Raw genomic sequence first — 57,671 nt, 5'->3', positions numbered from 1 at the left:
CGTTGAGTCCTTTTTCGTAATGCACGCCAAGGTTTGCGCCGTCCAGATTCTCGCCCACGCTGAAGGCCACCATCTTGCCGTCCACATAGAGCGAACCGCCCACAAGCCCGGTAAAACAGTTCCAGTGGCTGAGCACACGGTTGATGGCCTCATTCTCGGCCCTGAGCGAAGGCGATTCCTCGCATTCGTGCCACTGGCACCAGTCGTCCTGCACGGCCAGCACGTCTTCAACCATGGCGTCGTCCAGCGTGTGGTAGTCCGGCTGGCCGTAGGTCTTCACATAGCTGTTGAGATGATTTTTCTTTTTGTGAAAGCGGTTGCCCGGCAGTTCCGCCAGTTCTTCCTGTTTGTACAGGTATTCCCACTGGCCGCGATCTTCATCCGCATCCACAAGGCCGGGCAGTTCGCGCTGCCAGATTTCCAGCAGCTTTTCCGGTACGCGAGTGATGTTGTGGGCCTCGGGGTTGAAGCCGCAGGGCAGCAGATCCTTCCACGAAACCGCGTTCCAGTCGCCCACAGGTGCCCAGCACACGGCATAGGGCCGGGTCTGGCGGATCCAGCAGAGGTTGTCCTCAAAGCACCATTCAAGGCCGTAGTAATCCTGCCAGCCCCACAGGTTTGCCAGGGTGTAGTCCAGTGAACGCTGAGGGGTGCGGCCCCACAGTTCGTAATACTGTTGGCGTCCTTCCAGGCTGACAGGGGTAAAGGTCTTGCTCACAATCGTCTCCTCGCGTCTCGATGCGCAAATGCATGACAGTGCGCGGGCGCATGCCAGGGTGCCGCCATTGCGGCCTCTCGGGCGGTATTTACGGGGTTTGCGGCTGACGGCAGCGGCTCATGGCAAAGCGCGTCCAGTCGCTGAAAAGCACCACATAAAGCATGATGCTGGTTTGCAGAATCTGGGATACGAGCATGGCCACAAATACGCCCGAGGCCGTGCCCCAGAGCATGTGACCAAGCAGCCAGCCCAAGGGCAGGCGCACTAGCCAGAAACTGCCGCCAAAAATCATGAGGTTGTACTTGGTGGCACCGGCTCCCGTCATCACGCCGCCCATGACAGTGCTTGCGATGGAAAAGGGCGTGGAGAGCAGGTTATAGGTAAGGTAGCTCACAATTTGCGCTTGCGTGCCCGGCTCCTGCGAGAGCAGGTGGGCCACCTCCTGCCGGAAGGGCCAGAGCAGGGCGGCCATAAAGCTCATGGCCACAGCCGCAAGCGTCACCATATTGAGGGCCACGCGACGGGCCTCGGCGGATTTGCCCGCACCAAGGCTGTTGCCCACCAGCACGGCCACGCTCATGTTGAAGGCCATGCCCGGCAGAAACAGCAGGGCTTCCACCCGCAAACCGGCATTAAGACCGGCCAGCGCGTTGACGCTGTCGGAGGGCAATGACGCCACCAGAACAAACAGCATCATGTAGCCGGACTGCCATACGATCTGCGCCGCGCCTGCGGGCAGGGCCACCTTGAGCAGGTAGGGCAGGCCAGCGCGGAGCCAGCGCAGGGAAGGCAGGGATTTGCGGTTCAGATAGCCGGAGTGCGCCAGCAGCACGCAGTTGCACACAGCGCCAAGATACTGCGCGCCCACATTTGCCCAGATCAGCCCCATATAACCCATGTTGGGCATGCCAAACCAGCCAAGCCCAAGGCCAAGGCAGGCCAGCAGGTTGAACAGGCACACGCCGGAGGCAACCCACAGGGGCGGCAAAACCTGGCGCGTGGCGCGGAACATGACCCCAGTTGACGCATACAGGTACTGCGCGGGCAGGCCAAGCATGCTGGCGGCCCACATTTCGCGGGTTTGCGGCATGATGCTTTCAGGCACCATGAGCACGCGCAGTATGCCGTCGCTGAAGAGGGCGGCTGTCAGGGCCACAAGAAGCCCAAGGCCCATACAGCCGATAACCGTTGTGCCAATATAGCGTTGGGCGCGCATGACTTTAAGCGCGCCCAGCGACTGACTCACGGCCGCCGTAGCGCCGCTTGAAACAGCCATGGCGACCACCATCAGCAGAATGCTGCACTGGTTCACCATGCCCAGCGCCGCCTGAACGTCCGCGCTGATCTGTCCGGCAACCCATACAGCCACAAAGCCCATGAAGAACATAAGGTACATCATGAGCATCTGGGGCCAGGTCAACCGCCAGACCGCGCGGGGGGAAGTGCTCAGGTCGGGCGCGGGCCGGGCCTGCTGCGCGGATGCGCCGCGTAATTGTGTCACATTAATCCATCAGGCAGCGCGCAAGATCCTCAAGGGTTTCGCGGCGGCGGATAAGTTTGGCAGTGCCGTCGCTTTGAATGAGAACTTCAGCGGGGCGACGACGCTGGTTGTAGTTGGAACCCATAGTAAATCCATAAGCTCCGGCGTCAAGTACCCCAAGCACATCTCCCTCGCACATAACGGGCAATTCGCGTTCCTTGGCAAGGATATCGCCGCTTTCACAAATATTGCCCACGATGGTCTGCACCATGTTTTTGCGGGTCTGGGTGTCGGCCCCGTAGATCTCCACATCGTGGAAGGAATCGTACATGGCGGGGCGCACAAGCACGTTGAAACCCAGATTGGTGCCCACGTAGCGCTTGTCACCATTGTTTTTGACGGCAAACACGGTGCCCAGCAGCACGCAGCATTCGGCGGCCACATAGCGGCCCGGTTCCACAAGAAAACGGCCCTTGTAGCCGGATTTTTCAGACCAGCCCGCAATGAGGGCGTGCAGGCGTTCGCCAAGGTCGGCCATGCTCAGGCGGGCCTGCCCCTCGTACTTGTGGTAGGGAATGCCAAAACCGCCCCCAAAGTCGATGACTTCAAGCTTTGCCAGCATGCTGGCGGACAGGCGGTCGGCAAGGTGCAGCAGCACTTTGGCGGCATCAAGGTAGCCGTCGGGCTCCATGAAGAGCGAGCCGATGTGCTGGTTGATGCCAGCCAGCGTGAGGTCGTGCTTTTCAAGCAGGGCAAAAACTTCGTCCAGCTTGTCGGGGGTGACGCCAAATTTGGTGTCCTTGCCCGCGGTGATGACCTTGGCATGGTGGCCTGCGCCAATGCCGGGGTTAAAGCGCACCATGACCTTGCCGCCCTTGTTGATGCGGCCAAGGGTATCAAGCTGCGAGAGGGAATCCACGCTGATAAGCAGCCCGCGCGAAACGGCGTTTTTCAGCTCGGCTTCGGAGTTGTTGTTGGAAATATACAGAATTTCGGCAGGCGTAAAACCGGCCAGCTCGTCCATGTACAGTTCGCCGGGGCTCATGGCGTCCACAACCAGCCCTTCCTCGCGCACTATGCGCAGCAGGGCGGGGGTCGCATTGGCCTTGACAGAATAGTTCACGCCGAAACCGGGGTGTTTGGAAAGCCCCATAAGGTCGCGGCAACGCTGCCGCAGCACGTTCTCATTGTATACATAGAGAGGGGTGCCGAAGGTTTCAGCCAGCTCGCGGGGGGTGTGGCGGCCATAAAAGTTGCATTCGTCGGTGTACGTGGAGCGGATATCGGACATAAAAATACCTCTGAGATACCTCTGAAAGATTGCGTGTGCCGCCCGAACAAGAGCGGGGTTTTCCCGTTGAGAGCAATTGCTGATTATTAGTGTCGCATGGCACTCTGTCAAGCCTGCAAGCGGCTGTTACGGCGGAGTGACAGCCGTGTCGCGTCAGGGCGGGATGCAACTGCGGCGGTTGCATTTTTACCGCAATGGCACGCAAAAGATCAAAGCCCGCAAACCCGCGCTGGCAGGGGGATTGAAGGCATTAACGGCAACGTTGCAGATTGACAGAAGGCCCCCGGCGTGTTTTGCTTGCACTTTACAATCGGGCGTTATTCTTTTCGCGGGCGGGTTTCTGCCCTGGCAGCTTCTGCCGACAATGCGGCACACTGCCGCAGACCGCCCACACACACTGCAATGGAGTAGTTATGCCTATTAAAAAAGGCGATACGGTGCGCGCACATTACACGGGTACCCTTGACGATGGCACGGTGTTCGACTCTTCGCGTGAGCGCGAACCCCTGGAATTCGTAATGGGCAAGGGTATGCTGATCCCGGGTTTTGAATCCGCCGTTGACGGCCACGAAGCGGGCGAAACCGTTACCGTGACCATTGCGCCTGATGATGCCTACGGCGAGGCTGATCCCGAACTGGTGTTCACCGTTCCCCGCGCCCAGGTGCCCGACCATATTCCCCTGAACGTGGGCGTGCCCTTGCAGCTCTCCAATGAGCAGGGCCAGATGGACGTGACCATCACCGAAGTTGGCTCGGACGAAATTACCCTTGACGCCAACCACCCCCTCGCTGGCAAGACGCTGACGTTTGAAATCGAAATCGTGAGCGTGAACTAAAGCGGTTTCTGGTTCGCGCTTCCGGTTGTGCCTCTGCCTTTGCCTTGTTGGTCGTGCGATTGATTCTGCATGGTCGGCTTTGTGCGGCGGCGGGCAACTCCAGGGCGCGTTCCGGTAGAGTATACTGTTCCGGGCCTGGCCTTCATGGTCAGGCCTGGAAATCATGGCTTTGGCGCGGGCGTCTGCACGGCGTCCGCAAGGCCTCTGCACCAGCCCCCCTTGTCCGCGTGCGCCAGGGCAGCACGGGCGCGGGCGTTTTGCGGTTTGCATGCAGCGGCATGAATCCAACCGCCATAAGCGGGAATATCGGCACCCCCAACACTGCGTCAGCCCTGAACGCGAGGTTCGTCCATGAGCAGCAAATCCGCCAGACAAAGCGCCATTGAGGCCATCACCACTTACAAACCCGAAGCGGCCCCCCTGAATTTCGTGGACACCAAACCCACCGATATTTTCGGGTGCAACGTGTTCAATGACCGCATCATGCGCGAACGCCTGCCCAAGAGCGTGTACAAGGCGCTGCGCAAAACCATTGAATTCGGCGAACGCATGGACCCCGCCATCGCCGATACCGTTGCCGCAGTCATGAAAGACTGGGCCATTGAAAAGGGTGCCACTCACTTTACCCACATTTTTTATCCCCTCACCGGGCAGACTGCCGAAAAGCACGACAGCTTCCTGATGCCTGACGGCTCTGGCGGCGTGATCGCCGAATTTTCCGGCTCCATGCTTATTCGCGGCGAACCTGACGCTTCGTCCTTCCCCTCCGGCGGCCTGCGTTCCACCTTTGAGGCGCGCGGCTACACCGCATGGGATGTGACCAGTCCCGCCTACATCATGGAGAACCCCAACGGCACCTTCCTGTGCATCCCCACCATGTTCCTTTCGTGGACGGGTGTTGCCCTGGACAAAAAAACGCCCATGCTGCGTTCCGGCCAGGCCCTGAACCGCGAGGCTCACCGCGTGCTGGCGCTCTTTGGCGAAGATACGCCCCTGCCCATTGTTTCCTACGCCGGGCTTGAGCAGGAATACTTCTGCATTGACCACAACTTCAATTTTGCGCGTCCCGACCTCCAGATCGCCGGACGTTCCCTGTTTGGCGCGCGTCCGGCCAAGGGGCAGGAATTCAGCGACCAGTACTTTGGCGTTATCCCCCAGCGTGTGCTTTCGTACATGATGGAAGTGGAGCGCGAGCTGTACAAGCTGGGCGTGCCCGTGCGCACCCGCCACAACGAAGTGGCCCCCAGCCAGTACGAAATTGCGCCCCTCTTTGAGGTGAGCAACCTTGCGGTTGACCACAACCACATCATCATGGCCAAGCTGCGCAACGTGGCAAAGCGCTACGGCCTCAAGTGCCTGCTGCACGAAAAACCCTTTGCGGGCGTGAACGGCTCGGGCAAGCACCTGAACTATTCCATCGGCAATGCGGAGCTGGGCACCCTGTTTGATCCCGGCGAAACCCCGCATGCCAACGCCAAGTTCCTGGTGTTCTGCGCCGCCATGATCCGCGCCGTGCACAAGTTTGGCGGCCTGCTGCGCGCAACCGTCGCCAGCGCCAGCAACGATCACCGTCTGGGTGCCAACGAGGCTCCGCCGGCCATCATGTCCATCTTCCTGGGCGATCAGCTGACGGAAGTGTTTGAAGCCTTCCGCGCCGGACGCGTTGAAAACGCCGCCGGTGGCCGCACGGGCCGCGCCCTCAATCTGGGCGTGGATACGCTGCCACCGCTGCCCGCCGATCCCGGCGACCGCAACCGCACAAGCCCCGTGGCCTTTACAGGCAACAGGTTTGAGTTCCGCGCGCTTGGCTCCAGCCAGTCTGCGGCGGGTTCCATCACAGCGCTCAACACCATGATGGCCGATTCGCTGGGCTTCGCAGCCGACTGGCTTGAAAAGGAACTGGCCCAGGGCAAGACCTTCAATCAGGCTCTGGAATCCTTTATCAGCCATGTCATTGACGAGCACAGCGCCGTTATCTTCAACGGCGATGGCTACTCCGAAGTGTGGCACAAGGAAGCCGAGCGCCGTGGCCTGCCCAACCTGCGCACCACCCCCGAGGCTCTGGCCGAACTGACCAAGCCCGAAGTGGTCAGCCTTTACGAAAAGGCTGGCGTGCTCAACAGGGCCGAGCTCAAGGCGCGGCAGGAAATCTATCTTGAGCAGTACTGCAAAACAGTGCGCACCGAGGCCAATCTGGTTATCCGCATGGCCAATACCATCATTTACCCTGCGGGCATGCGCTATCAGGGTGAACTGGCCGCCACGGCAGCCAATATGCGCGCCATCGGCAAGGATCCCAAAACTATGACCCTGGCCGAAATCACTTCAAATCTGCGCCTCATGCAGGATGCCTGCGGCCAGCTTGAAGAAGTGTTGACCAAGGCGGACAGCCTGGGCTACGGCTTTGAAGCTGCCCTCAGCTATCGCGAATATGTGCTGCCCCGCATGGTTGAAGTGCGCCGCTACGCGGACATGCTTGAAGTGCGCGTGGCTGACGACCTGTGGGCGCTGCCCAATTATCAGGAAATTCTGTTCGGCAAGTAGGCCTGTACGGCAGGGGAGGGCAAAGCCGCTCCGGGCGCGCCCTCCCGCTTGCCATAGCTGATGCTGTAACGGAAATTTACTGAAAAACCACCCTGCGTTGTTGACAGCCTGCGGCTGGATGCGTAGTGTGTCTTGAAACATAAGGAACTAGGCATTTATATGAACGTTTTCTCCAACACCATTTCTAACAGCTTCAAAGGCTGGTGGTGGCGCATCCAACTGCGTGGGGGAGACGTGCGGGCTTAATAGTTCCGGTACGTTGGCATTGTCGTAAGTAGACGCCGTCTCCCCAAAGGAGGCGGCGTTTTTTTGTTTTTCAGGCACAAAAACCCAAAGGATGCGCCAGATGAAAGAGAACGGTGATGCGCAGCATATGCTGACGCTGCAACAAACCGCCCGCTGGTTGCCAGCGGATATGGACACGCCCATCAGCCTGTTCATGGGCATGGTCGGGGCCGGTAACGGCATCTTGCTTGAAAGCGCCGAGGTGGATGGTCGCTGGGGGCGTTACAGCATTCTGGCCTGCGATGCGGCTTTGTTCATCTCCTGCCGCGATGGCAAGCTTGCGCTGGACATCCGCAACGACAGCCTCGCGCCCCTGGCACGCTTTGAGGGCAAACCCTTTGTGGACGGCCTGCGGGCGCTCATGGCCGCACTGACCATAGATGGCCCGGCCAACATCACAAACCTGCCGCCCATTACCCGCGCTCTTTACGGGTATCTTGGCTTTGGCATGGCGGGTCTGTTCAACCCCAAGCTGGCCCCGGTCATGCCGCAGAGCGAGGCCGACTGCCTGCTCATGCTGCCGTCAACCGTGCTGGTGTTCGACCATCTGTATAACCGGCTCTGCCAGGTGAGCCTGGGTGAACACCGCGCGCTGCAAAGCTCGCGTGAATCGCTGGAAGCCCGCGCCACGGGGCAGGCCGGTGGGGTGCGCATCAATCCCGACAATGTCTGCGCTGAACCCGGCGAGGAAGGCTACAAGGATTACGTGCGCCGCATCAAGGAGATGCTGCGCCAGGGCGAGGCCATTCAGGTTGTGCCTTCCGTGCGGTTTTCCACGCCTTTTGAGGGCAATCCCTTTGAACTGTACCGCCGCATGCGCCGGTTCAACGCTTCGCCCTACATGTTCTACATGCGCTTTCCCGAGCTGACGCTTTTCGGCTCTTCGCCCGAGGTCATGGTGCGTTGCACGGCGGGGCATTTGCAGCTTTCGCCCATCGCAGGCACGCGCAAACGCGGTGCGGACGACCTTGAAGACGCCGCCCTTGCCGCCGAATTGCGCGACGACCCCAAGGAACGCGCCGAGCATGTCATGCTGGTAGATCTTGGCCGCAACGATCTTGGCCGCGTGGCCCAGCCCGGGTCGGTCAATCTGGAACGCTACATGGAAGTTGAGCGCTACTCCCACGTCATGCACCTCACCAGCCGGGTCAGCGCCCGGCTTGAGGAAGGGCTGGACGCGCTGGACGTGCTGGCGGCCACCTTCCCGGCGGGTACGGTTTCGGGCGCGCCCAAGGTGCGGGCCATGGAAATCATCCGCGAGGTGGAAGGCCGCGCGCGTGGCCCCTACGCGGGCTGCATCGGCTGGCTTGGTCTGGACAAGGACAGCGTGAACCTTGATACAGGCATCACCATCCGCAGCATGTGGATGCGTGACGGCAAGCTCTTCTGGCAGGCGGGCGGAGGCATCGTGCATGACTCCGATCCCGATCTGGAATGGAAGGAAGTGTGCAACAAATCAGCCATCATGCGCCTGGCCCTGCGTGCGGAGGACGAAGAATATGTTTCTGCTCATCGATAATTACGACTCCTTTACCTACAATCTTGTGCAGGCTTTTTACGCCTTGGGCCACAAGCCCGTGGTGCTGCGCAACGATGACCCTGCCGTGCTGGACATGGCGGTGAACCCCGAACTTTCCATGGTCTGCATTTCGCCCGGGCCGGGGCATCCCGCCGATGCGGGGCTGTGCCCCGAATTCCTCAAGCGCCTCAGCCCGCGCATTCCCGTACTGGGCGTGTGCCTTGGACATCAGCTTTTGGGGCTGCATGCCGGGGCCAAGGTTGAGGTCGGCCCGTGCATCATGCACGGCAAGCAGTCAGAAATCGTGCACGATGGCACGGGCATGTTTCTGGGCCTGCCCAACCCCATGCGCGTGGGCCGCTACCATTCCCTTGTGGTGCGCGCCGATGAAGACGCGGAAAACCCGCGTTTTACGGTCACTGCCCGCGCTCCCGAAGGCGAAGTTATGGCCCTGCGCTACAACGACCGACCGTGGGTTGGCGTGCAGTTCCATCCCGAGTCCGTGCTTACGCCGGACGGCCTGCGGCTGCTGGGCAACTTCCCGCAGAGCATCCTCGGCACAGGCGCGGAAACCTCCGATTTCTCCGGTATTCTGGAGCGTCTGGCCCGCAAGGAAGACCTCTCCGCCGAAATGGCGGCGGCGGGTTTTGCGGCCCTCATGGACGGCAAGATGACCCCGGCGCAGGCGGGCGGCTTTCTCATGGGGCTGCGCATGAAGGGCGAGAGCGCCCTTGAACTGGCCCACGCCACGCGCGCTGCACTGGCCCGCGCCGTGCGCGTGGACGGCATTTCGGGAACAACCATCGATGTGGTGGGCACCGGCGGCGACGGGCGTCATTCCTTCAACTGCTCCACGGCTTCATCTCTGACACTGGCAGGCATGGGCTACAGGGTGGTCAAGCACGGCAACCGGGCGGTTTCGTCCAAGTGCGGCAGCGCGGATGCTCTGGAAGCACTTGGCATCACGCTGGAAAAAGACCCCGCCTCTGTGGCCGAGATGGTCAAAAAGCGCAATTTTGCCTTTATCTTTGCCCCATACTTCCATCCCTCCTTTGCCAATATCGGCCCTGTGCGCAAAGAGATGGGAGTGCGCACCCTGTTCAACATTCTTGGCCCCATGATCAACCCGGCGCGGCCCAGCCACCTGCTCATGGGCGTGGCGCGGCCCGAGCTGGTGGAGCTGGTGGCCGAAACTCTCATGCAGTCGCCCCTGCACCGCGCTGCCGTCGTTTGCGGCTCTGGCAACTATGACGAGGTAACGCCCATCGGCCCCACCAAGATGGCTTTGCTGCACAATGGCAAGGTGACGCCCATGATGCTCGACCCGCAGGAATTCGGCATAGCCTCCTGCGCCGTGGAAGACCTGGCCGTGAGCGGCAAGGAAGAAGCCGTGGCCGTGCTTAAGGATATTCTCAACGGGCATGGGCCGCGCGCCATGATGGACATGGTGGTGCTCAACGTGGGGCTTGCCATCTATCTGCTGGAAGAAAAGATGGATATGGCCCTGTGCATGGCCCGCGCCCGCGAGGCCGTGAGCGCCGGTGTGGGCAGGAAGGTGCTCAATGCTGCTTGAGCGTTTTCGCAAAGCCAAGGAGGCTGAGGTCGAGGCCCTGCGAGCGCTGGAAGCTCAGGGCGCTCTGCCAGCGGTGTATGAAGGGCAGCGGCCAGATTTTGCAGCGGCCTTAACCCTCCGCGCGCCCGGCTGCCCCCTGGCTGTGGTGGCGGAGTACAAGCGGGCCTCGCCTTCGCGCGGCGTGATCTGCGAGAGTCTGGCTGTGGAAGATGTGGCGCGCCAGTATGCCGCCGCTGGGGCCAGCGCAGTATCGGTGCTGACGGAAGAGACGTTTTTTCGCGGGCGGCTGGAATATCTGGCCTGCGCCGCCGACCCGGCGCTCTACAGTGGGCCGCGTGTGCCCCTGCTGCGCAAGGATTTTATTTTTGATCCTTTGCAGGTGCGGGCCACGGCGGCCACGCCAGCCTCGGCCCTGTTGCTCATCGTGCGGCTGACGCCGGATGCCGCGACCTTGCGGGCCCTGCGTGAACAGGCGGAGAGCTACGGTATTCAGGCGGTGGTGGAAATATTTGATGCGGAAGATCTGCGCCTTGCCCGCGAGAGCGGGGCGCGCATCATACAGGTCAATGCCCGCGATCTGGAAAGCCTGACCATTGACCGCGATGCCTGCCTGAAATTGATACAGGCCTGCCCGCCAGCCAATGGCGAACTGTGGATTGCAGCCAGCGGCATGAGCAGCGCGGAGCATCTACGGGCAGCGGCAGCTGCGGGGTATCATGCCGCCCTTGTGGGCAGCGCCCTGATGGAAGGCGGCGCACCGGGCGAGGCCTTGGCGGCCCTGCTGGGAGCCACAGCCAAAACTGAGGGAGATTGCACATGCTGATCAAGTTCTGCGGCCTCACACGGCAAGGGGATGTTGACCATGCGGCCAGCCTTGGTGCTGCCATGTGCGGTTTTATCTTTCATCCCCGCAGCCCGCGCGGCGTGACCGTTGCGCAGGCTGCAGCCTTGGACAGTGGCTCCATGCTGCGGGTAGGCGTTTTTGTGAACCAGGGTTCGGACGAAATCCGGCGCATCATGGACGAGGCCCGGCTTGACTACGCGCAACTGCACGGTCACCAGAGTGTGGAATGCGCCCGCGCCATCGGCGCGGAGCGCGTCATTCGGGTGCTCTGGCCCGACCGTTACACCCACCGCGCTTTGTTGTACAATGATTTACAACGCAATGCCGAAGCCTGCGCCTATTACCTGCTTGACGCGGGCTTGAAAGGTGGCGGCAGCGGGCACAAGCTGGACTGGTCTGATCTGGCCAGCCTGCGCCCGGCGCATCCCTGGCTGCTTGCCGGGGGATTGAGCGCAGCCAATGTGGCAATGGCCGTAGGCATGTGCGCGCCTGCCGGGGTGGATTTCAATTCCGGCGTGGAAGACGCGCCGGGGTGTAAAAACAGGGAAAAAATGGCGGCTGCATTTATGGCCGCAAACTCCAAAGGCAATGGGTATTCACTATGAAAGACAGTTACTTTGGTGAGTTCGGCGGCTGCTTTGTTCCCGAACTGCTTATGCCGCCCCTTATGGAAGTGGAAGCGGCCATGCGCGACATTTATCCCACCGATAAGTTTCAGGCAGAGCTGAAAGACCTGCTGTTCAATTATGCCGGGCGCGAAACGCCGCTGACCTATTGCCCCACGCTTTCGGGCGAGCTGGGTTTTGACTTGTGGCTCAAGCGCGAAGATCTGCTGCACACAGGTGCTCACAAGGTCAACAACACCCTTGGGCAGGCCCTGCTTGCCAAGTACATGGGCAAAACAGCCCTGGTGGCGGAAACCGGCGCGGGCCAGCACGGCGTTGCCACGGCGGCGGCCGCCGCCAGGCTGGGCATGGAATGCACCATCTATATGGGCGCGGAAGACGTGGTGCGTCAGGCCCCCAACGTCATGCGCATGAAGCTGCTGGGCGCTACCGTGCATGCGGTGGAAAGCGGCACCCGTACCCTCAAGGACGCCATCAACGAAGCCTTGCGTGCCTGGATCGGCAGCCAGAAAACAACCCACTACTGCTTTGGCACCGCTGCCGGGCCGCACCCCTTCCCCAAGCTGGTGCGCATGCTGCAAAGCGTCATTGGCCGCGAAACCCGCGCCCAGATGCTGGAAAGAACCGGGCGGCTGCCTGATGCCGTGGTGGCTTGCGTGGGCGGCGGCTCCAACGCCATAGGCATGTTCCATCCCTTTGTGGATGACGCCAGCGTGCGCATCATCGGCGTGGAGGCGGCAGGCACGGGCGAGACGGGCTGCTTCAATTCCGCCCCGTTGAATCTTGGCACCCCCGGCGTGCTGCACGGTGCGTACAGCATGCTGCTGCAAAACGAAGACGGTCAGGTTGAACCCTCGCACTCCATTTCTGCCGGACTGGATTATCCCGGTGTGGGGCCGGAACATTCGTGGCTGCAAAAAATCGGGCGCGTCCATTACGGCATGGTCAAGGACGCCAACGCGCTCAACGCCTTCCAGCGCCTGTGCCGCGCAGAGGGCATCCTGCCCGCGCTTGAATCTTCACACGCTCTTGCCTGGGTGCTCGACCACTCGCAGGAATTCAAAAAGGGCGATCAGGTGGTGGTGAACCTGTCTGGTCGCGGCGACAAGGATCTGGGCATTGTCAACAAGGCGCTGGGCTTTGCGGCGCAGGGCCAGGAAGAGGTGTAGTCATGAATATTCTTGAACAGAAAATCCGCGATGCCAAGGCCGCCGGTCGCCCGGCACTGATTCCCTTTTTGACGGCGGGCTTTCCCGATCAGTCCACCTTCTGGCCCACGCTGATGGAACTGGACGAAGGCGACGCGGATATCATCGAAATCGGTGTGCCTTTTTCCGACCCTGTGGCAGATGGCCCGGTGGTGGAAGAAGCCTCACGCCGCGCCCTGAGCGATGGCGTAAGCCTGCGCGGCATTCTGCAAGAACTCATTGAACGCAAGGGGCTTATTCAGGCTGGCGTGGTGCTCATGGGCTACCTGAATCCTTTTCTGCAATATGGTTATGAAAAGCTGGCGCGGGATGCCGCGCGCGGAGGCGTGCACGGCTTTATCGTGCCGGATCTGCCCTACGAAGAAGCCGGGCCGTTGCGTGAAGCCCTGAAAAAAGAAGGCATTGCCCTTATCCCCCTGGTTGGCCCCAATACCAGCGCGGAGCGCATGGCCCTCTACGACAGCGTGGGCGAAGGCTATGTGTACGTGGTTTCGGTCATGGGCATTACCGGTGAACGCAACGATCTTGCGCCTCAGGTGGCGGTGACAATGCGTCGTGCGCGTTCTGCTTTCAAGTTGCCGCTGGCGCTTGGCTTTGGCCTGCGCGAGCCTTCCCAACTTGAGGCTCTATCGCCTGATGCGCGGCCCGACGCCGTTGTTTTCGGCAGCGCCCTGCTCAAGCATATTGATGCGGGCAACAGCGCCGCCGAATTTCTGGCCCGTTGGAAGTAGCTGGGAATAAAGCTGTTTTTATCATCTTATGCTCAAAATAAGGGCGCTTTTCCGCAGGGGAGAGCGCTCTTGTTATTTGCATTGAAATTTATTTTCAAAAACATGATCCAATTCTCTTGACTTTGAAATTCGTTTTCAATTAAAAGAAGGGCACAGAGCAACAACACCCGCGCAAGATTGAGCAGTGCGGCAAAAGAAGGAGGATCATATGTGCGTAACCCTGATAGGCGGCATGGACCGACTGAAAAAAGATTACATGGCAGCGGCGGAGCAGGACGGGCATTCCCTGAAGTTCATTACCCGCAACGAGCGCAACTTTGTGGACAAAATCGGCAACCCCGATGCCATGATCGTGTTCACCAACAAAATTTCGCACGAAGCCAAACGCAAGGCCGTGCAGGTGGCGCGCTCACGCAACATCCCTCTGCAAATGGTCCATTCGTGCGGCGTGTCTTCCCTGCGTGAATGCCTCAAGGGCGCATAGGCTTCTGAAGGAGCGTTCTCTAATGCAGAACTGCCAGCCCGGTGACGGGATGGGAAGCCGCTGACCAATGTCGGCGGCTTCCTTTTTTTGCAGGCACTGTGAGCAATAGTCTCTGCGAGGGAAAGTCTGTGCGAGGAAATCTGGCCAGGAGAGCTTGGCCGGGAGAGTTTGGAAAGTTCGCGGACGTTTTGCCCCTGGCCGATCGGGTTGGAGTAAAGTTGCGGAAAATTAATATCCATCGCTTGACATTTGGTGGGCAGGTAGCTAAATCAATCAGGACTTTGGAATTGAATTTCAATTTTTTGAGCAGCGTCTTGCAGACGACCCTTCGGCAGGATCGAAAAAGGGTCAGGTAAGGCAAGCCGTATAGCGGCAAGGCTGCTGGCAGGAAGGCTGGTATGAACAAATTTTTGTTCGCGGTAATGGCTGGGATGTCGCAAGTGCGGCGTCAGTCTGTTTATAGCATGGGGAGGTTCGTGCATGAGCGCGGTTCGGCAGTTTAATAATCCCGATGATGCCAATTTCAACGCTGATGGAAAGCTGCGGATAGCTCTTGCTGGCAATCCCAACTGCGGTAAAACAACAGTTTTCAACGGCTACACTGGCGCGCGCCAGCATGTGGGCAACTATCCCGGCGTCACGGTTGACAGAAAAGAAGGACACATCACCGTGGGCGGCAAGCAGGTTACTGTGGTTGACCTGCCCGGCACCTATTCGCTGACCGCCTATTCCATGGAAGAATTGGTGGCGCGCCGCGAGTTGGCGGCTGGCAATGTGCAGGCCGTTATTGACGTTGTGGACTCCTCGGCCCTTGAGCGCAACATGCTGCTTACCGTGCAGATGCTCGAAATGGGCATCCCTGTGGTGCTTGGCTGCAACATGATGGACGAAGCCCGCGCCGCAGGCATCCATATAGATATGGAGCGCCTTAGTGAACTGCTGGGCATCCCCGTGCTGCCCATGGTGGCCCGCTCTGGCGAAGGCCTGGATGAAGCCATGGCTGTTGCCATAAAGCTGGCGCAGGCGGGCAAGGCCAATGCCCTGCGTATTTCTTACGGCAGCGATATTGACCCTGTGCTGCTGGATATGGAAAAGCGCATTGAAGACAGTGGGCTGTTTGCAAAAAAGTATATGCCTCACTGGGTTGCCCTCAAGATGCTTGAAGGCGACAGTGAAATCTTGAGCGAGGTTCGCGCCGCCAACGCCGCCTTGGCCGAAGAGCTTGAGGGAATGCGCAAAAAGGCTGCCGCTCATGTGCGCAGCACGCTCAACGCCAATCTTGAATCCATCATCACCGATTACCGTTACGGCTTTATCCGCAGCCTGCTGCGCGACGGCATCGTGACCCAGGATGCCGGCAAGGACCGTCTGGCCCTTTCCGACAAGCTGGACAAGGTGCTCACCAACGCCTTTCTTGGACCGCTGATCATGATCGGCGTGCTCTACCTTATGTTTCAGGTGACGTTTACTTTGGGTGATTACCCCAAAGGCTGGGTTGAAGACGGCTTCAAATGGCTGGGCGATACCTGCACAATGCTGCTGCCCGAGGGCTTTGCCCAGTCGCTTATTGTGGACGGCATCATCGCGGGTGTTGGCGGCGTGGTCAGCTTTGTGCCGCTCATCCTCATCATGTTTGCGCTCATCTCCTTTATGGAAGACAGCGGCTACATGGCCCGCGTGGCCTACATGATGGACCGCATTTTCCGCTTTTTCGGCCTGCACGGCGCATCGGTCATGCCCTACATCATCGCTGGCGGTATTGCGGGCGGTTGCGCCATCCCCGGCGTCATGGCAACCCGTACCCTGCGCAGTCCCAAGGAAAAACTGGCAACACTGCTGACGCTGCCTTATATGACCTGCGGCGCAAAGCTGCCCGTGTTCCTGCTGCTGGCCGGGGCATTCTTTCCTGACAGCGCCCCCACCGTCATGTTTCTTATCATGATAACCGGTTGGGTCATGGCTCTGCTGGTGGCGCGCCTGCTGCGCTCTTCCATCGTCAAGGGCGAGGCCACTCCCTTTGTTATGGAGCTGCCCCCGTACCGCATGCCTACTCTCATGAGCCTTTTGCTGCACTGCTGGGAACGCGCCTGGATGTACCTCAAGAAGGCCGGTACCGTGCTGGTGGCCATTTCCATCCTGATCTGGGCCGCCATGACCTTCCCCGGTCTGCCGGAAGACAAGTCCGCTCCTTTTGACGCCCAGATCGCCCAGCTTGAGGAAAAGATCGCGGCTATCCCTGAAGGTGACGAAGCCCGCGCCCCCATTGAAGAAGAGCTCGGCAACGTGCGCAACGAACTTAAGGAAGAAGCCTTGGCCTTCTCCGTGGCTGGCCGTCTTGGCAAGGCCGTGGAACCCGCCACGCGCCCCATGGGCTTTGACTGGCGCACCGACATAGCCCTGCTGGCCGGTGTGGCCGCCAAGGAAGCTGTTGTGGCCACCATGGGCACTGCCTACGCCATGGGCGACCAGGATCCCGAAGACGCCGCCCCCCTGGCGGAGCGCCTCAAGGGTGATGAAGCATGGTCAAAGGCCACCGCGCTTTCCCTGATGCTCTTCGTACTGCTGTATTCCCCCTGCTTTGTGGCCTTGGTGGTCATTCGGCAAGAGGCTGGCAGCTGGGGCTGGGTGGCGTTCAGCATTGTGTTCAACACGGCCTTGGCTTTTGCTGTAGCCACAGCCGCCTACCAGATAGGACGCACTGTCTGGGGGTAGCAATTCTGCCTGATTTCTGATTCCCCTCCTTGATGCCTGTGCCGCCTGCCTTGACAAAGGTCTGGCGGCACAGGCATTATCTGCTGGCGCACATTTGCAGGCCTTTACCGAGGGGTTCAGCAATGCTCAATCGGCTTTTTGCAAGTATAATCCTTATGGTTCTGGCTGTGTCCCCCGCTGCTGCGGCTACAACGTGGAATGCGTATGTGGTAAGAGTGGAAGACGGCAATACCATTTCAGTCAGCACCAAGAAAGACAGTGAAGAACCAGAGAAGGTGCTGGTTTTTTACGGCATTGAAGCTCCCAGTCTCAGGCAGCCTTACGGGCCTCAAGCGCTGGCCTATTTGCAGCGCATGATGCCCAAAGGGGCCAAAGTGGACGTTGAAGACGTGGGGCAGCTCGAAGCTGGCCCCATTACCGCGCTTGTGCAGGTGGGCGGCGATTCCGTCAACTACAAGCTGGTGATGGAAGGTCTGGCCTGGGTGGACAGGCAGAAGTGCAGGGCTATTTTTTGCCGCCGCTGGCTTATTCAGGAACATCAGGCGGTATTGGACAGGCGTGGCATTTGGGGGCTGAACATTGGCACCCCCCCCTGGCAATGGACCCGCTGACACGCCGCCGTAACCCATAAAAGGAGCGCGTATGGAAGTTACAGGTTCCGAAGAACTGCGTAAGTTTCTTGATTCCTGGCAGGATGACCCGCTTAACATCAAGAAATCTTTTACGGAATACATGGATTTTCTGGCCGCGCACAGCAATATTTCCTTTACTTTCAAGGCCCGGCCCGGCGTAAGTTATTCCCTGCGGGCGCGCCACAGCGTACAGACCGAACGTGTACTCTTTGTGCTGCTGGATGTGGTGGATGATGAACCGGCAAGCCGCTGGCTTTCCATTTGTTTTTATGACGAAATGGTTTCTGACCCCGGCGAAAAGGGCGACTTTGTGCCCGGTGGCCTCATGGGCGAAGACGCCCGTTGCTTTAACCTCGAGGACGACGATGCCGTCATGCGCGACTATATCAAGGCGCGTTTGGCCGAAGCCGCCCATAAAGCCGCAAAAGAGTAAGTGTGGTTTCTACAGATTTGAGCCGTAGTGTAGCTATCGATTTTGAAACTTCCGGCTACTCGGCCCACAGCGCTTGCGCCGTGGGCCTTGCTCGTATTGAGCAGGGCAGCGTGACCGATGTTTTTTACAGTCTCATCAGGCCGCCGTCTTCGCGGGCAATGTTTACCGAAATCCACGGTTTGACCTGGCCCATGCTGAAAGATGCACCCACTTTTGCCGAACTGTGGCCGCAGATGGATGCCTTTCTTGAGGGGGCGGGCAGCCTGCTTGCGCACAATGCCTCCTTTGACAGGCGCGTGCTTGCCGCAAGCTGCCACGCCGTGGGAGTGCAGGAACCCCGTGCGCCTTTTTTGTGCACGCTCAAAGGCTCCCGCCGCAGTTTGCCGCTTGCCTCCAAAAAGCTCAGCAGCGTGAGCGCCTACTTTGGAATAGCGCTGAACCACCACCATGCCGGTTCGGATGCGGAGGCCTGCGCCCGCATCTACTTGCAGTTGCGCGCTCTGGGCGTCACCGATGCCCAGATGAAACTGTAAGCCGCATTTCGTCCATTCCCGCCAGCTTGACCCCGCCCGGATTTTCGGGCGGGTTTTTTGTTTCTTGCGCTTGCGCGCGGGCCTGACGGAGCGCCATGGCGTCCGTCAAAATACCGCCATCTGTCCTATTTATGGTTTTTAACATCCATGAATTACATGATTTTTATGCTATGGAACGCTTGTTGCTAAAGGCTTGGCAAGCAGATTTCCGTGAACCACGGGGGTACGTAGTATGAAATCAATGTTCAATATGCAGATTGGCCTTGTGGGCAAGGTCATGGATATGCAGTTGCAGCGGCAGAACGTCATCTCTGGCAATATTGCCAACGTGGAGACGCCCAACTACAAGCCGCGCGAACTGTCTTTTGAAAAAGAACTGCAATCGGCCCTTGGGCTTGATGCAAGAGGGGAGATGACCCGTACGGAATCTTCCCATATGCCCACGGCTTTCAGGCCTGATTCTTTTGGGCCGGAATGGGATATGGCGGTCAAACCCCGTGTTGTTCACGGCGAAGACCGCGTCAATATTGATAAAGAAATGGCCAAGCACGCCAAAAACCAGTTGCAGTACACAGCGCTTACCCAGGTGATGACCAAGTCTTTTGAAGGACTGAACACCATCATCCAGGATGGCAAGCAGTCCTGATTTTTGCACGCCGCCGCGCCGCTTCCATACGCGGCATAAAAATCCCGGCAGCGGACAGTGTAGGAGGAAGCCATGGACTTCATGACGGCATTTGATATCAGCGCGTCCGGCCTTGCAGCCGACCGCACCCGCATCAACACCATTTCGATGAACCTTGCCAACGCCAAGACAACGCGCACGCCCCAGGGCGGGCCGTACCGTCGGCGCAGCGTGGTGCAGCAAACGGCTGATGTGGATGATCCTTTTTCCATCCACATGCGTTCGGCCCTCGACAGGGCGGTGCAGGGCGTGCGTGTTTCTGCCGTGACCATGGACAACCGGCCCTTCAAGCGGGTGTATGAACCAGGCAACCCTGACGCCAATGCGGAAGGCTACGTCATGTACCCCGATATCAACGTGGTTGAAGAAATGGCCAACCTCATGACTGCCCAGCGCAACTACGAGGCCAACGTCACCACGGTGGATGCCGTCAAGGGCATGTTTATCAAGGCGTTGGATATTGGCCGCTAGGGTCAGTTACTAAATAATTCTTTTGGCCGATCACTGCGTCATCCAGCATTTTTTACTCCAGTCATGGACAGAAAGCGTCCACTCCTGTCGTAAAAAACACTGTTTTCCTTGTCATCGGCGCAAAATCTTTTATTTAGAAGCAGCCCCTAAGGCATGACCACGGTTGCAGCATAAAAAAGATTTTTTTGGAGCGCGGAGGTTGTTATGAGCATTCAGGCAGTTGGTATGCGGGCGTACAGCGAGGCAGTGCAGAATTTCAGCAAGGTGCAGAGCAGCCTGCAGCAGGGCGGCTCCATCGGTGGCCAGACCCAGTTTGCCAAAACTCTTGACCAGAGCCTTTTGCGCGACAGCGTTGACCGGGGCGAAGATTTTGGCGCTCAGGCAGATTTTATCAAATATCCCACGCAGGCGCACACGCCGGTGACGCCGCAGAACAGCTTTTCCGGCACCATCAAAAGTTCGCTCAACAAGGTTAACGAACTGGACAACTTTAAAAATACGGCTATCGAAGATTTCGCCGCAGGCCGCACCCAGAATGTGCATGAACTCATGATCACCATGCAGAAATCCAGCATGGCCATGAAGCTGACCTCTGCCGTGCGCGGCAAGGTGCTTGAGGCCTACAAGGAAATTTCCCGCATGCAGTTCTAGGGCAACTGCATGAGCTGCTGTTCGCCAGCGGGGCGCGGAGCGTTTATCTACGTTGCGATACGCCCAGGCAGGTGCATTTTACAAATTCCAGATTTTCCTTTCCGCGCGTGATACTCCTGAACGCCGAATCCCCCACTGGCCGTGCCGCGGGGGATTCGGCGTTTTTTGCGCAGCGTCACAAATTTGAACGAACCAGTGATGTGTTCTAAAAAATATGTAATTACAGTATGTTAAAAAGTGGCATGGCAATTGCTTTGGCTGAGCATATGCCCGGCCAACGTGCCGGAATTATGCCACGTCTTCGCAGGAGCAACCATATGCCGGCTTTCCTTATGCAACTTGTCAATTCCATCAAGGCAGTCTGGGCCAGAATGAGCGTCGCGCAGCGCGTGATGGTTCTGGGTGGATTTGTCTTCATCAGCTCTGCGGCCATTGGCCTTTCTGTCTGGGCATCGCGGCCCGACTTCAAGGTGCTGTATTCCAACCTCAGCGCCGAAGACGCCAGCGTTGTCATCAAGTCGCTCCAGGCAGACAAGGTCATGTACCAGCTGACGGACAACGGGAAAACAATTCTTGTTCCCAAGGAAGCTGTGTACGATGAGCGCATCAAGATCGCGGGCGAAGGTGGTCTTGTGGGGCAGGGCATTGGTTTTGAAATTTTTGACAAGGTCAAGGTCGGGCAAACCGATTTTGTACAGAAAATAAACTACACCCGCGCCTTGCAGGGTGAACTTTCGCGTACCATCAGCGAGTTCCCCAATGTGGAAAGCGCGCGCGTGCATCTGGTTATACCGCACCGCAGCCTGTTTGTGGAAGAACGCCAGTCGCCCTCGGCCTCGGTTGTGCTCAAGCTCAAGCGGCCCAATCTCAAGCCCGACCAGAAAGAAATCAACGCCATCCTCAACATGATGCTCATGGCTGTTGAAGGGTTGGATAAAACGCACGTTTCCATTTCAGACAATGGCGGCAAGGTGCTGTATCAGCCGGAATCAGACAGCCTCGCCGGTGCCAGCACCACCCAGATGGAGCACCGCCAGCAGGTGCAACGTAACCTTGAACGCCGCATTGAAGAAATGTTGCAACCCATGTTTGGCCCTGGCCGTGTCATCGCCAAGGTCAACGTGGATATGGATTTCAGCCAGCGCACCATCCGCCGCGAGCTGTTTGACCCCGAAAAAACCGCGGTGCGTAGCGAGCAGCGCAGTGAAGAAACCAATCAGGGTCGCTCGAATCTTGAGGGCGGGTCGCCGGACGCCAATTTCCGTGGCGATGGCATAACCGGATCTGTTTCACAGCAGAACGGCAGCCGCGAAACCCGCACCACCAACTACGAAATCAACAAGGAAGAGCAGCAAATCGTATCCAATGTGGGCGATTTAAAGCGCATGACGGTTGCAGTCCTTATCGATGGGACGTATGAAAAGACCAGCGGAGCGTGGACATTTGTGCCGCGCAAGGCCGATGACCTTGAGCGTGTGCGCCAGCTTGTTACCAATGCCGTGGGTCTGGACAAGGCCCGTGGTGATGCTCTGGAAGTAAGCTCCGCTCCGTTTACGGATTCCGAGCCGCCCAAGGATCCCAATTTTGCCGAAATGCTGGCCGATTATGCCGAACGGCTGGGCAAGCCCCTGCTCAACGCGCTGCTGGCCTTTTTGTTCCTCATGCTTGTGGTGCGGCCCGTGGTTCTGGCCCTCATCCGGCCCAAGGTTGAAGCCGGTGAAATGATTGAAGGGCTTGAAGGTCTGCCCGCAGCCGAAGAACAGCTGGCCCTGTATGAGGCCCTTGAAGAGGCCTCCAAGGCAGATGACGAGATCGCCGCAGACGAAGAAGACGATGAACTGGTTTTCAAAGATATTGAAGCCTTGAAGTCGCACATTTTCACCCTTTCTGATAATCATATGGAGCAGGTGGTGATGCTGGTGCGCGGCTGGATGAAAAATGATGAAACAGCTACCGCCTAAAGTGAACGACCGTCAGTTGACGGAAAGCAGCTCGACGCTCTCGCAGCTCAAGGCCTTGCGCCTTGCGCAAAAGGAAAGCAACCAGCGCGTTGAGGAATTGAAAATGCGGCTCTTCCACATTACCGAGCAGCATATGGATCAGGCCGTGCGTCTTATCAAGCGCTGGCTTGCAGACAAGGAATAAGCAACCCCGAGCAGCCCTGTGCTGACCTCGGTGAAGGAGTAGGGAGATGGAGTTGACCGGCAAACAGCGTACTGCAGTGCTGCTGCTCGCCATGGGCGACAAATTCACGGCTGACGTGTTCAAACGCATGGACCGGCAGGAAATAGCCGACATCTCCAGAGCTATCGTGGAATTGGAGCCTGTGCCGCGCGAGATAGTCGAAGAGGTGCTGCGCGAATTCCACGAATCGCTGGTTGAAGGCGTGGATATGATCACGGGCGGCAGCGAAACGCTGAAACGCCTGCTGGTCAAAAACCTTGATCCTGAAACCGCCAAGTACGTTATGGACTCCCTGAGCCTTGAAACCGGCCCCGCGCCTTTCCGCGAGCTGGAATCGGTCAGCCCCAAGCTGCTTTCACAGATTCTGCGCAACGAGCATCCGCAAACCCTGGCCCTTATTATCGGTCACCTGCATCCGGATCAGGCCGCCAATTTATTGACAAACCTTCCCGCAGGCGTGCGCGCCGAGGTGCTCATGCGCCTTGCGCGGCTTGAAGCCGTGCCGGAAGAAATGCTCATGGAAGTGGACAAGGTGCTCACAAGCCAGCTTATCGCCATGGGCGGCAAGGAAGGCAAAAAAGTGGGCGGCGTGCAGTCTGTGGCTGAAATTCTCAATGCCGTGGACCGCGCCACCGAAGAAGAAGTGCTCTCCGAAATCGAAGAAGACTCCGCGCAGATGGCCGAAGATATCCGCAACCTCATGTTTGTCTTTGAGGACTGCAAGAATATTGACGACCGTGGTGTGCGCGAAATGCTGAAGGAAATTTCCAATGAAGATCTCACCCTGGCCCTGCGCGGGGCCAGCGACGACCTCAAGGAAAAATTCTTCAAGAATATGTCGGAACGCGCGGGCAACATGATTCGCGAAGAACTGGAATTCATGGGCCCGGCCAAGCTTTCGGACGTGGAATCGGCCCAGCAGAATGTCGTCAAGATCGTGCGGCGGCTTGAGGGCGAAAACAAGCTTGTCATCAGCCGTGGCGCTGGCGACGTGTTTGTGTAGCGGCCCGCCGCAGAATCTGTAACCATCGGAATCGGGCATGGCGTCAGACGAGTTGCGTAAAAAATGGGGCACCATCTTCATGGGCGAGCGCGAGGCTACACCTCAGCAGCTTGATGCCATGCAGGAACCCTTGCTCCGTGAACGCGTCCAGCACCTGCAGCAGGAGGACTATCTTGCCCGGGTGCGCGCCAGGGCCGAGGAACGCGCGCGCGAGATTCTTGGCGCAGCCTATGCCGAAAGACAAAAGGTGCTGGAGGAGGCCGGGGCCGAGGCTCAAGCCCGTGTGGAGCAGTTCACGCGCGAAGCCAAGGAGCTGAAGGCTCAGGCGCAGGCAGAACTGGCCGAGGCCGAGGCCGAGCACGGCAAGGCCCGCGATTTGCGCGAAGAAGCCGAGTTTATCCGCAGCAACGCGCATAACGAGGGCTTTCAGGCGGGCATGGAGCAGGCCGGGGCAGAGCTTAAGGAGTTCCGCGTTGATGTGGGGCAGATGCTCGGCAACATGCTGCGCGCTCTTGAGGCGCAGCGGCACAGCCTTGGCGAAGCCTGGCGCGATGAACTGGCAGAGCTGGCCCGCGTTGCCGTAGAGGCCGGAACCGGCTGGATTTTGCAGGCAGAGCATCAGCGCATTTTGCAAAGCCTGGTCTTTGGTTCCCTGCAATTGCTGGAAGACCGGGCCACCGTCAGCATCCGCGTGCACCCCGATGACGAGGACACCGTGAGCGACCTTTTCCGGGCCGCCCGCGAGCGCGTGCCCGAGCTGAGCCAGTGGATCGTGAACGGCGATCCTTCTGTTGAGGCTGGCGGCCTTGTGGCCGAGAGCGTCAGCGGTTCGGTGGAGAATCTGCGCGAACATTACCGCGAAATGGTCAACGGTATTCTGGAGCATCTGACCTTGCCGCCGCGTCCCGAGGAAGAAAAGGCGGGGGAAGAGGTGAGCGCCACCGTTGCGCGTGAATCTGCGCGGCTGACGCACGTCGTGCCCGAGGCTGCCCCTGTTGTGGAACCCGCGCCTGTAGAGGCGGTTGCTCCAGAAAGGGCGGAGGAACAGCCGGAACTGTTGTCAGAGCATTTTGCAGAGCCTCTGACAGAATCCTCGCCGGAATCCGGGCCGGAACTGGCGTCCGAATCTGCACCAGATATGCCCCATGATGCGCAGTCAGAGCAGGCCCCCTTTGCCGGCCAGGATGGTGCAGGCCTCGCACCTGACGAAATTTTGCCCGCATCCGGGCCTGCCGATATGCCTGCTGCCGCTGAATATTTTGATCAAGGGCAAGGGCCAGCGCCAACTGATGCCGTGGTTACTCCTGCCAACGACTCGCCTGAAATGATGCAGGATTCCACGCCGGAACCCGGAGTACAGGCAGACGGGCATGTTGCAGAATCATCCCCGGCCACGATGGCGCAGCCTGATGATATTGAAGGGCAGCCCGCTCAGGAGCAGGCTCCGCAACCTGCCCATGCTCAGGCAGCGGAACACAATGCCAATCCCAGCCTTGCCGAGCTTGAGGACGAACTCTTTCCCCTGCCGGAAGAGGAAAAGGAACACTCCTCGCAATCTTCTTCCAGCGTCTTTGTCAGCGGGGGCTTTCTGCCCGGCTCGGGCAACGGCCAGCCGGGATAGCCAGCCATGAAGCTTGACCCAGATTCCTGCATAAAGCTGCTTAAAACAAGCACCCCTGTGCGCCTCTATGGCAAGGTCAACAAGGTCGTTGGCCTTGTGGCCGAGGGCAGCGGTTTGCGCGCGCCCCTCGGGGCCGTGTGCCACATGCTGCCCGATGAAGGCGATGACGGCATTGCCGCCGAAGTTGTGGGCTTTCGCGAGGGCAATCTGCTGTTCATGCCCTATGGCGACATGCGGGGCATCCGTCCCGGCAGCCGTATCCGCAACACAAGCTTGCCCCCGGTGTTCCCGGTAGGGCCTGATTTGCTGGGCCGCGCCTTTGACGCCTTTGGTACCCCGCTGGATGCCGGTGCGCCTATAAGCGCGGAACTCTACGTTTCGCCCTTGCCCGCGGGGGAAAGCTCCAGAGAAGATTTTATCCGCCAGCAGGAAGAGCAGCGCCCCTTTGTGCCCCACTGGCTTGAGGAGGCCCGCAAGCACTGGAATCCAGAGCTGGTGCCCATCTATGCCGATCCGCCAAGTCCCCTGCAACGCCCGCGCATTACCGATATTCTGGATGTGGGCGTGCGCTCGGTCAACAGCCTGCTGACTCTTGGCAAGGGGCAGCGCGTGGGCATCATGGCCGGCTCGGGCGTGGGCAAATCCACGCTCATGGGCATGATGGCCCGCTACACCCGCGCTGATGTCAACGTCATTGCCCTCATTGGCGAACGCGGGCGCGAAGTTGTGGAATTTATGGAGCGCGACCTCGGCCCAGAGGGCATGGCCCGCTCCGTTCTGGTTATCGCCACGTCAGACCAGTCCCCCCTTGTACGCATGCGCGCGGCTTACGCAGCTACGGCTGTTTCGGAATATTTCCGCGACAAGGGCATGGATGTGCTGTTGATGATGGACTCCGTAACCCGTTTTGCCATGGCTGCCCGCGAAGTTGGGCTGGCCGTGGGCGAGCCGCCCACTACCAAGGGCTATACGCCTTCAGTTTTTGCCCAGTTGCCCAAGCTGCTGGAGCGGGCGGGGCGTTCCGCCAAGGGGACCATTACGGGGATTTATACCGTACTTGTGGACGGCGACGACTTTAACGAACCCATCGCCGACTCCGTGCGTTCCATTCTTGACGGGCATATTGTGCTTACCCGCGATCTGGCCGACCAGGGGCATTTTCCCGCCATCGACGTGCTGCGTTCCATCAGCCGTCTGCGTTCCGACATCTGCGACCGGCAGGATGTCCTCGCGGGCCGCGTTGTCACCCGCTGCATGAGCACCTTCCGTCGCGTGGAAGACATGATCAACATCGGCGCCTACGCTAAAGGCTCCAATGCGGAGATTGACGCGGCCATTACCAAAATGCCGGACATCAACGCCTTTTTGCGGCAGGATGTGGGCGAACCACAGTTTGTGGAGCAGTGCATGGCCCAAATGCGCGCCTTGGCCGATATGGACGATGGTCAGCAGGGCGACCCGCAAGGCAATCCGCAGGACGGCATGCCTGTGCCGCAACAGCCTGGCGGCGTTGCGCCGCTGTAGTTTTTATCCATAATTTTCTTTTCCACATTTGCTTTTTTGAGAATGGGAATTCTGTCACATGCGGCTTGAAGGCGGCTTGGTGCTGTGCTAGGTTCAATGTGTAACTGTTGGCGCTGCGCGGTTTTTCGCGTTGGCGCAGGTTTACAGCCTTATCTTGTGGAGCCGCCATGTCCCTGAGCCGTCTGTTGGGCTTTTTAACGCGAGGCGCCCGCCGGGGCGACGAAGCAGTTTCTTCTTCCGTCAGCGCGGCGGAGGAAGCCCAACGCTTTTTTGCCTTGCGGCACCACTCCTTCCGCCTGTTTCTCACGGCATGGAACGCCTTTCAGGAAACCATGACCGATCTGGAATACACCCTTTGCTGCGACCATCCCTTTGGCCTGTATCGTGTGCGGGCGCTCTGCACCTCTATGGCTACCCAGGTTTTTCAGTGTATCAAGCAGCTTGAGCGGCTTGATCCTGCACCTTGCCCGGCCCTCTACGCCCGCTTTGGCGAACTGCAAAAACTGGTGGCGGAAGAAGTGTACGAGCCGGAAGCCTGCCTGCTCGGGCCGCTGGTTGTACCCCTGTGTCAGGACGATGCCGGATGCCTGGCCGCTCTGCACAGCGAGGGCAGGGTGCTGGTGGATCCCGCAACAGCCCGGCTTGAAAAACTGCGTCCCATTTTTCCCGGTTCCGTGCCGCAGGGATTTGTGGTCACGGCAGCGGGCTGCCAACACTATTTTCAAAGCGGTGATCTGCAGAGCGAGATCAACCGCTGCATTCAGGCTGCTGGCGGCCTGGCCCCCAACCATCTGGCGCGGCTTTCAAAAAAGCTGGGCGCTCTGGTGGAAGGAACCCCCCTGCCGGAAGACCTTGCTGCGGCCATCCTTGAGCAGGTGCAGCGCTTGCGCGGCCTTTGCAACAAACCCATGCAGCTTTTGCTGCGCGGGCGCGTATGGCCGCCTGCAGCGGGCGAGGGTGAAGGCTGCGGCGTTGTGCTGTGGGGGCCGCCTGTTTCGTTGCAGGCGCATGACGATGATATTTTGCGCGCAGTGCGCGTAACCCTGTCCAGCAAGCAGCGCGCTCAGGCTCTGGTGTACCGCCGTGCGCGCGGGCTGACAGAAGGAGGGGCTGGCGTCTGCCTCACCTGTATGGCGGTGGATGAGGGCTGTTTTGGCGGCATTGCCCAGTCATCCGCGCCATTGACCCCGCACAGCGAAAATGTGCATGTCTACGGATGTGCGGGTTTGCCGCAGGAGGTGGAGTATTCCACCATGCCTGTTGACGCCATAAGTGTTTCGCGCGCGGAGCCGCACACGGTGACAGACCGCCGTCCTTATAAAGCCAAGCGCCCCGTGCTGGACGATGCCACCGCCGTACGTGCCGCAGAACTTGCCCTCGCCGTGGAAGAAGCCGCCGGAAGGCCCGAGGTGCTCACCTGGGCATGCAACCCCGAAGGCCATGTTTTTATGCTCATGGCGCGGCCCATGTCCTTGCCGCAGGAGGAAGCCCCCGCCTTGCCGGAGCCAGCCTTGCCAGAACAGTCCAGGGCGCTGGACGATGCCCTGCTGCTGGAGGGGGGATTTACGGTCAATCCGGGCCGCGTATCCGGCCCTGCATGGGTGGCCCGCCGCTGGGAAGACGCGCGCAGATTCCCCACCGGCGGCATCCTTGTGGTGCCGGACGACAACTACATCTGGGGTTCGCTCATTGACCGCGCCGCCGGGATTGTGGCGGAGCGCGGTTTTCAGGGATCACGTCTGGCTTCGCTGGCGCGGGAGTTCGGCAAGCCCGCCGTCTTTGGCCTCAAATGGGCCACGGAAGTGGTGGAAAGCGGCCAGCGCATCACCCTGTGCGCAGACCTGTGCACCGTGTACGAAAACCGGCAGGATTCCCTGCTGCCCAAGGTACCTCCGGGCAAGGACTACATGCCCGGCAGCCCCGTATACCAGATTCTGCAAACTGCCTCCCGCCGCATTCTACCCCTGACGCTCGAGGTGGACAGCGTAGATTTCAAGGCGGCTAACTGCGCAACATATCACGATATTGTGCGCTATTGCCACGAAAAGGCCGTGAGCGCCATGTTCAGCCTTGGCTCGGAAAAAAAGTACGCCCCGCAGCGCATCAAGCAACTGCGCGACAAGGTGATCAAACAGTTCTGGGTGGTCAACCTCAGCGATGGCTTTGTGCGTACCCCCAACGGGCCTGTCATTGACGTGGAAGACATTGCCTCGCTGCCCATGCTGGCCTTGTGGCAGGGCATGAACGCCCACCCTTGGCAGGGGCCGCCGCCTGTGGACGGCAAGGGGTTTCTTTCCGTGCTTTTTGAGGCCACGGCCAATCCCAATCTGGATCCTGCCGCGCAGACGGCGTACTTCACAGAAAAAAATTATTTTTTAATATCTAGCGATTATTGCAGTCTGCATTCCCGCTTTGGCTTCCATTTTGTTTCGGTTGAGGCGCGCCTTTCGGAGCGCACTAGCGAGAACTATCTGAACTTCCAGTTGCGCGGCGGCGCTGCCAACATTGAGCGCCGTATTCTGCGAGTGCGCTTTGTTGCCGATATCCTTTGGGAATTCGGCTTTTCGCCCGTTGTGCGCAACGATGCCGTGAGCGCCACGCTCAAGGATCTGGACAAGGAAGAAGGCGAACGCCTGCTGGCTGTGGCAGGGTATATGACCATCCACACCCGCCAGCTCGACATGATCATGCAGGACCCAGGCCAGGTTGCGGCCCGCCGCAAGGAAATGCTGGCTCACTGCCGGGCGCTTTTCAGGGGCGAATCCCTGGCTGGCGTTGCTGATTCTCCATCCCAGGAGGCCCGTTAATGTCGTCCACCGTGCCTGCATCCCACAGAGGCTACAGGGCCATATATCGCCGTTTGCTGATAACCCTGCTGCTCATGGCGCTCACGCCTCTGGTAGCTTTGGGGATATTTTGTCTGGACAGGCTCAGCGCCATCTATGACGAAAAAATCACCGCGGGCATCGAGGCTGTCATCAGCAGCAAGCACCGCGCCCTTGATACCTTTATGGTGGAACGCATCGCGCAGGTCAAAAACCTGGCCTTTACACATCCGTATTCTGATCTCAGCAATCCTGTGCGCCTGAGCGAAATTTTCAGCGTGATGCAGAGCAACAGCCGCTCGTTTGTGGATCTGGGCATTATTGGCATGGATGGCCGCCATGTCTCCTATGTGGGGCCGTTTGACCTGCGGGACGCCAATTATTCCGAGGCCCCCTGGTTCTCGGAAGTGCTGCGCAAGGGCGTGTATGTCAGCGATGTATTCATGGGCTACCGCCATGTGCCGCACTTTATCATTGCCGTGCTGCGGCACGAGGGGGGGCGCACCTATATCATGCGCGCCACCATCGACATGGACGCCATTGACGCCCTGCTGCGGCGCATCTATTCCGGCCCGCACAGCGATGCTTTTATCGTAAGTAATTCCGGTGTATTGCAAACGGGCTCGCGATTCTATGGCCCGATCATGGGTAACTTTACCCTGCCGCAGGAGGATCTGACCCGCAACAACGTGGTGACAATGCGCAAGGTCATTCCCAGCGGAGAAGAAATGCTGGTGGCCTTGATGCGGCTGGATTCCATGCCCTGGGTGCTGGTGGTCATGGACGATGTGCGCGACAGCCTCAAGCCCCTGCGTCAGCTCAAGGCGCTGATACTCTTCTTTACCCTGCTTGGCGGCGCGCTGACCTGCATGGGCGCGGAGCTGTGCACCCGGCGGCTTGTGGCTTCGCTTGAAGCCTCGGATCAGAAACAGGCCCATATTGACGCGCGCATGTTGCAGTCAAGCAAGATGGCCGCTCTGGGTAAAATGGCGGCAGGCGTGGCGCACGAGGTCAACAATCCCCTGATGCTCATTCAGGAGAACGCGGGCTGGATACGCGATTTGCTGGACGATGAAGACCCGTCAACCATGAAAAATTACAAAGAAATTTTCGACAGCACGGAAAAAATCGAACAGCACGTCAAGCGCGCCAAGGGCATAACCCAGCGCATGCTGGGCTTTGGGCGGCGCATGAATCCGGGCCGCACGGAAATTCTTATCAGTTCCCTGGCTGATCAGGCCGTGGAAATGCTCAAAACCGAGGCCGCCAACCGCAATATAGCCATTGTGCGGCAGTACGACGCCCATGTTCCCGTAATTTTGTCCGACCCGGCCCAGCTTGAGCAGATATTCATCAATGTGATAGACAATGCTATCGATGCCATGGGCAAGAATGGCACCCTGACCGTCAGCACGCAGCCCTGGCGTACCGGAGTGCGCGTTTCCTTTACTGACACCGGGCCGGGCATGGATCAGGAAACCCTGCGGCAGATTTTTGACCCATTCTTCACCACCAAAAAGGTGGGCGAGGGCACGGGCCTTGGCCTTGCCATCTGCTACACCATTCTTGAAAAGCTTGGTGGGCGCATAGACGTGCAGAGCGAACTTGGGCACGGCACCACATTCAATATCTTTCTGCCTGCGGAACCGCCGCAGCTCGCGCCTGAAGAAAGCGCAGAAGCATAATACCACTAGGCGGCCCCAATGGGGCATGCTGCCATATGAAGGAGGCCTCCATGCGCGCATTGTTTGTGGACGACGAAGTGGAATTTCTGGAACTGATGGAAAAACGCCTTACCCGGCGCGGTATGGAAGTTGTGACCGCACCCGATGGTCAGTCGGCCCTTGATCTGCTGGATCAGGCCCTGCAATCGGGCGAGATGTTCCAGATTGTGGTCATGGATGTGCGCATGCCCGGCATGGATGGTCTGGAAACCCTGCGCCACATGAAGGAAAAAGCCCCCAATCTGCCTGTCATTCTGCTTACGGGGCATGCCTGCATGGGTGTGGCCGTGCAGGGGCTTGATCTTGGCGCGTACGACTACATGCTCAAGCCCGTAGCCATCAGCGAGCTGATTATCAAGATGGAGGAAGCGGCCCGGTCCGCTATGTGAGATGACGCTGCTCGACTGCCTGCGAAAGTGGCTGGGGCGTGATGGCTCGGATGAGCCGGACGCGGAACAGCTTGCGCGTGAGGAGGCTTTCAAGGCCCACCTGCGGGAGCGTTGCGCGCGCTTTCGCCGGTTGCTGTCGTCCAATAAGACAGCCCTTGAAGCCATGAGCGATGTGGAGGAGCACCTCTCTGGCGCGCGGCCTTTCGGCATGGATTATGTGCATGCCATAAGCACTCGCGCCGTAACGGCGGTTTTTCAGATGGTGCGCGACCTCAACGCGCTTTCAGATGAAGGCTACGAGCCTTTGCAGCAGGTTTTTGACCGCATTCGTGAGCAGATGCAGAATCTGCTTGAAGATCAGCCGCATCAGGACGGCCCCAATATCATGCCGCTTGGCGATATCCGCCTGCACCACATCACCCTTGTGGGCGGCAAGATGGCCAATCTGGGCGAAGTGGCGGCCCATGCGGGGCTGGACGTGCCTGATGGTTTTGCCGTGACGGTCAGCGCCTACTACCGGTTTATGGAATACAGCGGCCTGCACAGCGAACTGAACCGCCGCATTCAGGCAACGGATATGCACAGCCTGGATGAAGTTTTCAGTCTTTCTGCGGCATTGCAGCAGGCCGTGCTCAGCGCGCCGCTGCCGCCGGAGCTGGAGCAGGAAATTACCGAGGCCGTGGCCGCCATGCAGCGCCGGGCCGGGCCGGGTCTTGCCCTTGCACTGCGCAGCAGCGCCGTGGGCGAAGATTCGCTTGGTGTCTCCTTTGCCGGGCAGTACCGCTCCGAGCTTAACGTGCCGCCGGAAGAAGCCTGCGAAGTCTGGAAAGAAATTATCGCCAGCAAGTATGCCGTGACCGCCATGAGCTATCGGTATCAGCACGGTATCCCTGACGATGCTGCGCCCATGTGCGTGGGTGTGCTTGCCATGGTGCCCGCTGCCGCTGGCGGCGTGGCCTACAGCCGTGATCCAGTGGCTGCCGCGCGCGGGCAGGAGCAGGTGCTGCTCAATGCCGTGCCGGGCCTGCCACAGGCCGTGGTGGACGGAGCAGTTACCCCCGATGTCTTTATTTTTACCCGCACCAATCCGCCGCAGCCTATCAGCAAGACTCTCGTCGGGCTTGCTGGCGTGCCAGCCAGCCTTACGGATGCGCAGGCCGCAGACCTTGCACAGGTTGCGCTGGCGCTGGAAGAATACTACGCCGAACCGCAGGATGTGGAGTGGGCGCTTGATTCCCGCAACGGGCGCATTGTGGTGCTGCAAAGCCGCCCCCTGCACGAAGCGGATGCTGCCACGGAAAGCCGCGCCGATGTTGCGGACGCCGCAGCGGTGGGATCGGGCGAGTGCAAAATCCTGTCGGAAAATCTGCCCGAAGGGCTTTCCATGCTGGCCTGCGGGGGCGTTGCCGTAAGCCCCGGCGTGGGTATGGGGCCTGTGTTTGTGGCCCGCAAGGAAGCGGATATGCTTTCCTTCCCCAAGGGCGGCATTCTGGTGGTTGAGCGGGCCTTGCCCCGCTGGGCGCCCTTGCTTTCGCGCGCATCCGGCATGGTCAGCGAGACGGGCGGCATGGCGGGCCATCTGGCCTCTGTGGCGCGTGAGTACCGTCTGCCAGCCGTGTTCAGCCTGCCCAATGCCTGTAGCCTGCTGGACAACGCCGGAGACGCCACTCTGGATGCCGTGCGCTGCGCCGTATTCGCGGGGCTGAATCCCGAGCTTGCCGCTCAGGTGACGGAGCCGCCCAATCTCATGGAAGGCAGCCCGGTGCACCAGCGGCTTGAGGCCCTGGCGACCCTGATGGTTCCCCTGCATCTGCTGGATCCGGAATCGCCGGAATTTGCGCCGGAACATTGCCAAACCCTGCACGACATCACCCGTTTTTGCCACGAAAAATCCGTGCAGCTCATGTTTGAGGAAGGCTCGGACGTCAACCAGCGCATGGGCAAGCAGCTCAAGGCCGGGGTCAAGCTTCAGTACTGGATTGTGGACATGGGCGGCGGTTTCAGGCGACATGTGGGCGGCGCGGTGGTGGATATCGCCGATATTGCCAGTACGCCCATGCTGGCGCTGTGGGACGGCATGGTGGCCGTGCCCTGGGCCGGGCCGCCAGCGGCAAGCGCCTCGGGCTTCATGAGCGTGATGCTTGAAAGCACCATGAATCCGGATCTGGAAAGCACTGCGCCCAATGCCATGTCCAACAAAAACTTTTTTATCATTTCTGATAATTACATGATTTTGCAGGCCCGCTACGGCTATCACTTCTGTACGGTGGAAAGCCTGGCTGGCGCAAACAATCATGAAAATTTTGTGAGCTTCCAGTTCAAGGGCGGTGCCGCCGACCGCCAGCGCCGCCGCCTGCGCGCCCGCATGGTGGCCGATTTACTGGAGGCGCATGGCTTCCGTGCTGATGTGAAGGACGATTCGCTCTTTGCGGTGGCGGAAAACTTCCCCGCTGCCGATATTCTGCAAAAAACCCGCATGCTCGGCTATCTGCTCATCCATACCCGACAGGTGGACATGATCATGCTGGAGCAGGAGCGTGCCTCGGCCCTCAGGGAAAAACTGGGCGGCGACATGGCCTCGTTGCTCGACAGGCCTTTGCCTCCGGGCTGTTAGAGTTTTTTCAGCACACATTCCCGGTGCTGCCTTCCAGAGAAACCTGTACGCTGGCTGTGCCTTTGCGCCAAGTGCGGCGCGGGGGCATCCCTTTATCTTCCTTGCTATTGCATCCCTAGCTGCTTACTACAAAAGCAGGTGATTGCGCTGGACTATCCGGCGAGTTGCGCCCCTGTTTGTCCCAAGTTTTTCGTATTCTGGAGTAGAGTTCATGATCAGACCAAAAATTTTTGTTCCGCGCACGGTGGTGCCCGAGGCGCTTGAATTGCTGCAAACCCGCTGTGATGTGGAGATGGGCCCCGGCGGCGGTTTGCCGCACGAAAAGCTGGTTGAAGCGGTACGCGGCTGCGATGGCGTTCTTTCGCCGGTGGTGGCCTTGCCCTCGGATGTCATTGATGCCATGGCCCCGACCTGCAAGATCATTTCCTGCTTTGGCGTCGGCTTTGATCATGTGGATATTGCCGCTGCCACCCGCAACGGCATATGGGTGACGCACAATCCCGGCTTTGTCACCGATGACACAGCTGATATGGCCTTTGCGCTCATGCTCGGCGTGGCGCGTAAACTGCGCGCTTGCGACACCTTTGTGCGTAGCGGAGAAAGGCCCTGGCCCATGACGGTCAACTTGGGCTTGCGCGTTTCTGGCAAAACACTGGGCCTCGTGGGCAGCGGGCGTATTGCGCAAGCCGTGGCAGCCCGGGCCGCAGGCTTTGGCATGTCGCTGCTTTACACCGCGCGTCACCGCAACGAAAATTTTGAGGCCAGTACGGGCGCGCGCTACGTCAGCAAGGATGATCTGCTGCGTCAGTCCGACTTTGTCAGCCTGCACATGCCGCTGACGCCGGAAACGGAAAAATATATCGGCAGCAGGGAGCTTGAACTCATGCAGCCCCATGCCATCCTTATCAATACAGCGCGTGGCAAGGTTGTGGACGAGGCCGCTCTTGCCAGCGCCCTGAAAAACGGCGTGATAGCCGGGGCCGGGCTGGACGTGTTTGAAGACGAACCGCTGGTGCTTCCTGCTCTCTGCGATCTGCCCAACGTGCTGATGACCCCGCACAAGGGGGCGGCGACCATGGACGGATTCAGAAACATGGGGCGCAGCAGTGCGGAAAAGATTTTTGCAGCGCTTGACGGCAAGCTGCCCGCCAACTGTCTCAACCCTGAAGCCCGCCAGGTATAGAATAGATTTGTTTTGAGCTTTTTGAGGGGAGGGCGGCTGACGCCGGAGCATTATCCGCGGGGCAAGCCGCAGCCTGCTCCTGTTTTCTGGTTACGTAGACTTCGTCAACGCAATGAAAAAGGCTCTCGCTTTCGCGGGAGCCTTTTTCATTATTCAAACGTATGAGCCGTAGGGCTGGCTTAGTACATGCCGCCCATGCCACCCATGCCGCCCATGCCGCCCATGTCGGGCATGGCAGGAGCCGCGCTCTTGGGTTCGGGCTTTTCAGCAATGGCGCATTCGGTGGTCAGCAGCAGGGAAGCCACGGAAGCGGCGTTCTGCAGGGCTGTACGGGTAACCTTTTTGGGGTCGATAACGCCAGCCTTGATGAGGTCTTCGTATTCGCCGGTGGCGGCGTTGAAGCCGAAGCCGTCCTTGCCCTGGCGAACCTTTTCGACCACGATGGAGCCTTCAAAGCCGGCATTGTGGGCGATCTGGCGCAGGGGTTCTTCAATGGAACGGCGGATGATGTTCACGCCAGCAAGTTCGTCGTCGTCGGCGGGCTTGATGTCGTTCAGCACCTTGGAAACGCGGATCAGCGCAGTGCCGCCGCCAGGCACGATGCCTTCTTCAACGGCAGCGCGGGTGGCGTTCAGGGCGTCTTCAACGCGGTCTTTCTTTTCCTTCATTTCCACTTCGGTGGCAGCGCCCACATGCACAACGGCCACGCCGCCCACGAGCTTGGCCAGGCGTTCCTGGAGCTTTTCGCGGTCGTAGTCAGAGGTGCTGTCTTCAATCTGGGCACGGATCTGCTTCACGCGGGCCTTGATGTCGTCGCCCTTACCAGCGCCGTCAACGATGGTGGTGTTTTCCTTGTCGATGACAATACGCTTGGCGGTGCCAAGTTCGGCAAGGGTCATGCTTTCAAGCTTGGAGCCGGTGTCGTCAGAAGCCACCTGGCCGCCGGTCAGCACGGCGATATCCTGAAGCATGGCCTTGCGGCGGTCGCCGAAGCCGGGGGCCTTCACGGCCACAACCTGCAGGGCGCCGCGCAGCTTGTTGACCACCAGAGTGGCAAGGGCTTCGCCTTCCACGTCTTCAGCGATGATCATGAGCGGACGGTTCACCTTGGCAACCTGCTCAAGCACGGGCAGCATGTCTTTCATGCTGGAGATTTTCTTCTCGGTGCAGAGGATGTAAGGATTGTCCATTTCGCAGACCATCTTTTCGGTGTTGGTCACGAAATAGGGGGAGAGGTAGCCGCGGTCAAAGCGCATGCCTTCCACCACGTCCATGGTGGTTTCCAGACCCTTGGCTTCCTCAACGGTGATCACGCCTTCCTTGCCCACTTTGGACATGGCTTCGGCGATGATGTTGCCGATGGTGGCGTCGGAGTTGGCGGAAATGGTGCCGATCTGGGCAATTTCCTTCTGGTCGCGGGTGGGCTTGGCCAGGTTGGACAGCTCGGCGATCAGGGCTTCAACAGCCTTGTCCACGCCGCGCTTGATGGCCATGGGGTTGCGGCCAGCGGCCACAAGTTTGGTGCCTTCGCGGTAGATGGCCTGGGCCAGAATGGTGGCGGTGGTGGTACCGTCGCCAGCGGCGTCAGAGGTCTTGGAGGCCACTTCCTTGACGAGCTGGGCGCCCATGTTTTCGAACTTGTCGGTCAGTTCGATTTCCTTGGCCACGGTCACGCCGTCCTTGGTGATGACGGGAGCGCCGAAGGACTTTTCAATGGCGACATTGCGGCCCTTGGGGCCAAGGGTCACTTTAACGGCATTGGCGAGCTTGTCGACGCCACGGGCAAGTTTTTCACGGGCTTTAACGTCAAAAAGAATTTCTTTAGCGGACATTGGAAATTTTCCTCCTGAAATATAATTCGGCAGCAGTGGGAGTTAGTCAATAATGGCGAGAATGTCTTCTTCGCGCATCACAAGGTGATCAACGCCGTCCAGCTTGACTTCGGTGCCAGCATACTTGTTGAACAGCACCATGTCGCCCGCTTTCACAGCCAGAGCGACGCGTTCGCCATTTTCCCCAGCCTTGCCGGGACCGGCAGCAACAACCTGACCCTTGGAAGGCTTTTCCTTGGCCGTATCAGGGATAAACAGGCCACCGGCGGTCTTTTCTTCGGATTCAAGGCGTTTGACCAGCACACGGTCGTTAAGGGGCTTCAGCTTCATGACGTCAAATCCTCCCGGAAATGATATTATTATTGTCCATCTAGGACGCAGCAGCGGCCGCATCACTGTGGCCGCGCTGGAAATATTGCGCGTTATGAACCGAAGCCAGTTTCACTTCGCTTCAGTTCCGCACCGGCATAGAAATAAGACGCGCTCGGAGCTTGAAAAGGGGTTTGGACTGATTTTTTTACTTTTTTTATAAAAAAAATAAAAAATCAAACAAATCAAGTATGTTGAGTTTGACCCCGCTCCGGATGCCTTTTTCTCTGCGGCGCAACCGCGCTCAATACTTTGGGCAAGGAGCACTACCGGAGCAAGGGCGCGCAGTCAAGCTCGACTTGCTCCAAAGTCAGTTCCTTTTCTTGTCCTTGCCCGTGTGGGTCAGCACAGGCAGGGGCATGCGCCCAGCTTTAACCGCGCCTCGCGGCGGAGTTCCTTCACATAGGTTCTGTTATTTTGCAGATAAAAGGCCAATGCGCGGGCAAAATCTTTTTTCAGCAGGCCCTCAAGAATGAGGGTGCTGATTTCCCGTTCGAGCGAGAGCAGGGCGTGCATGGCAATGACAATGCGCCGTTCCTCCTGCGGCAGGGCGCACAGCTTGCGCCAGAATACCTCCCGGGCGCGTGGCTGATAATACCACATGTACATCATGTCCAGAAGATGCGTCACTATTTGCCGCGCTGCTGCGCGGTCTTTGCCGTACAGCATGCGCCAGTATTCCGCAGGGTCTTGCAGCATTGTTTCAAGGTCTTTGCTGGGGAACAGCAGCTCCTGCCGCGTCAGGCTTTTGTATATCTGCGTGAACTTGCTGTCGTAATCGCATTGCCGCATGCGCAGATACATGTTGCGATCGGCAAAACCTTCGATGATGGACGCCACCATGTCGGACGAGCACTTGGAAACAATGGCCGCGCAGTTCTGCATCAGGTTTATGGGATCAGGCAGGTGCATTGCGGTAAAGCAGAGCAGCAAGCCTTGCCCCATGAGCATGGACAGCGGAATGGAAAGCGCGCTGCGAAAGAGGTTGCCGACTATGGCTTCCTTGGGCAGGCCGCGGTAAATGTTGTGCCCTGAAATATAGGCGCTGTTGATCATGGCTATGACTGTATAGACTGCAAGCGCGTTGTCCTGCACTGTCAGACCCATGAAGTCCTGCAAGAGCCACAGGCGCACCACGACCTCAAGCAGCGGAACGGATATGCCCGTGTAGAACAGCGAATCGGCCATGCGGCTCCAGCTCACATAGCGTTTCCACGGCACAAGCACCGATCTGGTAAAGGCCCCGCCGCCCACAACAGCCTGCCCCACGTTGCGCACCGCTGTAATGGCAAACCATATGAGCGCACCAAACCACGTGAGCACCCACCAGCCGTCCACGTAGCTGAAGGCCCACTGCGCGGGCAAAAAACCCGCCAGAATTTTGAGAACATTGACAATGTCGCTGTTCATGTATTCGGGCGACCAGAAGGGGATTTCCCTTTTTTCCGGGCCGGGCGTCTGCTGCATTTCGCGGTTCACGCCCTTGGCGTCAACACCGCCCAGGGTCACAAGGTTGCCGTCATGCCCCACGCTGGTGGTGTTTTTTTCAAGGCCCCAGCCGCGCACCCGGTGGCAGCCCAGATTGCCAAGGCCGGGAATGCGCCTGAGCAGGCGCTGCCACCATGGTTGCGGCTGCACGGGCTCATGGTAGTGCGTGAAGCGGTAAATATCCGTATGCACGGGCAGTGTGAGGCGCAGGGCATTGTCTTCGCGGCGCAGAACGGCGCGGGCCTTGGGGGGGAGCGTTTCCACAAACACAAGCCCCATGCCGTGAGTGTGGTGCGAGCGGCTGGTGGAATCTGTGCCGATGCGCGAACCCAGCGGCGAAAGCGCATAAAATTCCTGCAGTTGTGGAATATGCCCCAAGATATCCTGAAACAAAGGCATGCGCGCAGAATCCTTGGGTTCCTTGCTCATAATGCTGCGGATGACCTGCTTGAGCCTCGGGGTGCTGCCTTCGTTCACAGCCCTTTGCAGGGTGTTGATTTCTTCCACATGGGCAAGCTGACCGGCAGTCCACTCGCGCAGGTTAAAAAGCTCAAGGTGGGTAATGCGTCCACGGCCCAGCCACAGCAGCTCCAGCACGTCCTGTTCCGTCAGCCCTGCAAGGTTGAGCACAATCTGGCAGGGGTGCAGCGGATAGATGTTTTCCAGCAAAAATTCCGGCGACTGCTGCAAAATGGCGGGCAAATCCTTGTGCGGCTTGTACGGGAACACGATCTCCGGGTTGGCCTCCGGGCCGAGCCAGTCATCGCGCAGCATGTCGGGCACCATGTCGGTCAGTTCTGTCAGGCTCTCGCGCAGTTTGGCCGCCCGTGCGGGATTCGTTTCCGCAGTCAGGGCCTCGCGCAGGCGTTCGCCGCGCAACTGCCGCATGGGATCAAGCTGATGATAAATAAATTCGGCAAGATGCAGCGAGGACGGCTGTTTTTGCCCCACATAGGCAAGAAAAGCCTCTTCCTTGATAGGCTCCGGCGCGGGCATATCCCAGCGGGCAGCCAGCGAGGCGGCGTGCCTCTCGTTCCAGGCCCGCAGGAGCTTGAGCACGTAAGCGCGCATCCAGTCGTTGACGGGCGCGTACTTGCGCAGGGCGTCTGCAATGTCCTTGCGGTGCAGCAGGTTGTCAAAAGCCCTGGATGTTTCGGTATTGAGCGGCGACCATGTAAATTCCACCAGTTTGTCGCGGAACGTGGCCTTGAACTCAATGCCGATGCGCACCGTAATGTCCATGATGCGCGCGGCGCGTAGCAGTTCCTGGGCAGCTTCGGGATCAACGGTATTATAGTAGATTACCGTTAAAAAACGGATGCCCTTGATCCACGCATCCATGACCAGATGGGTTGGGTTTTTGCGGCCCTTGGTGTTGGCGTCGTGCACGTGGTGGTCAAAGGCGTGCTGATTCCACTCCTCCGGCATTTCAAGCAGGTGGTATTTGCGCAGCAATGCCCGCACAATGCGCGGCGTGCCGCGCACGGCCTGATGAAATTCGTGCGCGAGGGGCAGCTGGTGGCTGGCATCGTTGTGCGAGCGCACGAGGTCTTTCATGATCTGCACCAGCACGCGCGCTGTATTATTTTGCAGGGAGGAATGCGTGGAGTACAGAACCTCGTCGTGCAGGCGGCGCAGGGCCTGTAATCTTTCGCTGGGGCCGCCGGCCTCCAGGCTTTCCAGCAGCACGATGACGGCGCTGGCAAGGCGCAGGCCGTGCGAAGAGGTCATTTCAATGATGCCGTGGGGGTGCAGGCCCGATTCGGGCTGGCGCAGGGCGTGATCCTGGGCGCGGGCGTCCACAAAGGAGTTCACCATCTGGATGAGTTTGTGGTCCTGCCTGTCGAACAGCAATGAAGAAAACTTCCGGTGCGCGTGGGCGCGCCCATCGGTTGAGGAACCGTCGGTAGTGGTACGTGTAGAACTGAGCATGAATAATGTCGGGAAAAAGTGCTTATAGATGTTTGCAGCGGCTGCATGCCCTGCAAGCTGACCGTATTAGGCTATGATGCAGTGCAAGTGCGTGAAAGTCCAGCGCCATGTTTCTGCCATCGGGCATGCGCTCGGGCGCATTGATAAAAAAGCCATACTGCCGTTAAATGGCAAAAAGCAGTCTCCTGCAAGGATGGCCGCTCTAACCAGTTACCCCGGAGGATGTATGTACCAGCAAACCAATGATCTGGCCGGAGGGCATGTGTTCGCTACGGCCCAGGAAATGATGGACTGGCTTGAAAAGGCCATGACTGACAATATCCGGAATAACAAGGATCAATACAGATTTGAGTCTGATCCCTATGCCTATGTGGTCAATTATGCCTCTGCTGCCGGGCTTAAACTCGACGATGCGCAACTGGGTGACATGCAGAGGCGTGTGGCGCAGTGGGCAGAGCAGCACTTTGCCGAGAATATGATGGAAGAATAGCTGCCTTTTCTTTTACTGCTGGCTGCTGCGGGAATAATAATGCAAAGCGCGGGAGATGACAAAAAAATTTCACGTGCTTTGTGCTGATAGTTGCCGACAGCAGTCAGCAACGTTTTGTTGATTACATATTACAAACCGTTACTGAAAGGTGATGGTGCAGGTTGTATTGATGTAGTAGATTGTAGTATTTCAGAATCTTACGTAAAACTGTAAATAGCAAATGTAATTGTTTCACTGTGGTTATGAAAAGTTTTATATGCAGCAGTTGTCTTTTTAGTTGCCAAGCGCGCACAAATTGATGAAAGTGCGGCAGGGATTTTTTTACGACTAAACGCAAGGGAATATAGCGTGTGAATATGGGTTTTTGTGTATGAAATCACTGCTCGGTCTGCTCAGAACCCAAATTGAAGAACGCCCAACGCGAACAATATTTTTGCTTTGGTCTATATCGCTTCCTTTTGCTGCATTATTTTCACTGTTTGTCGCGTTACACTGGCGTTCAGAAAGTTTTATAGTTGCAGTTGATGAAGCAGAATATTCCCTGTCGCAACGTGTTCAGCGCGTTGCTGAAATGGCAGACCTTAAATTTGATACAATCAAAAAACTTACCGTACTTCTAGCTACAGATTCGCGCATTATTTCAGCTCTGAAGGGCAAGGGTGATTTTGCGGAATGCACCCGCTACCTGCAGAGCGTAGGTGACACGCTCCGTCTGCACCGTGCGTTTCTGCTTGATAAAAACGGCGTGTGCGTTGCTTCCAACGACGCCGGAATGCCCAAAAATCTCCTGGGCGTTAACCTTGCCGACCGTGATTATTTTATCCGCGCCATGGCCGGGGAAAGCTCGGTGCAGTTTGTTGTAGGGCGGGTTTCGACCATTTCCGGGTTCCACTTTGCTGCGCCGGTAAGCGGACCTGACGGCTACCTTGGCGTGGCTGTGCTCAAGGTTGATACGGACACGCTTGCGCAGCAGCTTTACCTGCCCACGGGTTTTGTTACGGACAAGGCGGGCGTGGTGGTGCTCTCCGATTCGCCGGGGAACATGCTGCGCGTCGTGCCTGGCGAGAGTGCCGCCTTGCTTGCCCCGGCCAAGAGTCTGCTCCGCTATCAGCGCGAAAGTCTTGAGCCCATGTATCTGCGCAAAGTGGATGTGGACGGCTACGATGCATGGGAGCTCAGCCCCGGTGGCCCGCCCTACTTGTGCAAGACTGTCCGCATAAGTAAGGAGGGCCTCAGTGTATACGGTTTTGAGGGCCTTGGCCCTCTGCTGGCCGACCTTGCGGAAAGCTTCCGCATGCACCTTGCTACCACGTTTATTTTTTTTGTGCTTGGCTTTGCTGTCATAATCGGTACCACAGTGAACCTGCTGCGCGACAGGTATTTGCGCAAAACCTTGCAAAAACTTAATGATACCTTGCGGATTCAGGCGCAGCACGATTCCCTGACCGGGCTGCTCAACCGCAGGATGTTTGATGAAATGGCCGAAGCATGGTTTGCTCAGAGCATGCGGCTTGGCGTGCCCTTTTCGCTGGTGCTGTTCGACATCGACCATTTCAAACGGCTGAATGATGCCTTTGGGCATCAGGCGGGCGACCATGTGCTGCGCGAAATCGCCAGAAGTGTGAGCACCCGTCTGTCCCGCCGGGGCGACAGGGTTTTTCGCATCGGTGGGGAGGAGTTTGCCGTGCTGGCCAGCGCGTCAGAGGAGCGGCAGATTGTTTCCCTCATGGAAAAGATCCGAAAGACTGTGGAGGGTATGCGCCTCCAGCATCCCGATGGGGCAGACAAGGTCGTAACCATCTCTTTGGGCGGCTTGCTGGTCCGTGGCTGTTGCAATATGTCGTTTGACGAAGCCTTCAAAAGGGCGGATGAAGCATTGTACAGCGCCAAGGCTCAGGGGCGCAACCGCAGTGTATTGGCAGGCAGTTGCAGCGCTGAGGATGGCGCGGACTGTTTGGTGCGTCCTCACTCCTGATGCCCCGCGTTTACGCGCTCCTTATTACGCATTTTTTGTATCCATATTTTCGTTTTTTGCGCTGATAATTCATGTAGTTGTACCTGCATAAGATGCAACGCCCTAATATTTTTCTTTTTTATGTTGACTTTGAAATTCTTTTTCGTATAATGGAGCCTGTTGCCCTCAACCGGGCCGCACTGTTTACCGCCGCAAAGGCATACAGGAGAACAGGTAACATGTATAACCGTTTTGGAACAACGCAGGAAATGATGATCCAGACCGTTCAGGAAAATGGAGCGGAGGCCGTGCTGGCCATCGACAGTAGGGGCCTGTATCTGACCACAGCCCAGTTTGTGGGGCGCCCCATTGCCGACCGCAACCGCTATAGCGGTGTGCGCAAGGAAATGCCCCAGAGGCTTGCCGCCCTCGGGCTGGATGTGGATGCTCTGGTTGCCGCAAACCAGCACCGCATTCAGGTGGAGACCGCTTCCACCAAGAAGGTCAACCCCCTCAAGGCCTCCAAGCGTGGCTCCAAGGGCTAGGCTGGGGCAACTGCCAAGTTTGCAACTATCCATACTCCAGAGCAGAATGTGGCTGAAAATGACCACCTGCTCCGGTTGACGCCACAGGCCGCAATTATACGGCTGTATACCATCGCCCGTTGTTGACACGGTTGCCCGCGCAAGGCTCCGTTCAACAACGGGCGATGCTGTTTTAATCTCGCCGGAATTTTTTATTGCGCCAGCCTTGCAAGGGGCGTGTCAGGGGGAGGCGGCATTGCCCGAGCGCCCACGCCTTGCGCCCTGTGTACTTTTTCCGTAGGCTTTATTCATGTCGAAAACACGTGAAATTTATATATGCTCTTCTTGTGGCTCACAAACCATGCAGTGGCGTGGGCAATGCCCCAACTGCCACGAGTGGAATACGCTTCAGGCGGCTGTGCAGCCCAAATCCGCCCCCGGCGGCAACAGGCCCCGGGCTGCCACCGATTCCTCCAGCCGCCCCATTGCCTTGCGGGATGTGGAAGATGCCGGACATGCGCCCTACGGCAGCGGCCTGAAAGCCCTTGACCGCGTTCTGGGCAAGGGCCTTGTGCCCGGTGCGGCAATACTGGTGGGCGGCGAGCCGGGCATCGGCAAATCAACCCTGCTGCTCCAGGTGGCGGGGCTTGTGGCGGCGCAGGGCAGGCGCGTGCTCTATGCCAGCGGGGAGGAATCCCTGCCGCAGATCAAGGGCCGGGCCGAGCGGCTTGGCATGCTGGATCATAATCTGATGGCCATCGCCACCTCCCGCGTGGAGGACGTGCTCGAAGCTGCCAATGCCGCGCCACCAGCCCTGCTGGTGGTGGATTCGGTGCAGACCCTCACAAGCCTTGAGGCCGATGGCCTGCCGGGCAACGTCAGTCAGGTGCGGGCTGTGGCAACAACCTTGCTCGAAGCCTGCCGCCGCCTGTCATGCACCCTGATTCTGGTGGGGCATGTGACCAAGGATGGCGTGCTGGCTGGCCCCCGCCTGCTGGAACACATGGTGGACACCGTTATTTCGCTTGAGGGCGACCGCCGCCAGATGTTCCGCCTGTTGCGCGTGTTCAAAAACCGTTTTGGCCCCAATGAGGAACTGCTGGTCTTTCGCATGGAAGCCTCGGGCATGCAGATTGTGGACGATCCATCCACGTTTTTTCTGGGTCAGCGCGATCCTTCGCTATCCGGCACTGCCGTGGTCATGGCCGTGGACGGGCAGCGCCCGCTGGCAGTGGAGGTGCAGGCCCTTGTTTCCCGCACATTTTTGAGCATCCCACGCCGCGCGGCCCTTGGCTTTGACGTGGCCCGCCTGCATCTGCTGCTGGCCGTGCTGGAAAAAAGGCTCAAACTCAACTTTGGTCAGGTGGATATTTACGCCAAGGTAGGCGGCGGCATGAAGCTGAGCGAGCCGGGGCTTGATCTGGCGCTGGTGGCTGCGGTGCTTTCGTCGTATTATGATGTTCCGCTGCCGGAAAAGAGCGTGCTATGGGGCGAGGTGGATCTCAACGGGCAGGTGCGGCCCGTATCCGCGCAGGATTTGCGCCTCACGCAGGCGCGGCGGTTGGGCTTTGACCCCATTGTGCACCCGGCTGCGGAGCAGGGCGGCATCAGCACCATAGCCGCCTTGCAGCAAAAACTGTTTCATCGCAAGTAAGGGCGGCGGTCATGGGACTTGAGATTGAACGCAAATATCTGCATGTGGATCTGCAAACCCTCCGTCAGGCGCTTGTGGACAACGGGGCGCACTGCCTTGGCGCGCATTTTGAGTGCAACTGGGTGTTTGACACTGTCCAGGGAGCGCTGGTCACTGGCGGCAAACTGCTGCGTTTGCGCAGTCAGGAATGGCAGGACAAAACGCGCCACCTGATCACGCTCAAGCTGCCCGCCATGGAAGACGGCGGCTTCAAGGTGCGCGAGGAGCGCGAAACGGAAGTTGCCGATGGCGCGGCCCTGCGGGGCATTCTGGAGGGTCTGGGCTATACGGTGGCGGCCCGGTACGAAAAAGTTCGCGAGCCATGGCGCATGGACACCGTGGAAGTGGAGCTGGACGCGCTGCCCTTTGCCCAGGTGGTTGAGCTGGAAGGCCGGGCGCAGGATATTGCAAGGGTCGAGAAGCGTCTGAACCTTGACAATGCCGAAATAAGCATCAAAAGTTATCATGAGCTGCATCAGGAATGGTTGCGGCAAAACAACAAGCCGAAACAGCTTTCCTTTGTGTTTGACGAAGCGCAGAGGGCGCACTGGCGCACAGTGCTGGGCCTGACCGAAAAGGCCGATGTCGACGCGGATTCATCGCGGCAGAGCTGAAACGTCTTGGGAGCCATGCATGTCTTTTATCCCCGACAATCAAACCAGCGGCGACAGCCGCGTAATCGTGGAAAAAAAACTTAAGGAACCGGATCGCTACCGGGTACTCCTGCACAATGACGACTATACAAGCATGGAGTTTGTGGTGTCGGTACTGTGCGGCATTTTCCACAAAACCGCCGAAGAAGCCACGGCCATCATGCTGGCGGTACACCAGCGCGGGGTAGGCCAGTGCGGCGTATACACCCTTGAAGTAGCTGAGGCCAAGGTTCGGCGTGTGCACAACACGGCGCGGGCGGCAGGGTATCCCCTTAAATGCACCATGGAAAAAATCCATTGAGATAAGCCTATGTTGAGTAAAAATGTTCAGTTGGTCATTCGGGACGCCCTCATGGAAGCCCACCGGCGACGGCATGATCTGTTGACTGTGGAGCATGTGCTCTTTGCGCTGACCAACAGCATGAAGGGGCGCATCATTCTTGAGGGCAGCGGGGCAAGCGTGCCTGTGCTGCGCGAGCAGCTTGAGGAATTTTTCAACAAGGAACTGGAACCCGTTTCCCTGGCGGAAAAGCACGAAGTCTCGCAGACGGACAGTGTACAGCGCGTGCTTGAACGCGCGCTGGAGCACATCCGCTCCTCCGGGCGCGATGCTGTGGAGCTTGGCGATCTGCTCATTTCCATCATGGATGAGGAGGAAAGCTACGCTCACTTCTATCTGCGCAAACAGGGCGTTGAACGGCTGGACGTGCTGACCTTCATTTCGCACGGGCTTGATGAAGGCTCTGGCTCGCGCGGCGTGGAAGCCGGGGCCGAAGCAGGAGACGGCGAAGCCAAGCCAGATCCTCTGGCCCAGTATACCGTTGAGCTTACGGCCCGCGCAAAAGAAGGCAAGATTGACCCCCTCGTGGGCCGCACAGCGGAACTTGACCGCGCGGTTGAGGTTCTGTGCCGCCGCCGCAAGAACAACCCCCTCTTTGTGGGCGACCCCGGCGTTGGCAAAACAGCCCTGGCCGAGGGCCTTGCCCTGCGCATTGTGGAAGGCAACGTGCCTGAAATGTTTGCCAAAACAAAGCTTTATGCCCTTGATATGGGCCTTTTGCTGGCTGGCACCCGCTACCGGGGCGACTTTGAAGGCCGTCTCAAGGCCGTGGTGCAAAAGCTCAAGGAGCAGCCCGACTGCATCCTGTTTATTGACGAAATCCACACTATCGTGGGGGCTGGTTCCACCTCTGGCGGCTCGCTTGACGCGTCCAACCTGCTCAAGCCCGTGCTCGCCAATGGCGAAATCCGCTGCATTGGTTCCACCACCTACGAGGAATACCGCAACCATTTTGAAAAAGACCGCGCGCTGGCCCGCCGGTTTCAGCGCATTGACCTTACCGAGCCGACCACGGAAGAATGCCTTGGTATTCTTGAAGGGCTTGAGCCGCGCTATGCGCAGTATCACCACGTGCGCTACAGCCCTGCGGCCCTCAAGGCCATGGTGGATCTTACCGCGCGGCATGTGCGCGACCGCCTGCTGCCCGACAAGGCCATTGACGTGCTGGACGAAACTGGCGCAGCCGTGCGCCTGGGCCGTGGCGTAACACCTGCCGGAAAGCCTGCCAAAAAGAGCGGCAAGGATGCCCCGCTGGTCAGCGTGGCCGATGTGGAGCGTATTGTGGCCCGCATGGCGGGCATACCCGTGCGCACTGTCTCTGGCAAGGAACGCAACAAGCTGGCAACGCTTGAAAAAGACCTCAAGAGTCTTGTGTTCGGGCAGGAAAAAGCCATAGAGCTGACCGTGCGTGCCATCTTGCGCGCCCGCGCCGGGCTTGGGCAGGAGCAGCGCCCCGCAGGTGCCTTCCTGTTCTACGGGCCAACGGGCGTGGGCAAAACGGAAGTGGCCCGCAGTCTTGCCAAGCTCATGGGCGTGGAATTTCTGCGCTACGACATGAGCGAATACATGGAAAAGCACTCTGTTTCGCGTCTCATTGGCGCGCCTCCGGGCTATGTGGGCTTTGATCAGGGCGGGCTCATGACAGAGGCCGTGCGTAAGGCCCCGTATTCCGTGGTGCTGCTGGACGAAGTGGAAAAAGCTCACCCGGATATCTTCAACGTGCTGCTCCAGGTAATGGATTACGCCACGCTGACGGACAATACCGGGCGCAAGACGGACTTTTCGCACGTTATCCTTATCATGACCTCCAATGCCGGGGCTTTTGAAATGTCGCGGCCCGCCATGGGTTTTGGCGGCACGGCCCCGCAGGATGCGGCGCACAAAGGCCTTAAGGCTGTGGAAAACACCTTCAGCCCTGAATTCCGCAACCGGCTGGACGCGCTTGTTCCCTTTGGCAGCCTCACAGAACCCATGATGTTGCGCATTGTGGACAAGTTTGTGGGCGAAATTCGCACCAGTCTTGAGCAGCGCGGCGTAACGCTTACACTCACGGAGACCGCCCGCAAGTGGCTGGCCCGCAAGGGTTTTGATCCCTCCATGGGGGCGCGGCCTCTGCGTCGTCTGCTGCGCACGGAGCTGGAAGACCGTCTGGCGCACGAACTGCTCTTTGGTTCGCTCAAAAAGGGCGGCAGCGCAAAGCTGACAGTCAAGGGCGAAGAACTGGCCCTTGAACATGAGGGCAGCGCGGCAAAAAGCCGCAAACCGGTGCCTGTAGACGCCTGATTATATGCACAAAGGCGGGCCGGGGCTGTTGCCGAATGCGGCAGTCCCGGCCCGTTTGCGTTGACGCTGTTTTCAAGGGCATCTGCCCCATCCCCCAAATATTCAAATGGTACTCTGTCGGCAAAGGACGCTATGATCGGGGCATTTACAGCACTGGCCTCTCAATTTCCGCCGCCGGAATCAGCCCGTGAAGACGGCTTGCTGTGTCTGGGCGGCGATCTGCGGCCAGAACGTCTGGTTGCTGCCTACAGCCGTGGGATTTTTCCCTGGTACTCCAAGGGAATGCCCATCCTATGGTGGTCGCCGGATCCCCGCTGCGTCATGCCCCTTGAGGGTTTTCGTTTGCCTGCGCGCAGCGCCCGCAAACTGCGCCTGCATCCTTTTGAACTGACCCACAACGCCGCTTTCGGGCGGGTTATCCGCGCCTGCGCAGCACCAAGGGACAAGGAGGGCGGCACCTGGATTATTGACGACATGATGCGCGCTTACGAAGACCTGCACGCCCTTGGCTATGCCCATTCCATTGAGGCTTGGCGCGATGGCGAACTGGTGGGCGGTCTGTACGGCGTGGCGCTTGGACGGGCCTTTTTTGGCGAATCCATGTTTCACACCCAGCCCGAAGCCTCGCGCGCCGCACTGGCAGGGCTTGTGGCCCTGCTGCGCCAGCGCGGAGCAACCCTGCTTGACTGCCAGCAGGAAACGCCGCACATCATGCGCATGGGCGGCGTGATGCTGCCGCGCGCAGTTTTTCAGGCCGAACTTGAGCGCGCCCTTGCCTCGCAAACGCAAACAGGCGCTGCGCAAAGTTGCGCAACGCCTGAAATGGCTGGAAGCGGTCTGCCGTTTCCGTGGCTGCCCTGGGGAGTTGTGTACAGTTATTCCCCGGACGGCTTCTGGGCGGCCAGATCGTAAAAACCATAGGCCGGGAAGGGCAGCGGATAGTCGCGCACCGCGTCAAAGCGGATGAAGCCCGTGGTCTTGCCGTCGCCAATGCCTGCCAGAGGCGCAACGCCAAAGGGCACGGGCAGATCAAGCGGGCAGACCGTGATTTTTTCAATCTGGTCGGCATAGCGCTTTTCAAGGTATTCCACCAGCGCGTGGCTTTCTTCTGCAGTGAAGGATTCAAGCACGCAGCGCAGGGCGGCTTCTTCCGTAGCGCCTTGCAGCACTTCTGCCGGAACGGAAGGGTCGGCAGGGGCCACAAGGCCAAGACCCTTGATGGCTTCCACTTCGGCGTCAGTCGCGCCGGGGCGGAAAATCTGCACGTCCAGATGGCGGCAGCCCTTGAAGGTGCTGAGGGTTGCGGCCACAATGAAAACCCGGTCGATGGGCAGATCTATCTGAGAAGGTACGAAGATTTTTTCCATGGCAATTCCCGTTCGTTATTGATGTAATCCTGTCCTCTTACTCCAAAACATAATATTATGGAAGATAATCAGGTCATCCCATTCAGCCTTGAAACGGCATACACGCCTACGGGCGACCAGCCCACGGCCATTGACGCTCTGGTGGACAATCTTCAGGCCGGGGTTCCCTCCCAGGTTTTGCTGGGCGTTACAGGCTCCGGCAAAACCTTTACCATGGCCAACGTCATTGCCCGCTGCAACCGCCCGGCACTGGTGCTGGCCCCCAACAAGACGCTGGCTGCCCAGCTTTACGGCGAGTTCCGGGGGCTGTTTCCGCGCAATGCCGTGGAATATTTTGTCAGCTATTACGACTACTACCAGCCGGAGGCCTATGTTCCGGCCTCAGATACCTATATTGAAAAAGATTCGTCCATCAACGACAACATCGACAAACTGCGCCATGCCGCCACTCACGCCCTGTTGACCCGGCGCGACGTGATCATTGTGGCTTCGGTTTCGTGCATTTACGGCCTTGGTTCGCCGGAATATTACGCCAAAATGGTCATTCCCGTTGAGGTGGGCCAGCACTTCCCCATGGACAAGCTCATCACCCGGCTGGTGGAAGTGCACTACGAGCGCAATGATTACGACTTCCACCGCGGCACCTTCCGCGTGCGCGGCGATGCCCTTGAAATCATTCCCGCCTACCATCACGAGCGGGCGCTGCGGCTGGAATTTTTTGGCGACGACATCGACCTCATGCGTGAGATTGATCCCCTCACGGGCGAGGTGCTGGCCGAGGTGAGCAAAACAGTGCTGTACCCTGCCAGCCACTTTGTTTCCGCGCAGGACAACCTCAAGCGGGCTGCCAGCGACATACGCGATGAACTGGCGGTGCGGCTCACGTATTTCAAGGAGCACGGGCAGCTTGTGGAGGCCCAGCGTATTGAGCAGCGCACCCAGCTTGACCTCGAAATGATTGAAGAGCTCGGCTACTGCAACGGTATTGAAAACTACACCCGCCACCTGGATGGCCGCAAACCGGGCGAGCCTCCGTCCTGTCTGCTCAACTATTTTCCCGAAGACTTCTTGCTCTTTGTGGATGAATCGCACATCACCATTCCGCAGGTGGGCGGCATGTACAAGGGCGACCGTTCACGCAAGCAGACCCTTGTGGACTACGGCTTCCGCCTGCCCTCGGCTCTGGATAACCGCCCCCTTCAGTTCAACGAGTTCACCAACCTGCTCAATCAGGTGGTTTACGTGTCGGCCACGCCCGGCAAGTATGAGCTGGATCAGGCTCAGGGCATTGTGGCGGAGCAGATCATCCGCCCCACGGGCCTTGTGGATCCTGTTGTGGAGGTGCGCCCCACCAAGGGTCAGATGGAAAACCTGCTGGGCGAATGCCGGGGCAAGGTGACGCTGGGCGAGAGGGTGCTTGTCACCACCCTTACCAAGCGCATGGCGGAAGACCTCACCGAATATTGCTGCAACATGGGCGTGCGGGCGCGCTACCTGCATTCGGATATTGATACGCTTGAGCGCATGCAGATCATCCGTGCATTGCGGCTTGGGGAATTTGACGTGCTGGTGGGCATCAACCTGCTGCGCGAGGGGCTGGATATACCCGAAGTGTCGCTTGTGTGCATCCTGGATGCGGACAAGGAGGGTTTTTTGCGTTCCATGGGTTCGCTTATCCAGACATTTGGCCGCGCCGCGCGTAACGCGCAGGGCAAGGTCATTCTGTATGCGGACAAGATCACCGATTCCATGCGCGCCGCCATGGGCGAAACCGAGCGCCGCCGCGCCAAGCAGTCGGCCTACAATGAGGAGCACGGCATCACGCCCACCAGCACCCGCAAATCTCTTGAATCGCCACTGGATAGCCTGTATGTGGAAGATGGCGGTGGACGCGGGCGCGGCAAGGGCAAGGGTAAACAGCGCGAGCCAGACGCAGTGCCGTTGACTGCCGAGGATGTCGCCGTTCTTGTTGCCAAGCTTGAAAAGGAAATGCGTCAGGCGGCCCGCGATCTGGAATTTGAACAGGCCGCAGAGCTGCGTGACCGCATCCGCATTTTGCGGGCCAGGCTTATCGCCATGCCCGAATAGACGGGGGCGCTTGCCCCTGTGAGCAGTGCCCCCGCAAAGCCCGTAAGCCAAACAAGGGCACGGCGGGCTGACCATCAGAAAGGTTTTTTCATGTCGCAGAATTCACGCAATGGCAGGCAGGAGCAGAACAGCCTTTTTGCTACTGGCCCCGCTGGCGGCCCCAGCAGCGAGGAGCGCAACCGCGCCCGCTGGCTGGCCGCAGAGCTGGAGCGCCACAATTATCTGTATCACACCCAGGATGCGCCGGAAATTTCGGACGACCAGTTCGACGCGCTGTTCCATGAGCTGGCCGCGCTGGAAGACCGCTGGCCGGAGCTGCGTTCTGCCCATTCGCCCACCCTGCGCGTGGGCGGCAAGCTGCTGGACGGCCTTGCCAAAAAAGCCCACAGCCGCCAGATGTACGGTCTGGACAACGTCTTTTCTGTGGAAGAGTGGCGCGATTTTGTGGAGCGTATGCGCCGCGCATGGGATACGGAAGTCAACGGCCCCCTGCCGCAGGCCTTCTGGTGTGACCCGAAGCTTGACGGCCTCGCGCTGGAAATCATCTATGCGAATGGCGTGTTGCAGGAAGCTCTGACGCGCGGCGATGGCGAGGTGGGCGAGGTTGTTACCGAGGCCGTGCGCACCATCCGCACCGTGCCCTTGCGCCTCAGGGGCGAGGGGCCGTTTCCCGCGCGGCTTGAAGTACGCGGCGAAGTGGTGATGTTTAAAAAGGATTTTGACGCCCTCAACGCCCGGCAGGAATCCCTGGGGCAAAAGACCTTTGCCAATCCGCGCAACGCGGCAGCCGGAACCCTACGCCAGCTTGATATCTCGGTTACGGAATCGCGCCCCCTGCGTTTTCTTGCTTACAGCCTTGGCGATGCGCAGTGGGCCCCGGCGCAGCCCTGCCGCCTGCATTCGGATCTGATGGCCCGTCTTAGAGAATACGGCTTTCTTACGCCGCCAAACGGCAAGCTCTGTGCGAATCCGCAGGATGTAGAAGAATATGTGAACTGGGTGCGCGAGAACAGGCCGGAATTTGCTATGGAAATTGACGGTGCCGTGGCAAAGCAGAACGACCTTGAAGCCCAGGAGGCGCTCGGCTTTACGGCGCGCGCGCCGCGTTTTGCCGTGGCCTTCAAGTTCCCGGCCATGCAGGCGCAGACCTTGCTTGAGGGCATAGAAATTCAGGTGGGCCGCACAGGGGCGCTTACGCCAGTGGCCATGCTTGCGCCTGTGGCTGTGGGCGGGGTCATGGTTTCGCGCGCAACCCTGCATAATGAGGATGAAATCCGCGCGCGCGACGTGCGCGTGGGCGATACCGTCATTGTGCAGCGCGCGGGCGATGTTATCCCCGAAGTGGTCGGCCCGGTGCTGGATAAACGGCCCGCAGGCGCTGAACCTTATCAGTTTCCCCGCACATGCCCGGCCTGTGGGCAACCTGTGTACCGCGAAGAAGGCGAGGCTGCCTGGCGGTGCGAGAATCTGGCTTGCCCCGCCATCCGGCTGCGCTCCATAACCCACTTTGTTTCCAAGGCCGGGCTTGATATTCAGGGCGTGGGGCAAAAGTGGATCGAGCAGCTTGTGACCAGCGGACGCGTACAGTCGCCAGCCGATCTGTTCAGCCTCACCGTGCAGGAGCTGCTGGGCTTTGAACGCATGGGCGAGGTGCTGGCGCAAAAGTTTGTGGATTCGCTGGAAAGCGCCCGGCACACCGCGACCCTGCAAAGGCTTATCAGCGCCCTTGGCATCCGCCACGTGGGCGAGCAGACGGCCCGCACCTTGGCGGCGCGCTTTGCCGATCTGGACGAACTGGAAAATACCACGGTGGAAAGCCTGCTGGCCCTGCCCGATGTGGGGCCGGAAGTGGCTTCGTCCATACGCAACTTCTTTGACAGCCCAGCCAACCGCGAGCAGCTTGCGCGGCTCAAGGAGAACGGCCCGTGGCCCAAGGGCGCGGATTCGGCTCAGGGCGCGCAAACCCTTGCCGAAGGGCCCCTGGCTGGCAAAACCATCCTTTTTACAGGCACCATCAGCGTGCCCCGCGGCACGGCGCAAAAGTGGGCCGAGGCCGCCGGGGCTGTTCCCCTTGGTGCTGTCAGCAAGAAGCTGGACTATCTGGTGGCGGGCGAAAAAGCGGGCAGCAAACTGGACAAGGCGCGCTCCCTTGGCGTAACCGTGCTGGATGAAACGGAATTCAGAAACCTGTTGCGTGAATCCGGTATTGAGCCGGAATAACGGAAACGGAGAAGCTATGAGCACTTCTATTATTGTGGTCGGGGCCAGCGGGCGTATGGGCAAAACCATCAGCGGGCTTGTGGAAGCCGACCCGCAGTTCACCCTTGCGGGGCTGGTGGACAGCCCGGAGCGTATAGCCGCTCTTGCGGGCGCTGCCTGCCCTGTTTCCGACAGTTTGGCGACCCTTTTGCCCAAGCTCCCGGGGGCAGTGGTCATTGACTTCACCGCGCCTGCGGTGAGCCTGCAATCGGCCAAGGCCGTTGCGCAGACCGGCAATGCCCTTGTAATCGGCACCACGGGCTTTACCGATGAGCAAAAGGACGAACTGCGCGCCCTTGCCTCCAAAGCTCCCATCTTTTGGGCTTCTAACATGAGCATCGGCGTGAATGTGCTGCTGAACATCCTGCCCCAGCTCACCAAGGCCCTGGGCGAGGATTACGATATTGAAATGGTGGAGCTGCACCACAACCGCAAAAAGGACAGCCCCAGCGGCACGGCTCTGACCCTTGGCGAATGCCTTGCCGAGGCCCGCGACTGGAAGCTCAACGATGTGCGCTGCTCCGCCCGTGACGGCATCATCGGCGCTCGCCCCAAGGAGCAGATCGGCATTCAGGCCATACGCGGCGGTGATGTGGTGGGCGTGCACACAGTGTACTTTATGGGACCTGGGGAGCGCATTGAAGTGACCCACCAGGCCCACTCGCGCGAGAATTTTGCGCGCGGCGCTATCCGCGCTGCTGGCTGGATGGCAGGGCAGAAGCCCGGCAAGCTCTACAGCATGCAGGATGTGATCAAGGATATTTAGAGATATGTTTCAGGCCTGCTTTCGTTCAGTGCTGACCGCAAGGTGAGGCATTGAGCGGCGGCAGGCCTGATTTGTTTTTATCGTCTGCCGTGCCTGTTGTAGTTATGGCAGAGCGCGAAAAAAGCCCCTGAATGGTAGACCATTCAGGGGCTTTGAGTTTGTTGCAGGGGAGGGCAGGCTTGCGCACTGCCCCGCTGTGTGTTTTTTAGGAAACCATCTGCGCAATGAGTTTTTTGAGCTCCTGAGCCTGCTTTGCCAGTTCCGTCACTGCGTTTGCAGATTGCGACATGGCGGAGGACGTCTCTGCGCTGATGGTGTTGATCTGCTCCACCGCGCGGTTGATCTCGTCGCTGGTGGCCGACTGTTCTTCAGCGGCGGCGGCGATGGAATGCGCCTGATCCGCAGCCTGATCCACCAGCACCACAATTTCAGAGAGAGCCTCGCCGGAGGTTCCGGCAAGCTCGGTGGTCTGCTCAATGGTGTCTACAGTCTGGTTGACCTGATCAATGTTCTGCGTGGTGCCGCTCTGTATGCCCTGAATGGCGGAACCAACCTCGCGGGTTGCCTGCATGGTCTTTTCCGCCAGTTTGCGCACCTCGTCGGCCACAACGGCAAATCCGCGTCCTGCTTCGCCCGCGCGCGCTGCTTCAATGGCCGCGTTAAGGGCCAGCAGGTTGGTCTGGTCTGCAATGTCTGAAATCACGGTCATGATCTGGCCGATGCTCTGGGCCTGATCACCCAGCGAAGCCATGCCGGTCTTGAGGCCCAGGGCCTGCGTGTGCAACTGATTGATGCCCTGCACTACCTTGTTGACCACTTCTGCGCCATGCTCCGCCTTGCGTTTGGCATTGATGGTAGTGTCGGAGGCGCCGCCCGCATTGCGCGCAACCTCAAGCACCGAAGCATTCATCTGCTCCATGGCGGTGGCGGTTTCAGAAACGCGCTGCGTTTGCTGATCCGCGCCTCGGCTGGCCTGCTCCACCTGTGTGGAAAGCTCTTCGGTCGCAGTGGAAAGCCTGTCGGCAATGGCATTGGCGTTCTGCGCCACCTGGGCAACGGCATCACGCTGCTGCTCAATGGTGGCCTGCTGCTTTTTGATTTCCGTCAGGTCGAACACAAGTGTTACTGCACCCACAATGTTGCCGTCCAGATCGCGGATCAGCGAGGCATCAATGCGCAGATTTTTGTGCTGGCCGTCTGCAAAGGTCATTGCTGCTTCAATGCCATGTGCGTTTACTCCCTCGCTCAGACATTTATGGCAGATGGTACGCTTGCTGGCATCCCCGTAGAAAAATTCAGCCGCTCCCATGCCCTTATACTCGTCTGGCTTGCCGCTCTTGCCCACAAGCTTGACCATGGCGTCATTCACATAGGTGATGCGCACATCTGTATCTGCAACCAGAGTGGGGAAGGTGATGCCCTGCAATACGCCATCGGCAAAGCCCAGGCGGTTTTTGAGCACTGCGGTCGTTTCTTTGAAATTGCCCGCAAGTTCAGACAGTTCAAAGCGATAATTGCCCTCGAGCGTTGCCTTGAAGTCGCCGTGCGCAATCTGCGCGCTGTAGTCCATGATGCTCTTCAGCGGGGCGGTAATGATCCGGCGAACCATAAATATGATGCTGCCCAGCAATACAACAAAAATACCGATGGCAACGAGAATAAGAATGTTGCGTTGCTCAACGGCGTCTTTTGCAAGATCGTCTGTAAAGGCGGAGGTGCAGACAAGCCAGCCTGTCCTTTCAATGGTTTGAAAAACAATTACCTTGTCCTTGCCCTGAAATTCGTAATCAAAAGAGCCGTTCTTGATTTTGAGCGCCTTGATTACAAACTCCAGCTTGCTGACATCGCTCATGTGAGTATCAGCCTTGGGGTGGGCGATAACACGACCGCTGGCATCAATAATAAATGCATAACCATGGTCTGCAACTGTTATGTTAAAAACATGGCTTTTAATATATTCAAGCCAGTTCATGGTCACGCATACAGCGCCAATGGGCTTGCCTGTGTCGCCAAAAACTGGAGTAGCAATGGCAAAGATTTCTTTTTTTGTGGTTTTTGCAATAACGATGTTGGGGTCAATGGCATCCTTGCCCTGCATGGCAGTTTTGAAATAGCCCCTTTCACTGTAGTTATTGCCAATAAAATTTTCTCCATTGGAGGATGCGCCGGAAACAGCAACGCCCTGCGAATTTAGAACAAAGATGGAATTGATTCCCTTGTATTCTTTGATAAGGGCTTTGATCAGGACGTCCATTTCGGCGCTGTTACCTTCGATGGCTTTTTTTGCCTGACCGCTCTGCGCCGGAACCT

Annotated in this window: 45 protein-coding genes (2 of these 45 cut by a window edge); 37 read left to right on the top strand and 8 right to left on the bottom strand. The window is 58.8% G+C overall.

All coding sequences use genetic code 11. The annotated features are described in order from the left end of the window. From QZ383_RS12890 to lysA, 3 genes are all read right to left on the bottom strand, one after another. Positions 1–718 carry the 5' portion of a phosphatidylglycerol lysyltransferase domain-containing protein gene (locus QZ383_RS12890; protein WP_192112039.1) on the bottom strand. 176 nt of this gene lie to the left of the window's left edge, so the window shows 718 of its 894 coding nt (coding positions 1–718); the start codon lies at positions 716–718; the stop codon falls past the left edge of the window. Positions 719–806: 88 nt separating this feature from the next. After that, positions 807–2,219 (bottom strand): MATE family efflux transporter, encoded by a 1,413-nt coding sequence (locus QZ383_RS12885; RefSeq protein ID WP_291446003.1) that lies wholly within the window; start codon positions 2,217–2,219, stop codon positions 807–809. Between the two features lies 1 nt (position 2,220). Continuing rightward, a complete protein-coding gene (lysA, locus tag QZ383_RS12880) occupies positions 2,221–3,489 on the bottom strand; it encodes a diaminopimelate decarboxylase (RefSeq protein WP_291446002.1) in 1,269 nt (422 codons plus the stop codon). 413 nt (positions 3,490–3,902) lie between these two features. On the opposite strand from lysA, the gene QZ383_RS12875 reads away from it, so the two are divergent. From QZ383_RS12875 to QZ383_RS12750, 26 genes are all read left to right on the top strand, one after another. Beyond that, positions 3,903–4,325, top strand: coding sequence for a peptidylprolyl isomerase (locus QZ383_RS12875; RefSeq protein ID WP_291446000.1), 423 nt, complete (start codon positions 3,903–3,905; stop codon positions 4,323–4,325). A gap of 351 nt (positions 4,326–4,676) precedes the next feature. Then, positions 4,677–6,869, top strand: coding sequence for a glutamine synthetase III (locus QZ383_RS12870; protein ID WP_291445999.1), 2,193 nt, complete (start codon positions 4,677–4,679; stop codon positions 6,867–6,869). 346 nt (positions 6,870–7,215) lie between these two features. After that, a complete protein-coding gene (locus tag QZ383_RS12865) occupies positions 7,216–8,673 on the top strand; it encodes an anthranilate synthase component I family protein (protein ID WP_291445998.1) in 1,458 nt (485 codons plus the stop codon). Continuing rightward, positions 8,654–10,246, top strand: coding sequence for an anthranilate phosphoribosyltransferase (trpD, locus tag QZ383_RS12860; RefSeq protein ID WP_291445996.1), 1,593 nt, complete (start codon positions 8,654–8,656; stop codon positions 10,244–10,246). The genes QZ383_RS12865 and trpD overlap by 20 nt, the downstream gene beginning before the upstream one ends. Then, positions 10,236–11,069: an indole-3-glycerol-phosphate synthase gene (locus QZ383_RS12855; protein WP_291445994.1), complete on the top strand. Its 834-nt coding sequence runs from the start codon at positions 10,236–10,238 to the stop codon at positions 11,067–11,069. The genes trpD and QZ383_RS12855 overlap by 11 nt, the downstream gene beginning before the upstream one ends. Beyond that, positions 11,063–11,695, top strand: coding sequence for a phosphoribosylanthranilate isomerase (locus QZ383_RS12850; RefSeq protein ID WP_291445992.1), 633 nt, complete (start codon positions 11,063–11,065; stop codon positions 11,693–11,695). Before QZ383_RS12855 ends, QZ383_RS12850 begins: the two co-directional genes overlap by 7 nt. Further along, positions 11,692–12,885: a tryptophan synthase subunit beta gene (gene trpB / locus QZ383_RS12845; RefSeq protein WP_291445990.1), complete on the top strand. Its 1,194-nt coding sequence runs from the start codon at positions 11,692–11,694 to the stop codon at positions 12,883–12,885. The genes QZ383_RS12850 and trpB overlap by 4 nt, the downstream gene beginning before the upstream one ends. A gap of 2 nt (positions 12,886–12,887) precedes the next feature. Next, positions 12,888–13,655, top strand: a complete 768-nt coding sequence (gene trpA, locus QZ383_RS12840; protein WP_291445989.1) for a tryptophan synthase subunit alpha — start codon at positions 12,888–12,890, stop codon at positions 13,653–13,655. Positions 13,656–13,863: 208 nt separating this feature from the next. Further along, a complete protein-coding gene (locus QZ383_RS12835) occupies positions 13,864–14,139 on the top strand; it encodes a DUF2325 domain-containing protein (protein WP_022659208.1) in 276 nt (91 codons plus the stop codon). A 480-nt stretch (positions 14,140–14,619) separates the two neighbouring features. Then, positions 14,620–16,851 carry a ferrous iron transport protein B gene (gene feoB, locus QZ383_RS12830; RefSeq protein ID WP_291445987.1) on the top strand — a complete coding sequence of 744 codons (2,232 nt, stop codon included), beginning with the start codon at positions 14,620–14,622 and terminating at the stop codon, positions 16,849–16,851. Between the two features lie 122 nt (positions 16,852–16,973). Continuing rightward, entirely contained in the window at positions 16,974–17,462 is a 489-nt protein-coding gene (locus QZ383_RS12825) for a thermonuclease family protein (protein WP_291445985.1), read from the top strand. 31 nt (positions 17,463–17,493) lie between these two features. Then, on the top strand, positions 17,494–17,916 hold the full coding sequence (locus tag QZ383_RS12820; protein WP_022659212.1) for a hypothetical protein: 423 nt from the start codon (positions 17,494–17,496) through the stop codon (positions 17,914–17,916). A gap of 2 nt (positions 17,917–17,918) precedes the next feature. Next, positions 17,919–18,449, top strand: a complete 531-nt coding sequence (locus QZ383_RS12815) for a 3'-5' exonuclease (RefSeq protein WP_291445983.1) — start codon at positions 17,919–17,921, stop codon at positions 18,447–18,449. Between the two features lie 232 nt (positions 18,450–18,681). Further along, a complete protein-coding gene (gene flgB, locus QZ383_RS12810) occupies positions 18,682–19,095 on the top strand; it encodes a flagellar basal body rod protein FlgB (protein ID WP_291445982.1) in 414 nt (137 codons plus the stop codon). A 72-nt stretch (positions 19,096–19,167) separates the two neighbouring features. Next, positions 19,168–19,605 (top strand): flagellar basal body rod protein FlgC, encoded by a 438-nt coding sequence (gene flgC / locus QZ383_RS12805; protein WP_240824572.1) that lies wholly within the window; start codon positions 19,168–19,170, stop codon positions 19,603–19,605. Positions 19,606–19,809: 204 nt separating this feature from the next. Then, positions 19,810–20,256 carry a flagellar hook-basal body complex protein FliE gene (fliE, locus tag QZ383_RS12800; RefSeq protein WP_365861982.1) on the top strand — a complete coding sequence of 149 codons (447 nt, stop codon included), beginning with the start codon at positions 19,810–19,812 and terminating at the stop codon, positions 20,254–20,256. A 317-nt stretch (positions 20,257–20,573) separates the two neighbouring features. Continuing rightward, the gene (gene fliF / locus QZ383_RS12795) at positions 20,574–22,217 is read left to right on the top strand and encodes a flagellar basal-body MS-ring/collar protein FliF (protein WP_291445979.1); all 1,644 of its coding nucleotides are present in this window, start codon (positions 20,574–20,576) and stop codon (positions 22,215–22,217) included. After that, positions 22,195–22,401 carry a flagellar M-ring protein FliF gene (locus QZ383_RS12790; protein ID WP_291445978.1) on the top strand — a complete coding sequence of 69 codons (207 nt, stop codon included), beginning with the start codon at positions 22,195–22,197 and terminating at the stop codon, positions 22,399–22,401. Before fliF ends, QZ383_RS12790 begins: the two co-directional genes overlap by 23 nt. Before the next feature lie 46 nt (positions 22,402–22,447). Next, positions 22,448–23,443, top strand: coding sequence for a flagellar motor switch protein FliG (gene fliG, locus QZ383_RS12785; protein ID WP_022659219.1), 996 nt, complete (start codon positions 22,448–22,450; stop codon positions 23,441–23,443). Between the two features lie 37 nt (positions 23,444–23,480). Beyond that, positions 23,481–25,064 (top strand): FliH/SctL family protein, encoded by a 1,584-nt coding sequence (locus tag QZ383_RS12780; protein ID WP_291445975.1) that lies wholly within the window; start codon positions 23,481–23,483, stop codon positions 25,062–25,064. 6 nt (positions 25,065–25,070) lie between these two features. Beyond that, positions 25,071–26,588 carry a FliI/YscN family ATPase gene (locus tag QZ383_RS12775; protein ID WP_291445973.1) on the top strand — a complete coding sequence of 506 codons (1,518 nt, stop codon included), beginning with the start codon at positions 25,071–25,073 and terminating at the stop codon, positions 26,586–26,588. A gap of 167 nt (positions 26,589–26,755) precedes the next feature. Further along, positions 26,756–29,395, top strand: coding sequence for a PEP/pyruvate-binding domain-containing protein (locus QZ383_RS12770; protein WP_291445971.1), 2,640 nt, complete (start codon positions 26,756–26,758; stop codon positions 29,393–29,395). Beyond that, positions 29,395–31,098 (top strand): sensor histidine kinase, encoded by a 1,704-nt coding sequence (locus QZ383_RS12765; RefSeq protein ID WP_291445970.1) that lies wholly within the window; start codon positions 29,395–29,397, stop codon positions 31,096–31,098. Before QZ383_RS12770 ends, QZ383_RS12765 begins: the two co-directional genes overlap by 1 nt. A gap of 50 nt (positions 31,099–31,148) precedes the next feature. Beyond that, positions 31,149–31,526: a response regulator gene (locus tag QZ383_RS12760; protein ID WP_192112020.1), complete on the top strand. Its 378-nt coding sequence runs from the start codon at positions 31,149–31,151 to the stop codon at positions 31,524–31,526. 1 nt (position 31,527) lies between these two features. Further along, positions 31,528–34,140, top strand: coding sequence for a PEP/pyruvate-binding domain-containing protein (locus QZ383_RS12755; RefSeq protein ID WP_291445967.1), 2,613 nt, complete (start codon positions 31,528–31,530; stop codon positions 34,138–34,140). A 211-nt stretch (positions 34,141–34,351) separates the two neighbouring features. Next, positions 34,352–35,323 (top strand): D-glycerate dehydrogenase, encoded by a 972-nt coding sequence (locus tag QZ383_RS12750; protein ID WP_291445966.1) that lies wholly within the window; start codon positions 34,352–34,354, stop codon positions 35,321–35,323. A 179-nt stretch (positions 35,324–35,502) separates the two neighbouring features. On the opposite strand, the gene groL is transcribed toward QZ383_RS12750, so the two are convergent. From groL to QZ383_RS12735, 3 genes are all read right to left on the bottom strand, one after another. Continuing rightward, positions 35,503–37,155, bottom strand: a complete 1,653-nt coding sequence (gene groL / locus QZ383_RS12745; RefSeq protein ID WP_291445964.1) for a chaperonin GroEL — start codon at positions 37,153–37,155, stop codon at positions 35,503–35,505. A 42-nt stretch (positions 37,156–37,197) separates the two neighbouring features. Next, on the bottom strand, positions 37,198–37,485 hold the full coding sequence (gene groES, locus QZ383_RS12740; RefSeq protein ID WP_022659228.1) for a co-chaperone GroES: 288 nt from the start codon (positions 37,483–37,485) through the stop codon (positions 37,198–37,200). 381 nt (positions 37,486–37,866) lie between these two features. Next, positions 37,867–40,944, bottom strand: a complete 3,078-nt coding sequence (locus QZ383_RS12735; protein WP_291445961.1) for a hypothetical protein — start codon at positions 40,942–40,944, stop codon at positions 37,867–37,869. A gap of 226 nt (positions 40,945–41,170) precedes the next feature. Between QZ383_RS12735 and QZ383_RS12730 the strand changes: the two genes are divergently transcribed. The 8 genes from QZ383_RS12730 (at position 41,171) to aat (ending at position 49,793) form a co-directional block, all read left to right on the top strand. Then, a complete protein-coding gene (locus QZ383_RS12730; RefSeq protein ID WP_291445959.1) occupies positions 41,171–41,434 on the top strand; it encodes a hypothetical protein in 264 nt (87 codons plus the stop codon). A gap of 571 nt (positions 41,435–42,005) precedes the next feature. Then, a complete protein-coding gene (locus QZ383_RS12725) occupies positions 42,006–43,409 on the top strand; it encodes a sensor domain-containing diguanylate cyclase (RefSeq protein ID WP_291445957.1) in 1,404 nt (467 codons plus the stop codon). Positions 43,410–43,627: 218 nt separating this feature from the next. Continuing rightward, complete coding sequence (locus tag QZ383_RS12720; RefSeq protein WP_291445955.1) at positions 43,628–43,933, top strand: hypothetical protein; 306 nt, start codon at positions 43,628–43,630, stop codon at positions 43,931–43,933. 289 nt (positions 43,934–44,222) lie between these two features. Continuing rightward, positions 44,223–45,566: a DNA repair protein RadA gene (gene radA, locus QZ383_RS12715; protein ID WP_291445954.1), complete on the top strand. Its 1,344-nt coding sequence runs from the start codon at positions 44,223–44,225 to the stop codon at positions 45,564–45,566. Positions 45,567–45,577: 11 nt separating this feature from the next. Next, a complete protein-coding gene (locus QZ383_RS12710) occupies positions 45,578–46,219 on the top strand; it encodes a class IV adenylate cyclase (protein WP_291445952.1) in 642 nt (213 codons plus the stop codon). Positions 46,220–46,238: 19 nt separating this feature from the next. Then, positions 46,239–46,559 carry an ATP-dependent Clp protease adapter ClpS gene (clpS, locus tag QZ383_RS12705; protein ID WP_291445950.1) on the top strand — a complete coding sequence of 107 codons (321 nt, stop codon included), beginning with the start codon at positions 46,239–46,241 and terminating at the stop codon, positions 46,557–46,559. 9 nt (positions 46,560–46,568) lie between these two features. Beyond that, a complete protein-coding gene (gene clpA / locus QZ383_RS12700; protein WP_291445948.1) occupies positions 46,569–48,881 on the top strand; it encodes an ATP-dependent Clp protease ATP-binding subunit ClpA in 2,313 nt (770 codons plus the stop codon). 132 nt (positions 48,882–49,013) lie between these two features. Then, the gene (aat, locus tag QZ383_RS12695) at positions 49,014–49,793 is read left to right on the top strand and encodes a leucyl/phenylalanyl-tRNA--protein transferase (protein WP_192112009.1); all 780 of its coding nucleotides are present in this window, start codon (positions 49,014–49,016) and stop codon (positions 49,791–49,793) included. Here the strand turns inward: aat and QZ383_RS12690 are convergent. After that, positions 49,757–50,248, bottom strand: coding sequence for a hypothetical protein (locus QZ383_RS12690; protein ID WP_291445945.1), 492 nt, complete (start codon positions 50,246–50,248; stop codon positions 49,757–49,759). The genes aat and QZ383_RS12690 overlap by 37 nt on opposite strands. Positions 50,249–50,305: 57 nt before the next feature. Here QZ383_RS12690 and uvrB point away from each other — a divergent pair, with 57 nt between their 5' ends. The 3 genes from uvrB to dapB all read left to right on the top strand — a co-directional run bounded on the left by uvrB (position 50,306) and on the right by dapB (position 55,361). Then, entirely contained in the window at positions 50,306–52,336 is a 2,031-nt protein-coding gene (gene uvrB, locus QZ383_RS12685) for an excinuclease ABC subunit UvrB (protein ID WP_291445943.1), read from the top strand. 90 nt (positions 52,337–52,426) lie between these two features. Next, complete coding sequence (gene ligA / locus QZ383_RS12680) at positions 52,427–54,556, top strand: NAD-dependent DNA ligase LigA (protein ID WP_291445941.1); 2,130 nt, start codon at positions 52,427–52,429, stop codon at positions 54,554–54,556. Positions 54,557–54,572: 16 nt separating this feature from the next. Next, positions 54,573–55,361 (top strand): 4-hydroxy-tetrahydrodipicolinate reductase, encoded by a 789-nt coding sequence (dapB, locus tag QZ383_RS12675; protein ID WP_291445939.1) that lies wholly within the window; start codon positions 54,573–54,575, stop codon positions 55,359–55,361. Positions 55,362–55,566: 205 nt separating this feature from the next. On the opposite strand, the gene QZ383_RS12670 is transcribed toward dapB, so the two are convergent. Then, positions 55,567–57,671, bottom strand: partial view of a methyl-accepting chemotaxis protein gene (locus QZ383_RS12670; protein ID WP_291445937.1) — the 3' portion only. 211 nt of this gene lie beyond the right edge of the window; 2,105 of the gene's 2,316 nt are visible here — the last part of the coding sequence; its start codon lies beyond the right edge, outside the window — the gene reads right to left on this strand; it ends in the stop codon at positions 55,567–55,569.

This window comes from Desulfovibrio sp., from assembly GCF_019422935.1.
Classification (GTDB): Bacteria; Desulfobacterota; Desulfovibrionia; order Desulfovibrionales; family Desulfovibrionaceae; genus Desulfovibrio.
The sequence above is the reverse complement of the archived record's forward strand: the minus strand, read 5'-3'. Positions and strand labels throughout refer to the sequence as shown.

What these genes read in the sequence shown, in the direction of transcription:
- lysA (WP_291446002.1), bottom strand. Translation starts at nt 3,489, where the DNA reads ATGTCCGATATCCGCTCCACGTACACCGACGAATGCAACTTTTATGGC.
- QZ383_RS12875 (WP_291446000.1), top strand. Translation starts at nt 3,903, where the DNA reads ATGCCTATTAAAAAAGGCGATACGGTGCGCGCACATTACACGGGTACC.
- QZ383_RS12870 (WP_291445999.1), top strand. Translation starts at nt 4,677, where the DNA reads ATGAGCAGCAAATCCGCCAGACAAAGCGCCATTGAGGCCATCACCACT.
- QZ383_RS12865 (WP_291445998.1), top strand. Translation starts at nt 7,216, where the DNA reads ATGAAAGAGAACGGTGATGCGCAGCATATGCTGACGCTGCAACAAACC.
- trpD (WP_291445996.1), top strand. Translation starts at nt 8,654, where the DNA reads ATGTTTCTGCTCATCGATAATTACGACTCCTTTACCTACAATCTTGTG.
- QZ383_RS12855 (WP_291445994.1), top strand. Translation starts at nt 10,236, where the DNA reads ATGCTGCTTGAGCGTTTTCGCAAAGCCAAGGAGGCTGAGGTCGAGGCC.
- QZ383_RS12850 (WP_291445992.1), top strand. Translation starts at nt 11,063, where the DNA reads ATGCTGATCAAGTTCTGCGGCCTCACACGGCAAGGGGATGTTGACCAT.
- trpB (WP_291445990.1), top strand. Translation starts at nt 11,692, where the DNA reads ATGAAAGACAGTTACTTTGGTGAGTTCGGCGGCTGCTTTGTTCCCGAA.
- trpA (WP_291445989.1), top strand. Translation starts at nt 12,888, where the DNA reads ATGAATATTCTTGAACAGAAAATCCGCGATGCCAAGGCCGCCGGTCGC.
- QZ383_RS12835 (WP_022659208.1), top strand. Translation starts at nt 13,864, where the DNA reads ATGTGCGTAACCCTGATAGGCGGCATGGACCGACTGAAAAAAGATTAC.
- feoB (WP_291445987.1), top strand. Translation starts at nt 14,620, where the DNA reads ATGAGCGCGGTTCGGCAGTTTAATAATCCCGATGATGCCAATTTCAAC.
- QZ383_RS12825 (WP_291445985.1), top strand. Translation starts at nt 16,974, where the DNA reads ATGCTCAATCGGCTTTTTGCAAGTATAATCCTTATGGTTCTGGCTGTG.
- QZ383_RS12820 (WP_022659212.1), top strand. Translation starts at nt 17,494, where the DNA reads ATGGAAGTTACAGGTTCCGAAGAACTGCGTAAGTTTCTTGATTCCTGG.
- flgB (WP_291445982.1), top strand. Translation starts at nt 18,682, where the DNA reads ATGAAATCAATGTTCAATATGCAGATTGGCCTTGTGGGCAAGGTCATG.
- flgC (WP_240824572.1), top strand. Translation starts at nt 19,168, where the DNA reads ATGGACTTCATGACGGCATTTGATATCAGCGCGTCCGGCCTTGCAGCC.
- fliE (WP_365861982.1), top strand. Translation starts at nt 19,810, where the DNA reads ATGAGCATTCAGGCAGTTGGTATGCGGGCGTACAGCGAGGCAGTGCAG.
- fliF (WP_291445979.1), top strand. Translation starts at nt 20,574, where the DNA reads ATGCCGGCTTTCCTTATGCAACTTGTCAATTCCATCAAGGCAGTCTGG.
- QZ383_RS12790 (WP_291445978.1), top strand. Translation starts at nt 22,195, where the DNA reads ATGATGAAACAGCTACCGCCTAAAGTGAACGACCGTCAGTTGACGGAA.
- fliG (WP_022659219.1), top strand. Translation starts at nt 22,448, where the DNA reads ATGGAGTTGACCGGCAAACAGCGTACTGCAGTGCTGCTGCTCGCCATG.
- QZ383_RS12780 (WP_291445975.1), top strand. Translation starts at nt 23,481, where the DNA reads ATGGCGTCAGACGAGTTGCGTAAAAAATGGGGCACCATCTTCATGGGC.
- QZ383_RS12775 (WP_291445973.1), top strand. Translation starts at nt 25,071, where the DNA reads ATGAAGCTTGACCCAGATTCCTGCATAAAGCTGCTTAAAACAAGCACC.
- QZ383_RS12770 (WP_291445971.1), top strand. Translation starts at nt 26,756, where the DNA reads ATGTCCCTGAGCCGTCTGTTGGGCTTTTTAACGCGAGGCGCCCGCCGG.
- QZ383_RS12765 (WP_291445970.1), top strand. Translation starts at nt 29,395, where the DNA reads ATGTCGTCCACCGTGCCTGCATCCCACAGAGGCTACAGGGCCATATAT.
- QZ383_RS12760 (WP_192112020.1), top strand. Translation starts at nt 31,149, where the DNA reads ATGCGCGCATTGTTTGTGGACGACGAAGTGGAATTTCTGGAACTGATG.
- QZ383_RS12755 (WP_291445967.1), top strand. Translation starts at nt 31,528, where the DNA reads ATGACGCTGCTCGACTGCCTGCGAAAGTGGCTGGGGCGTGATGGCTCG.
- QZ383_RS12750 (WP_291445966.1), top strand. Translation starts at nt 34,352, where the DNA reads ATGATCAGACCAAAAATTTTTGTTCCGCGCACGGTGGTGCCCGAGGCG.
- groL (WP_291445964.1), bottom strand. Translation starts at nt 37,155, where the DNA reads ATGTCCGCTAAAGAAATTCTTTTTGACGTTAAAGCCCGTGAAAAACTT.
- groES (WP_022659228.1), bottom strand. Translation starts at nt 37,485, where the DNA reads ATGAAGCTGAAGCCCCTTAACGACCGTGTGCTGGTCAAACGCCTTGAA.
- QZ383_RS12735 (WP_291445961.1), bottom strand. Translation starts at nt 40,944, where the DNA reads ATGCTCAGTTCTACACGTACCACTACCGACGGTTCCTCAACCGATGGG.
- QZ383_RS12730 (WP_291445959.1), top strand. Translation starts at nt 41,171, where the DNA reads ATGTACCAGCAAACCAATGATCTGGCCGGAGGGCATGTGTTCGCTACG.
- QZ383_RS12725 (WP_291445957.1), top strand. Translation starts at nt 42,006, where the DNA reads ATGGCAGACCTTAAATTTGATACAATCAAAAAACTTACCGTACTTCTA.
- QZ383_RS12720 (WP_291445955.1), top strand. Translation starts at nt 43,628, where the DNA reads ATGTATAACCGTTTTGGAACAACGCAGGAAATGATGATCCAGACCGTT.
- radA (WP_291445954.1), top strand. Translation starts at nt 44,223, where the DNA reads ATGTCGAAAACACGTGAAATTTATATATGCTCTTCTTGTGGCTCACAA.
- QZ383_RS12710 (WP_291445952.1), top strand. Translation starts at nt 45,578, where the DNA reads ATGGGACTTGAGATTGAACGCAAATATCTGCATGTGGATCTGCAAACC.
- clpS (WP_291445950.1), top strand. Translation starts at nt 46,239, where the DNA reads ATGTCTTTTATCCCCGACAATCAAACCAGCGGCGACAGCCGCGTAATC.
- clpA (WP_291445948.1), top strand. Translation starts at nt 46,569, where the DNA reads ATGTTGAGTAAAAATGTTCAGTTGGTCATTCGGGACGCCCTCATGGAA.
- aat (WP_192112009.1), top strand. Translation starts at nt 49,014, where the DNA reads ATGATCGGGGCATTTACAGCACTGGCCTCTCAATTTCCGCCGCCGGAA.
- QZ383_RS12690 (WP_291445945.1), bottom strand. Translation starts at nt 50,248, where the DNA reads ATGGAAAAAATCTTCGTACCTTCTCAGATAGATCTGCCCATCGACCGG.
- uvrB (WP_291445943.1), top strand. Translation starts at nt 50,306, where the DNA reads ATGGAAGATAATCAGGTCATCCCATTCAGCCTTGAAACGGCATACACG.
- ligA (WP_291445941.1), top strand. Translation starts at nt 52,427, where the DNA reads ATGTCGCAGAATTCACGCAATGGCAGGCAGGAGCAGAACAGCCTTTTT.
- dapB (WP_291445939.1), top strand. Translation starts at nt 54,573, where the DNA reads ATGAGCACTTCTATTATTGTGGTCGGGGCCAGCGGGCGTATGGGCAAA.